Source organism: Bradyrhizobium sp. P3_C3, assembly GCF_056402655.1.
In genome coordinates this window covers 54687-108540 of record NZ_JBFUGY010000017.1, presented here as the reverse complement: position 1 = coordinate 108540, position 53854 = coordinate 54687, and the positions used below count along the sequence as shown (strand labels likewise).

The window sequence follows — 53854 nt, the reverse complement described above, 5'->3', positions numbered from 1 at the left end:
ATCATGGCGAACATGCTCATCGCCGGCGGGAACGAGCGCCGCTGCGGCACGGTGGCTTCGCCGATGACGCGGGCCGCCGAGGTGTTCAGGGTCTCCTGCTCCTCGGTCTCGCGCGAGCGCTTGAGGAAGGACTGATAGACGTCGCGGCTGGCGTCCGCCTCGCGTTCGAGCTCGCGCAGGCGCACGGCGGCCTGGCTGAGCTGGACGCTCTGCCGCTTCTGCGCTTCCAGCGCCCGGTTGAGCGATGCTTCAAAGTCGCGGGCGCGCGTCAGATCGTTCTTGGCGGACTGCGCAAAGCGATCGATCTCTTCGTTGATGGTGCGCTTGAGATCCTCGACCTGCTTCTCGGTCTGGCGCAGCGCCGGATGCCGCGGGCCGAGCTCGCCGGCCTGCTCCGCATATTTCTTGCGGGCGTCGGCATATTGCGCGCGCAGGTTCGCGATGGTCGGCGATTGCAGCGCTTCCGAATTCGCGCCGGCATCGGCAGCGGTGCGCCGGCTCGCCTCGATCTGGTCGAGCCGCGCCTGTGCGTCCATCGTCGCCGCGCGGGCCGCGGAAAGCCGCTGGTTGCTGGCGGAGAGCTGCTGGTCGCTGATCAGCGCGTCCTGGGTGCCGACGAAATTGTTCTGGGCCTTGTAGGTGGCGAGCGCGGTCTCGGCGCTGCGCAGCCGCTCGCGCAGCTCCTTGAGGCGGCCGGAGAGATCGTTGGTGGCGCGTCGCGCGGCCGAGGCCTGCGAGTTGCGGGATTCAGCGAGGTAGGCATTTGTCAGCGTGTTGGCGAGCATCGCCGCCTTCGCCGGATCGGTCGACCAGACCTCGATGTCGACGATGAAGCTCTTCTCGGTCTTGCGGACCGTGATGTGCCTGTTCAGCGCGTCGAGCGCCGCGAGCTGCACTTCCTTCGTCTCCGCGGCGGAGGGCGCGCGGGGCTGAAGGCCGATCAGGCCGAGCAGCGACGACATCAGGCTCCTGGCGTCACCGCCGCCGCCGAATTCGGGATCCTTGTCCAGATTGGCTTGCTGGATTACCTGGAGCAGCACGCTGTTCGAGGTAATCAGGCGCGCCTGGCTCTCCACCACCATGGCCATGCCGGAGACGTCCTGGGCACGCGGCGTGAGCTCGCGATCGACGAGCTGAAGCTCGCGCGGGTCGACATAGAGCTGGGCGGTGGCGGTGTAGCGGGGCGTCACGCTCTTGCCCGCGGTGACGGCAAGCGTCGCGCCGAGGAGCGCGGCTGCGGCAATCGCGATCTTCCGCCGCCAGAGCAGATTGACGAGCTCCAGCACGTTGAAACCGGTCTGAGGCCTCTGCTGCGGGGCCTCCGGTCCGGCCCGATCTATCGGCTGGTTGTAGTCAAGCATAGTCCCCAGCTTTCATTCCAACGACCGCGGGCTGAGGGGTTACTCTTCGCTTTACGCCACGCACCCGGGATATAGGTGCCCAATCAACGCAACAGGGAAAATTAACCATACTCATTGAGGGACTATTCACCGAAATGGCAAACAAAGCGTTTAAGCGCGTGCCACTCTTCGACGCGTCGCGATGACGCTGAGGTCCCAAAGGGATTAACGGTTCGTTACCGCGCGCAGCGAGGCCGCAAGGCTTCGCTCGTCCTGCGATGGACCGCGCGCGTGTCATGATTGTCAGCGCTTCCGCAGGATGACGTGGTAATCACCGCGGCGAACGTCGATCCCGCCCGGCAGCACGGCGTTCATCACGGCGGCGGCGGCATCGACCAGAGCGGCGAACAGCGGCTTCCGCCGGCGCATCTCGGGATAGCGCGGACTCTCGACCTCGCGGCGGTAGATCATCTCGAGGCCGTTGGCCGCGGCGAATGCTTCGAGCCGCGGCAGCGTCACCAGCGGATGGAAGAAGGTCGGGAACGGCGGCTCGCCGGGCAGGCCGGCATCCTTGATACCGCGGATATTCCGGTAGAACCAGACGTGAAACCAGTGCGGCGAGTATTTGGTGACGACGCCCGACAGCGAGCGCGGATTGGGTGCACCGATCAGGATCATTCCACCGGGCTTGAGCGCGTCGCGGAAATTCAGGAGCGCGGCATCGACATGGGGCAGATGCTCGATCACGTTGTAGCAGATCACCAGATCGAAGGTTTCGCGTCCAAAGCTGTAAGTCTGCACGTCGCCGAGGATCGCCTCGTCCGCGTAAGTGTTGTTGCGGACCTGGTCCTCGTCGATGTCGACGACGGTGACCTTGCTGCGGTTGAGCAGCTCCGGTGGCAGAACACTGCACGAGCCGCCGCCGGCTTCGTAGGTGGCGAGCTGGCCCTGCGGCAGCTCGCGGCGGAGCACGTCGTGGACGGCGAGCAGGCTGTCGCGGGCTTCGCCGGGGACCAGATCGTGCAGCGCCTGGGTGCGTGCCGTGGCCGTTGGGATTTGGATCGCCGTGGCTGTCGCGAAATCGATCGAGGCTGGCTTGTTCATTTTTTCTGACCGCGCTTGTTCGACTCAAATTTACAGGAAAAATCTCGCATGCCCGAAGAGCAAATCCGGTGCCGCGCCGCTTCACCGGTCGCGGTGCTTACGGCCGGGTTAATGCGGGCAGGCGTTAACTACTGCATTGTCCATGTTGGGCTGTTGTCCGCGTGATGGACTGCGAATTGCACTATCACATATGCAGGGATTTGCAGGAGAAACGCGCAAAAGCAGTTAAGCGTATGGAGGGCGGGAGATCGGCGGCGTTGCGCCGTCGCGAGCCTCGGGCCCGCCGTTCATTTTGGGGCTGATATGTCCCGCGGCGATGTGCCGTCGCAGGACAGCGCCGATTACTGCGCGATTGACGCAGGGCTTTTTCAATACATATCGGACATTTAGGATGCCATGACGCTGATCCCGACAGACCTTTCCGCCAGCCGGATCTTGGATGCCGTTCGCGATCCCAACCGGGAGATCGCGGCGAGCTCCCGCGTCATCGACCTGTCGGTCGGCATCGTCGTCTGCATTCCCTGCTTCCGCCGCCCGCACCATCTGCGGCTGACGCTGGATTCGCTCGCGAGCCAGCGCACTCCGCGCTCCTTCGCGGTGGTCATGGTCGAGAACGACGCGGCGGGGCGCGAAAGCGCGCCGGTTGCCGCGGAGTATCTGGCCGACGGCCGGCTCCAGGGCGTTTGCCTGGTCGAGAAGCGGCAGGGCAATTGCCAGGCGATCAACGCCGCCTTCGAGACGGCCCAGGCACTGTTTCCCGCCGCGACCCGCTTCCTGATGATCGACGACGACGAGATCGCTTCGCCCGACTGGCTCGAGCTGATGGTTCGCACCGCGGAGGCGACCGGCGCCGACGTGGTCGGCGGGCCGGTGCTGCCGGTCTTCGACGACGACAGCAAGCCCTGGCTGGCACGTCATCCCGCCTTCCGCCCCGCCTATGATTACAGCGGCGCGGTGCCGCTGATCTATGGCTGTGGCAACTGCCTGATCACGCGCGCGGCGTTCGAGCGGTTCGATCGTCCCGCCTTCGACCTGCGCTTCAATTTCCTCGGCGGCGGCGATTGCGATTTCTTCGTGCGGTGCCGCGATGCCGGCATGATCTTCCACTGGACGGCAGAGGCGGTCATCACCGAGACCGTGCCGCAAAGCCGCACCAGCCTCGGCTGGATCGCCAAGCGCGGCCTGCGTATTGGCGCCATCAATTATCGCGTGCAGTACAAGGCCGCACAAAGCGCGCCCGCGCGGTCGCGAGTGTTCGCGCAGATGCTCGGACGGCTGCCGCTGTCGCTGGTGCGTTCCGCTCGTCTGCTCGCGACATCGAAGGCCGTCGTCGCCATGCATCCGGCGCTGGTCGCGCTCGGCTCCATGCTCGCGGCGTTCGGCTTCGCACCGAAGCCCTATGAAGCCTCGAAAATCGTGTCGTGACGCGGGTTAGATGCCCAAACGGGCGAGGGCGACCCTGACCGCGGCGCGGGGCAGCGATTTGAGCGAGCGCCGGCCGACCATCCCGAGATAAGCCAAGGCGTCGCGATATCTGCCGAAGCGGACCGCCTGCATCGCCGAATAGGTGACGAGATGGACCTCGGCGGCCTGGCGCAGCCCGGCCGCCGTACCCTCGGGCAGTCTTGCCAGGATCAGCCCATCGTCGAACACCCGCGCGATCGCAGGGAAGAAGTCCTTCGGCGTCCGCACGGCCGCATTCATGGTGTTGGCGGTGTGCAGGCGATAGTCGAGCAGGAGCTTTGGTGCGAACTCGAACTCGCCGATAGCGGCGAGGCGGCACCAGCAATGCCAGTCCTCGCAATATCTGAGGGACGTGTCGAAGCCGCCGATGGCGCGGAAGGCCTCCGCACGTGCGAGCGCGATGCCGCCATTGACGATGAAATTGCCGGCCGCGAGCCGCGCCAGCACGTCGCCGGACGGCTTGCGGCGTCCCTTCAGCAGGCCCCGGCGGCCGATCTGCCGTCCCTCGCTGTCGATCGTGTTGTAGTCGCCGTAGACGAGAACCGCGCGCGGAGCATTGCGGGCTGCCGCCAGCAGCGCCGCGACCGCACCGGGGCGCAGGCGGTCGTCGGCATCGAGGAAGAGCAGCCATTCGCCGCTCGCATATCGTGCTCCGAGATTGCGCGCGGCGGATACGCCGGCGGAGTCGTTGGTCATCAGGCGCAACCGCGGGTCACGAATGGCGCGGACGATGGCCGTGGTGGTGTCGCTCGAGCCGTCATCGACGACGATCACTTCGGTGATCTCGCCTTGCGCCAGCGCGCTGGCGAGGGTTTCGCCGATATAGGCCGCAACGTTCTTGGCGGGAATGACGACGGACACCGATGTGGTTGAGCCGGCCGGCAGCGGGAGACGCGGCGCCGGAACGACGCGCGAGGTAGCCGGCAAATCGAGAACATCTTCGGCGGTGATCAGGGCCACGGCTCGCCTTTAAGGGTCTGTTAACCAGGGCGCATCTGCCGACTGGCATTGCGATCAATCGCGACATTGGCCCGCCGCGAATGATACTCGCATTACGGCCAAATCGTTGCCGCGAAGGCCTGCGTGTTTCTGGTTTCGTAGATTAGCGTTAAGCCGCGGGCATTAAGCCTGTCGCAGATTTGGAAGAGTGCGACAGCCGGTCCCATGCGAGAATGCCGACCTGTTTGCCGCGGATGGATCTAGTGCCCGCAAAGACGTTCGAACACGACCCCGATGCCATCGTCCTCAACCTCTTCTACGAGGACAAGGACGATCGCTGGTTTCCCGGCGACCGGCATCTGCGGCGCATGGCGCGTCGGATGCTGCTCGGCGAGCCGCGCATGAGCGGGCAGCTTCGCGTGTTCCTCAATCTCTGCGCAGGGCTCGACCGGCTCGGCATCCGCTACCGCGTCAACGACTACGGCTACATCGCGCAGCATCCGGACGAACTCGCCTGCATCATCGGCCGCACCTTCCTGCTCGACAAGTTCGCGTGGAAGAATCCGATCCTGCTCGGCGTCGCCGCCCATAATCATCCGCTGGACGATCCTGATCTGTTCAAGCGGCTGCCGGTGAAGAAGGTCGTGGTGCCCGGCCCTTGGTACGTCGACATGTACCGGCCGTACTGGCCCGACACGGAGGCCTGGCCGATCGGAATCGACACGGATCTCTGGGCGCCGTCGGCGCCGACGCAAAAGACCGTCGACGTCCTGATCTACGACAAGGTCCATTGGGACCGCGAGCGCTATGCGCCGGAACTGATCGAGCCGGTCCGCGCCCGCCTCCTCAGGGAGGGCCGCTCGTTCACGGAATTGCGCTACGGCAGCTACAAGGAAGAAGACTATCAGGCCGCGCTGGCGCGCTCGCGCGCGATGATCTTTCTGTGCCAGAACGAGAGCCAGGGCATCGCCTATCAGCAGGCTCTGTCCTGCGGCGTGCCGGTGTTCGCCTGGGACCCTGGCGGCCCGTGGCGGGACCCGGATTATTATCCGCACCGCGTCCAGTTCGCACCGGTGTCGTCGGTGCCGTATTGGGACGACCGCTGCGGCGCCAGGTTCATCGACATCGCGGGGTTCGAGGCGGGCTGGGACAGTTTCTGGGCCGGCTGCACCGCTGATGCGTTCGATCCGCGCGGCTTCGTGCTCGACAATCTCACGCTGGAGCAGCGGGCGCTGCAATACTACGAGATCGCGCGGAGCATCGTGCGGCCGCAGGCGGCAACGCAGGCCTCGGGCCTATTGGTTGACGGATGCTTAACAAGGATGGGCTAGACCCAAAGCTTCCCCGGCTTCACCACCTGCCTTGAGCCATGGATCGAAGCATGGATCGCAGCGCCGCTGACATGACCGACGTGGAGACCCGAACGCTGGGCCGCGTCCTGCACGATGGGCTCGCGGGGCTGAATGCCGCGCAGGCGGCGCGCTGCCTCGTTGCGGTTGCGGCGCTGCTGCTGGTGCTGATCACGCTCGATCCGTTTCCTGACCTTCGCAACGAGGATGTGACCACGGTCGTCGGCGGGCGCATGGCGCTCACCTATATCTCCTGGGGTCTGCTGGCTGCGGTCGCGATGCTGTTCGGCGCCGCCACCGGTGCGCCTGCGCTGAAGAGCCTGGTGACGCCGCTGCATCTTTGCCTCGTCGGCTGGCTGTTGATCAACATCGTCTTCTCCGAGAGTCGCGGCGTCTCGATCCAGCGCTTCGTGCTGGCGGTCAGCGTGACGTCGCTCGCCGTGCTGTTGCCATTGCTGCCGCCGACACAGCGGACTTTCAACCTGTGCCTTGGCGGCGCCGCGCTCGTGCTGCTGGTGCTGTGCTATCTCGGCGTCTTCCTCGCGCCGCAATATTCGATGCACACCGCGCTCGATCTCACCGAGCCGCAGCTTGCCGGCGACTGGCGCGGCAGCTTCGGCCACAAGAACATCGCTTCGCCGGTGATGACCATCCTGGTCTATGTCGGTATTTATCTCTGCGGCGTCGGCTCGTTCGTGATGGGTCCCGCGATCGCCGCGCTGGCCGGCATCTTCCTGATCTTCACCGGCGGCAAGACGTCGACGGTGCTGTGCCTTGCGATCTACGCGCTCGCCTCGCTGGTCTATGTCACGCCAGGCCTGTGGCTGAAGCGGGTCATCTGCTTCGTGCCGCTGATCGTGATGAACCTGCTGACGGTCGGTAGCGTCTTGAGCCCGGCGCTCGGGGCGCTGACGCGGCTGCTTCCCCTCGATCCCACCTTCACCGGCCGTTCCGCCATCTGGGAATTCGCGCTCGCGGCCGTCGCCGAGAAGCCGATCATCGGTCACGGCTATGCGGCGTTCTGGGACGACGTGACCGCGCGGCAGACCGCTCAGGGGTCCGAATGGGCGACGTCCGCGGCGCACAGCCACAACAGCTATCTCGACCTCGCGGTCACCATCGGCTTGCCGGGGCTGGTGCTGGTGATTCTCGTCTTCGTGCTCGCACCGCTCGGCAATTTCCAGTCGGCCCAGGCTCACAACCGTAGCCGCGCGCTGGCAAAACTGTTCCTTACCGTATGGCTGTTTGGCCTGTATTACGGGGCCACCGAGACGTTCCTGCTCGAACGGCAGAATCCGATCTGGTTCATGTTCGCGCTCGCAGTGGCTGGCCTGCATTTCCTCGCCAGGTTCCAATGCGTCGAACAGACGGAACCGGAGCGTTGACAGCTTGTCGCAGCCGGAGCGATAGTGATGTTGGCTTAACGATAAGCCGTTACGTCACTTGTGGTCTGCGACAAACATAATCTATCTGGAAACATTCAGTAATCGCATGCCCCGCGGATGACGTTTCTCAGCGTCGAGCAACCAGATGGTCTTGTGTCCAGCACGTCGGGAATCGCTGTCGATTTCGTGCGTGACTGGCGGCAGGCCGCATCGCGCCTGAGCGCGGGGCATCGCACCGCATTCCAGCACGGTTACTGGCTCGGCGCATGGTACGAGGCGTTTCACGACTTTGCACCGCTGATCGCATTGATCTCCGATGCCGCGACCGGCAAGGACATCGCGGTGGTGCCGATGATCAGCCATATCAGGCGCGGCATCCGCATCGTCGAATTCGCTGACCTCGGCGTCTCGGACAACAACGCGCCGATCCTGGCGCTCGATGCGGCGTTGGACGCTGCGGCGACGGATGCGATCGGCAAGGCGCTGGTCGACGCGGTGCGCACCTTGCCCGACCGCTTCGATCTGCTGCGGCTGAAGAAGATGCCGGCCCATGTCGGTGGCAAGCCGAACCCGCTGGTGTCGCTCGGACCGATCGGATCCTGCTCGCTCAACGGCAATCTCGTGCTGACGGGCGACGACTATGAAGCCTACCGGGCCTCGATCAAGCGCATGCAGATGCCGCGCTGCTGGCGGGTCTTCAGCCGTCATGCCGGCGCGCGGTTCGAGATCGCCGCGGATGTCGCGCACGCGCGCGAGCTGTTGGACGTGATGGATGTCCAGCAGCAGGCCCGCATGCGAAAGCTCGGCTCGCGCTTCGTCCTCAACGACGACGCTCATGCCCGATTCTATCGCGAGGTCGCCCGCCAGGGTATCGCGGAAGGCTATGCCGTCATCTCGGCGTTGGTCTGCGACGAGGCCGTCGTCGCCACCACGTTCGGCGTCAGGTTTGGTGCGAGCTATTTCCTTCTGCGCATCAGCCACGCCGGCGATTCATGGTCGAACTGCTCGCCGGGGCTGCTCGTCACCGAGCGTACCATGGCGGCGCTGCATGCAGAGGGCGTGCGCCGTTTCGATCTCAGCATCGGCAACCAGGACTACAAGCGCCGCTTCGGCGCCGCGAAGGTCGCATTGACCGATGTCAGCATCGCACTGTCCTGGCGCGGCGCTCCCTATGCATGGCGCGACCATGCCGCGCAGAACCTGCGTCGCTATCCCAGGCTCGCCGCCTTCGCCAGCCGGGCGATACGCAAGATGCGGTGACGGAGGCCGTCCGTACCCGCGTCATCTCGAAAGGCCGGCACTGAAGGCGTCCAGCAGCGCGCGACCCTGCGGCCAGTCGCCGAGCCCGCTCGACGCATTGACGTGGCCAAGGGCGCCCAGCACGATCAGACCGGACATCCAGGCACGCGCCCGCTGCTGCGTCTTATCGAGCCTGCCAAAGGGATCGTCGGTGCTGGCGATGATGAGCGAGGGGAAGCGCAGCGTACGGTCCGGCGCCGGCTTGAACGCGGCCGCCTCCGCGGGAAAATTGGCGCCATCGGGATCGGGCACCGCGACCAGAAAAGCACCCGCGATCGTGGATGGGAAGCGCGTGGCCCAGTGCGCCACCAGCAGGCAAGCGAGGCTGTGTGCGACCAGCACCGGCGGCTTCGCGCAGCGCCCGACCGCCTGCTCCAGGGATTGCTCCCAATCGGCGAGCTCCGGCCGGTCCCAGCTCGCCGGCTGAAACCGCGTGAAACGTGTATCGTTGCGCTCCCAGAGTGTCTGCCAATGAGTTTCTGCGGAGCCGCCGAGGCCGGGCAAGGTGATGATGTCGTGCATGATCGTCCCGTGATATCTGAGATGCACGTACAGTGTGGCCGGTCTTGGTGCTGCGTCACATGGCAAGTCATCGGTGAAAGAGATCATCTGCCGATGATCTCAAGGTGGAATGGAGAATTGTCTTGGATCGCTTCGGAAGCATTGACACCAAGGATCTGAAGATCCTGGAGGCATTGCAGGCCAATGCGCGCGTGCCGCTGTCCGAGCTCGGCCGTTCCGTCGGGCTGTCTCAGCCGGCCATCTCCGAGCGCGTGAAGCGGCTCGAGGAAGCCGGGATTATCGAAGGCTACGGCGCCCGCATCAATCCGCGCGCGCTAGGGCTCGGCCTGATGGCGCTGGTCCGCCTGCGCACCTCGCATGAGCACATCAAGACCTGCCTCAAACGGTTCAGCGAGATTCCGCACATCGTCGAAGTCCATCGCGTGACCGGCGATGATTGCTTCGTGCTCAAGGTGCTGGTTCCGGCGCCGGAAGATCTGGAGACGATCGTGGATCGTATCGCCGGCTTCGGCGCTGTGACGACCTCGCTCGTGCTGCGGAGCGAGCCGGCGCGACCGATCGGTAAAGACCTCATCAGGAAGAAGACCGAACGCGGTTGAGGCGTGGCCCGCGCGATCGACACGTCACCGGGCTGTCACAAAGCCTTCGATTGCGCCGAGCTTCGATGAACGCGCGCGTTGTGCTATCGTCGTCTCCGCTTTCCGGAGGCGACATGGAAGATCGTTCGGCAAAATATCGCGCATTCTATGCGCAGTTGATCTGCGCCGCAGCCAAGACGACGGATCCCCGTATCGAGCAGGCCTTTCGCACGGTCAGGCGCGAACCCTTCGCCGGACCCGGACCATGGTCGATCTCCGTCGGTGGCCATCCCTATGTCGTGACGCCCGACGATGATCCTGCCTTCCTCTATCAGAACACGCTTCTGGCGCTGGATCCGGCGCGCGGCCTCAATATCGGGATGCCCGGCGCGCACACCTTTTGGCTCAGCGGCTGTGGCGTGCGGGAAGGCGAGACGGTGATCCAGATCGGCGCCGGCAGCGGCTACTACACCGCCATTCTCGCCGAGCTCACGGGACCTTCGGGCCGTGTCCATGCCTATGAGATCGACGAACGCCTGGCGGCACTCGCGCGCGAAAATCTGAAACACATCCGGCATGTCCAGCTGGAAGATCGCTCGGGCATCGCGTCCGATTTACCGGGCGCGGATGTGATCTATGTCTGTGCGGGCGCGGCGCAGCCGGCCACGCAATGGCTCGATGCGCTGCGGCCCGGCGGCCGGCTGGTGTTTCCGCTGGCGCCGGAGGGCATGCTCGGTGGCATGTTGATGATCACGCGCCCGGACGAGGGCGCGGTCTGGCCGGCGAAATTCCTGAGTCGAGCCCAGTTCATCGGCTGCGCGGGACTGCAGGACGCGGATGCCGGCCGGCGATTGGCCGAGGCGTTCGCGAAAGGATGGGAGAGCGTACAGTCGCTGCGCAGAGGCGGCGCTCCGGACGAGACGTGCTGGTTTGCCGGTGAGGGCTGGTGGCTTTCGACGGCTGCAGCACCCGTTCCGACGGATTCAATCAAGCCCCACGCCGACCTCACGCAGGCGTGACGGATCGCTCACGCCTTACGATTTGGCGCACCCGGCGCAATGCAGCCGGCCGCGCGAGGCGCGGAACAGGCTGCGGCAATACCAGCGCCGCGCCAGTGCTTGCGCAGGCCTGCGGATCATCTGCGCGATCAACAAGAGTTCGAAAGCCATTCGTATCGCTTTGGTCAAATATCCCGACCAAGTAGATGGGGCGGCGCTCCCGAATGAGAACGCCGCCCCCGTCGCATCAGCCATGCAGTCGTTCGTACGTAAAGCCTAACTGCGCTCAGCCATGAAGTTCAGCCATGAAGTTTCCTGGCGGTCTCCGCGATCTGGCGGCCCTGGTAGCGTGCGCCGGCGAGCTCGTTGGCGCTGGGCTGGCGGCTGCCGTCGCCGCCGGTGATCGTGGTGGCGCCGTAGGGGGCGCCGCCGGTGACCTCGTCGAGCTTCATCTGGCCGGCAAAGCCATAGTTCAGACCGACCACGACCATGCCGAAATGCAGCAAATTGGTGATGATCGAGAACAGCGTCGTCTCCTGGCCGCCATGCTGGGTCGCGCTCGCGGTGAAGGCGCCGCCGACCTTGCCATGCAGAGCGCCCTTGGCCCAGAGTCCACCGGCCTGGTCCAAAAAGTTCGCCATCTGCGAGGCCATGCGGCCGAAACGGGTGCCGGTGCCGACGATGATTGCGTCGTAATTGACGAGGTCCTCAATCTTGGCGACGGGTGCTGCCTGATCGACCTTGTAATAGGACGCCTTGGCGACTTCGGCCGGCACCAGCTCGGGCACGCGCTTGATGTCGACGGTGGCGCCGGCCTCGCGCGCGCCTTCGGCAACAGCGTTGGCCATCGCTTCGATGTGGCCATAGGCGGAATAATAGAGGACGAGAACTTTGGTCATGGTGGTCTCCGTTGGGATCGATGTTGACTGTTTGTGGGGGACGTCATGCCCGGGCAGAAGCGCGAAGCGCGTCTTCGCGCTAGATGTCCCGGGCATCCACGTTCTTGTGCGCCCATGGTGGGGCGTGGATGGCCGGGACATAGGCGAGCGGAAACGACGCCGTCCTTCGGACGGCTATGCCCGGCCATGACGAAGCGCGTTGTTAAGCCGCGTCGACGAGCACGAGCTCGGAGTCTTCGAGCGCCGTGATCTTCAGCCTGTCCTCGTCGCGGATCGCGGCGCCGTCGCGGGCGTTGACGCGCACGCCGTTGATTTCGACCGCGCCTGCCGCCGGCACGAGATAAAGGTGGCGCGACTTCTGAGCTGAATACTCCGCCGTTTCGCCGGCCTTCAGTGTGGTCGCCAGCACCCGCGCATCGGCGCGGATCGGCAAGGCGTCCTTGTCGTTCTCGTCGCCGCTGGCGATGGTGACGAGCTTGCCGGTGCGGTCCGCCTTCGGAAACGGCTTCGAGCCCCGGGTCGGCTGGCCGCCACGCGCGGTCGGTTCGATCCAGATCTGGAAGATCCGGGTCTTGGTCGGCTCCAGATTGTATTCGGAGTGGCGAACACCGTTGCCGGCGCTCATCACCTGCACGTCGCCCGCTTCGGTGCGGCCCTCGTTGCCGAGGCTGTCCTGATGGGTGATCGCGCCCTCGCGCACATAGGTGATGATTTCCATGTTGGCGTGAGGATGGGCGGGAAAGCCGGTGTTCGGCGCGATCTCGTCGTCGTTCCACACCCGCAAGGCGCCGTGACCCATGTTGTTTGGATCGTAGTGACTCGCGAAGGAGAAATGGTGCTTGGCCTTGAGCCAGCCGTGATCGGCGCCGCCGAGCTTTGCGAACGGTCTGAGTTCGATCATCTGCGTAATTCCTTTGTGTGATCCTTTGGGTTGAACGGGTGGCGCCTGGATCAGGCGCCGAACCCGCCGTCGACGTTGAGCACCGTGCCGGTGACGAAGGATGCTTCCGGGCTTGCGAGGAACACGACGCCGGCGGCGACTTCCTCGGGGCGGCCGAAGCGCTGCAGCGCGTGCTGCTTGCGCTGCGTCTCGGCGAACTCGCCGCCGTCCTTCGGGTTCATGTCGGTGTCGATCGAGCCGGGCTGCACCACGTTCACGGTGATGCCGCGCGGGCCGAGGTCGCGTGCCGCGCCCTTGGTGTAGCCGACGACGGCCGCCTTGGTGGCAACGTAGTCGGCAAGCCCCGGGAACGAGGCGCGGTCGGCGAGCATGGAGCCGACGGTGACGATGCGGCCGCCTTCGCCCATCAATTGCGAGGCAGCGCGGATCGCCGCGATCACGCCGTGTACGTTGATGGAATCCTGCCGCTCGAGCGCGGCCGTGTCAGCCTTCGCATCGTCGATCGCGCCGCCCGAGGCAACGCCGGCATTGTTGACGAGGATGTCGAGATGGCCGAATTCCTTCGCGACGTCGTTGACGAGCTGCGTCACGTCCTTGGCCGAGGCCTGATCGGCCTTGAATGCGCGGGCCTTGACGCCGCGGGCCTTGAGCTCGGTGACGACCGCTTCGGCCTTTTCGGGCGAGGCGACATAGCTGATGGCGACATCCGCACCTTCATCGGCGAGAGCGCGGGCCGATGCCGCGCCGATGCCGCGCGAGCCGCCGGTGACGAGGGCAACCTTACCTGAGAGCTTCTTGGTCATTGGATTTCTCCATTTCCTGAATGTCTGATGACCCTTGGATAAGCCTCCGCCTGTGGTATAGAAATAGAAACTGTTGAAACGCATTGTTTCCCAGAATACCCCAATTGGACCGACGCACATGGCAAAACTCCCCGATTTCGAGGCGCTCGCGATTTTCGCAAAAGTCGTGGAATTACGGTCGTTTGCAGGGGCCGCGAGCGAGCTCGCGATGTCCAAGGCAACGGTGTCCAAGGCGGTCACGCGGCTGGAGGAACGACTCGGCGCCCGGCTGTTCAACCGCACCTCGCGGCGGCTGGCGCTGACCGATGCCGGGCACAAGCTCGCCGAACGCGCCACGCGCCTGCTCGTCGACGGCGAGGCGGCCGAGAACGAGGCGCTGGCGCAATCGGTGGCGCCGCGCGGCCTGGTCCGGCTCGCCGTGCCCATGACGTTCGGGATCAAGGCGGTGGCGCCGCTGCTGCCGGAGTTCTTCGAAACCTATCCGGAGGTCTCGGTCGATCTGCATCTGAGCGATGCGACGATCGATCTGATCGGCGAGGGTTTTGACATGGCGGTGCGGATCGCGCGTCTGCCGGACTCTTCGCTGATCGCACGGCGGCTCTTCACCATGCCGCGCTTCACGGTGGCCGCGCCGTCCTACCTCAAGAAACATGGCCGGCCGACGCATCCGATGCATCTCGCCGAACACAAATGCTTCAGCTACGCCTATCTCTCCACGCCCAATGTCTGGAACTACACCAATTCGGCAGGCGAGCAGGCCAGCGTCCGTCCGGGCGGACAGCTTCGCGTCAACAACGGTGAAGCGGTGATGCCGGCCCTGATCGCCGGCCTCGGCATCGCCGAGCTGCCCGAGTTCATCGTCGGCGAGGCGATTTCGTCCGGCGAGGTCGAGGTGATCCTGAAAGACTGGAAGCAGGCTGAAGGCGCCGTGCATCTGGTGACCCCACCCGGCGGCCCGCGCCCCGCACGCGTCGAGGCGCTCGGCGATTTTCTCGCGGCGAAGCTGCCGGGCACCTGCAAGCGGCGGCCGAAGAAAGGTGTCAACAAAGCGGGGTAGATCCCTTGGTGGGCACGGCGCGTTGCGCCTTTGCCCACCCTACGTGATCTCGCTAGTCTATCCTGCAAACGGCTATCGTAGGGTGGGCAAAGCGAAGCGTGCTCACGCCTTTGCCTGATGGGATCGCAGATGTCTCGATATCGGCGCGCACAGGGCAGCACATTCTTCTTTACGGTCGTGCTCGCCGATCGTTCAAGCACTCTGCTCGTGGGTCATGTTGATCGCCCGAGGCGAATTTACCAGACTGACCAGCAGTGCCGTCCGTTCGAGACGGTCGCAATCTGTATCCTGCCCGACCATCTCCATGCCATTTGGTCGCTTCCAGACCGCGACGTCGATTTTTCGTCGCGGTGGAATCTGATCAAGGGCGGCTTCTCGCGAGGGTTAGAACCGCAAGAGCGCTCCGCGAGTAAGCTGCTCAAGCGCGAGAAGGGCATTTGGCAGCGCCGCTACTGGGAGCACGCGATTCGAGACGACGTGGACTTGGAGCGCCACGTCGATTACATCCACTTCAATCCAGTGAAGCATGGCCTCGTCACGCGTGCGCGCGATTGGTCCCTCTGCAGCTTCCATCGCTACGTCGACCAAGGCACTCTCCCCGTGGATTGGGGACGGGATATGCGGCATATCGCGGGGCAGTTCGGAGAATGATGGTGGGCACGGCGCGCGAAGAGCGCGCCTTTGCCCACCCTACGAGATCTCGCTCGTCGATCCTCCGCACAACTATCGTAGGGTGGGCAAAGCGAAGCGTGCCCACCATTTCAGATTACGACTTCCGATCACGACACCTTCACGCCGTCGATCGCGACAATGCGCAAGGCTGGCTTCAGCGTCCCTTCCAGCTGCGTCTTCAATTCGTGCACGCGTGGGTCGGTCGAGCGTGCCGCGCAGGCGGCGTATTGATGGACCGATTGCGCCAGGGCACGCCGCGCTTCCGGCGTTCGCGTCAATTCGGGCTTCGAAAGCCGTATGACGATCGCTGCGAGATTCACCAGCATCTCGTCCAGGGCGACGTCGATGGTCGCAAGATTCCGCATCACTCACTCCCTCAAGAGGGCAACAGCGGGTTCACGGATGCGTTCCTGACAGGGCCGGACATGGTCAATGCTTCGTTAATGCCTTGTTCTTGCCGCGTGGCACGCTAGGCTGGCGAAACAAAAGAAAATCGGGGGCGAGGGGACTATGATGGATCGACGCGATCTCTTGCGCGCCGCTGCGGCATTGCCGTTGTTGCGGGCTGCTTTACCTGACAAGGCCTTCGCGCAAGCCTATCCGGTGCGCAACATCACCATGATCGTGCCGTTTCCGGCCGGCGGCCAGGCCGATCTCGCGGCGCGCCCCGTCGCGATGGCGCTGGAGCGGATCCTCGGCAAGCCCGTCATCGTCGACAACCGCGCCGGTGGGGGCGGCGGATCGGTCGGCAATGCCGCGGCGGCGCGTGCAGAGCCCGACGGCTACACGCTGCTGATGACGCTGTCCTCGCTCGCGGTGCTCCCCGAGGCCGACCGTCTGTTCGACCGACCCGTCGCCTACGAGGTCTCGCAGTTCATGCCGATCGCGCGCGTCCTCGCCGATCCCACGCTGCTCGCGGTGCCGGCCTCGTCGCCGTGGAAGACGGCGCAGGATTTTGTCGAGGATGCGAAGAAGCGCCCGGGCCAGATCACCTACGGTTCGTCCGGTCCTTACGGGACGCTGCATGTCGCGATGGAGATGTTCGCGAGCAGCGCCGGCATCAAATTGCTGCACGTGCCGTTCCGCGGCGCGGGCCCGGCGCTGACCGCGCTGCTCAGCGGCACCGTGCAGGCGATAGCAGCCGCGCCCGGCACGCTGAAGCCGCAGGTCGACGACGGCAAGCTGCGCGTGCTCGGCACTTGCGGCGCACAGCGCATCTCGAGCTTCCCCGACGTTCCGACCTTCCAGGAGCTCGGCTACAAGGACGTCGAGATGTACATCTGGGCCGGGCTCTTTGCACAGAGTGCGCTTCCTGCGCCGGTCGCGAGCCGCCTGCGCGAAGCGATGGCGCAGGTGATGACGAGCCCGGATGTGCTCAGGAGCTTCGAGGCCTCGGGCAGTCTGGCCGCCTATCAGGACGCGCCGGCATTCTCGCAATTCGTGGCGACGGACAGCGCACGGCTGATCACGGCGGTGAAGAGGATCGGCCGGGTGGAATAGGTTCCCGTCGCACTTTCACATTTTTTTGTTGGTTCAGAACCTGACCGCGTCTCATTGATTGAAGACAAATCAAGGAAAGCGAGAAGGATCGGGACATGCGAACAGAGCGAATTGCGCTGGGTCTGGCGCTTGCAGTCAGCGGCATCGTCGCGCAGGGCGCGGCATCAGCCCAGGACTATCGCGGCACAATGGAACAGCAGATGGCGTGCACGCCGGATGTCTGGCGCCTGTGCAGCGACCAGATTCCGGATACGAACCGCATTGTGGCCTGCCTGCAGCAGAACACGCCGCAGCTTTCGAGCGCGTGCCGGGCGGTGTTCCAGTCGAACAACCAGGCCCAGCCGCAGCAGCCGGTCCCGCGCGGCCGGTCTGTGCCGCCGCCGCGCTACAACAATGCGCCGCCGCCTGTCGCCGCGCCACCACGTCCCTATGATGATGACAACGACTAGCGCATGATCCGGAAAAGTGTGATGCGATTTTCCGAAGAGGTCATGCTCAAGTCATAACCTGAAGCGACCGTCTCACTCCCGACTCGCTTGGCGCTCCCGCTTGCTGTTCGGCTCGGGTCGCTGCCGGAGGGCTGTCCGCAAGAGGGCACCGAAGAGCAATGCTGCGACTGGCCAATGGAACCAGATCTTGTGCATGCCGGTGAAAACGTTGATCAGAATCAGAAAGCCCGAAACCGTGAGGGCCACTGCAACCGGGCGGGGCAGCTTCGCCAGCCAATCCGCGACGAAGCCCATCCAGGTGGATGGCTCGTGCCTGCTGTCAATCCATCGCGCGCCAGTTTCCGAATCTGCAACTGCCCGCCCCTGGGGAGGGAGGCTTTCGTCAACCGGGAAGCTCCGTCGCCCAGCGCTTTGGCCGCTCATGGCCACGCGATAGCTGGTCATGGGAGCAACGTTCTTCATTGGTCGCTGGCCGAGACAGTCGAAGCCAACGGACAATTTGTTGTGCACCTGATCGTAGACGGAGCTTGAGATCACGACGCCGCCGGGTTCGGCGAGCTCTTGCAGCCGTGACGCGATATTGACCCCGTCGCCATAGATGTCGGACCCGTCCACCATCACGTCGCCGAGGTTGATGCCGATGCGAAACCGCATCGGGTTCGCGTGAGGTGGGTCCGAATCCTGGTTGGAAATTTCCTGCTGAATTTCGACCGCGCATTGCACGGCCTCGACGACGCTGGCGAACTCGGCGATCACAGCATCGCCCCAGGTATTCACGATCCGGCCGTCATGACGCTCCACCAGTCCCGCAAAGGCAGTGCGGTAGCGGCGCAGCGTCTCCAACGTTCCGGTCTCGTCTGCTTCCATGAGGCGAGAATAGCCCTGCACGTCAGCGCACAGGACGGTGGTCAATCGTCGTTTCACCTTGTCGTCGGCCATGGTCCGTATGCTAGCCTTCCTGACCGGCAATTGCATCAGGCATCGCATCTGGCGCCATCGCGGTTCAACGACCGGTCGTCCAGTCCCGAAACCGTCATAACCGTGCAACGAATGCGGTCAGCCAGGTGCCAAAGCCGACCTGAGGCCGCCCTCCGCGCCACGATTCATGCGTACAAGCCAGAGCCGCCTTAAGGCCTGTGCTCGCAGACGTCGACCCATTCGGCCGCGGTGAGCTCCGCCATCCGCTCGGGCGTGATGCGCACGGCGCTGTGGGTCGAGCCTGCGGCGGGTACCACCACGTCGAACGCCTTCAGCGACACATCGCAATAGATCGGCAACGGCGACTTCAGTCCGAACGGGCAGACGCCGCCGACCTCGTGGCCGGTGATCTCGGCGACCTCTTCCAGCCCCAGCATCTTCGGCTTGCCGCCGAACGCAGCCTTGACCTTCTTGTTGTCCATGCGCGAGGTGCCGGCGGCGACGATCAGGATCACGCGTTCCCCGATGCGCAACGACAGGGTCTTGGCGATCCGGCCGGGCTCGACGCCATAGGCTTCGGCGGCCAGCGGCACCGTGGCCGAGCTGATCGGGGATTCGATGACGGAGATGTCGGGGGCTTTCTCGGCGAAGAAGGCGCGAACGGATTGAAGGCTCATTCCAAACAGCTCATTCCAAACTCATGGGCGGGCGGCGATGCTTAAGCGATCGTTGGCAGTTCCGAGAGCGCGCGGACACGATGATCCGGCGCGAACCCAAGCTCGTCCATCTGGGTCCGGATCGCCTTGTACATCGTCAGCGGTGCCACGAGTTCGTTCTCGACGCAAGCCAGCGCCATCGCCTCGGGCGTCACACGTTCGATCCAGGCCACGTTCAGCCCGAACGACTTCGCGCCCGCGACGTCCCAGGGGTTGGACGAGACGAACAGAACCTCATCCGGCCTGGTGCCGAACACCTCGCCGATCAGCGTGTAGGCCTCTGGAGACGGCTTGAAGACCTTCTTCGCATCCACGCTGATGGTGGCATCGAGCAGACGGTCGAGCCCGGAATTGCGCACGAGCGCATTCAGCATGTCCGGACTGCCATTCGAGAGGATGGCGAGCTTTCGCGGCTTCAGCGCGGCAAGCGCGGCGGCTGCATCGGGGTAGAGATCGAGATCCAGGTATTTCTCGATCACCCGCTCGAACGCTTCGCCTTCGTAGGCGAGCCCGAGCAGGCGCAGCGTATAGGCGAGCGAGTCGCGCGTGACGGTCGCAAAATCCTGGTAGCGCCGCATCAGCGAGCGCAACCAGGTGTATTCGAGCTGCTTGATCCGCCAGACCTGGGTGATGATCTCGCCATAGCCCGGAAACGCATCCTCGGTGATCTCTGCGACCGACTGGATGTCGTACAGCGTTCCGTAAGCGTCGAAGACGACGGCCTTGATGCTCATGGCTCGCTCCTTTGGGACTTTGCGGTGGCGCACGGACAATACCGAAACGGCCCGGTACTCGACAAGGTCGGAACCTTCTTCAAACAATCGTCACCCCGTCGACCTCGCGCAGCAGATTGACACTGCCGCCGGCAGGCGTTTAATTCAGGGTACGGGGATTTGCGATCTCCCCGCGAGGCGACATGCCCAAGTATCGCGTCCTGGTCACCAAGGACGCCGCATGTCTTCTTTCATCTCGATCTCATCAGAGAAATTGTCCCGTCAATTGGTGCCGCCAGCGCGCCGACCCTCGTCGATGTCCGTATCGACAAGGGCCGCGCGGTCTATTTGCGCACTCGACAAGACGGCGAGCACCAAGAGCTAGCGAGCACACGGGGCGAGTCGGGGACGACGATGACGTGGAGGACTCCATGACGACGAATACCGACCGCCGAGACTTCATCAGGGGCGTGGGGGCCGCCGCGGCATCGACCGCAATACTCGCGGGGACGCAAGCCCTTGCGCAAGCCAATCAGCCAACAGGAGCCAGGCCAATGACGTACCAGCCCAAGCCGATGCCGTTCGATCCGAAATCCATTGCCGGCATCTCGGAGAAGGTGCTCGTCAGCCACTACGAGAACAACTATGTCGGTGCCGTAAAGCGACTCAACGCAATCGGAACGCAACTCGCCGAGCTCGACTTCGCGAAAGCTCCGAACTTCGTCATCAACGGCCTGAAGCGCGAGGAACTCGTCGCGTCAAACTCGATGATCCTCCACGAAATCTATTTCGACGGGCTCGGCGGTGCCGGCAAGCCGAGCACACCACTTGCCGACGCGATCGCGCGCGATTTCGGCAGCACGGAGCGGTGGCGCGCGGAGTTCTCCGCCATGGGCAAGGCCGAAGGCGGCGGCTCCGGCTGGGTGATTCTTTCTTACTCGCCGCGCGACAAGCGGCTGGTCAATCAGTGGGCCGCCGACCACACGACGACGCTGGCCGGCGGACGCCCAGTACTGGTGCTCGACATGTATGAGCACGCCTATCACATGGATTATGGCGCCGCGGCCGCGAAATATGTCGACATCTATATGGAAGCGATCAAATGGGACAACGCTGCAACACTGTACGATCAATACAGGCGGGAAGCTTAGAGCCGTGCAAAAAACGAGCGTAGCGCTCTTGGGGGCGGCGTTGTTCCTATTGTTGGTGGAAGGAAACGCGATGGCAGAAACTGTAAATTTTGACAACGCAGCAACCGGCGCAGCGCCCGAAGGCTGGACTCTGACGATGACGGGTCGTGGCCAGCCCAAATGGACGGTCGAGGTGGAGTCTACGGCGCCAAGCAAGCCGAACGTCCTGAAACAATCCGGTCAGGCGACGTTTCCAGTGGCGCTCAGGAGCGGCACCAGCATCCTAGACGGGTTCGTCGAGGTCAAGTTCAAGGCGATCGCAGGCTCCGAGGATCGTGCGGCCGGTATTGTCTGGCGCGCAAAGGATGCCGACAATTACTATGTCGTGCGGGCCAACGCGCTTGAAGACAATGTTGTGCTCTACAAGACGATCAAGGGTGTTCGCAGCGCGCTCGATATTGTCGGCCGGAAGGGCGGCTATGGCGTCAAGGTATCGGTGCCGTCAGGTCAATGGCATTCCCTACGTTGCGAATTCGCGGGAAAGCTATTCAAGGTGACGTATGACGGCAAGCCGATGTTCGAGGTCGAGGACGAATCGATCAGGGACGCCGGCATGATCGGCTTGTGGACCAAGGCCGACAGTGTCACCGTATTCGACGACCTGACATACGGTGCGCTGAACTAGGTTAACATCGGCGTCGACCCGCTCACGTCGGAGAAACCATGCTCGCTCGAACCCTGCTTGCGGCCACCGTCCTGTTGATGCTCGCGCACCCGGCAATGGCGCAGGAGCCGCTCGCGACCTACAAATCCCTGAGTCCCGAGCTGGCGCTTGATCTGGCCCGGGCATCGCTTGGTGACTGCCGATCACGCGGGTATCAGGTCGCCGTCGCGGTCGTCGATCGCTTCGGGGGGACACAGGTGATCCTTCGTGACAGGTTCGCAGGTGCTCACACCGTTTCAACGGCCTCGGGCAAGGCGTGGACCGCAGCAACATTCCGTACCAGCACCACCGAACTGAATGCCGTCAGCCAACCTGGCATGATGCAGGCCGGTATCCGCAATCTCCCCGGCACGGTCATTATAGGTGGCGGATTGATTGTCGAAGCGGGCGGTTCGCTGGTCGGAGCCGTCGGTGTGTCTGGGGCGCCCGGCGGTGATGCTGACGAAGCCTGCGCCAGGGCCGGAATCGACGCTATACGCGACAAGCTGGAGTTTTAGGGCCGCCTTGCCCGCCTCAGCGAGGCCTTGAGCGCCTGAGCGTGAGGGCTTCGGCAACCGGTCGAAGCCCTCAATGCGCCGTGGCGATGAGTACGCGGCTAGATCCCCAGCAGCCTGCGCGCGTTGGCCTTCAGCACCTTCGGCCGGATCTCGTCGCGGATCTCGATCTTGGCGAAGTCCGACAGCCAGCGGTCCGGCGTGATCACCGGCCAGTCCGAGCCGAACAGCATCTTGTCCTGAAGGATCGAGTTGATATAGCGCACCAGGATCGGCGGGAAATACTTTGGCGACCAGCCCGAGAGGTCAATGTAGACGTTCGGCTTGTGAGTCGCGACCGACAGCGCTTCCTCCTGCCAGGGGAAGGAGGGGTGGGCGAGGATGATCTTGAGGTCGGGGAAGTCAGCCGCGACGTCGTCCATGTACATCGGGTTGGAATATTTCAGCCGCATGCCCATCCCGCCGGGCATGCCCGAGCCGACACCGGTCTGGCCGGTGTGGAACAGCGCGATCGCGCCGCCATTGTTGATCTCTTCGTAGAGCGGATAGGCCATGCGGTCGTTGGCGTAAAAGCCCTGCATGGTCGGATGGAATTTGAAGCCGCGGACGCCGTATTCCTCGATCAGCTTGCGCGCCTCGCGCACGCCGAGCTTGCCCTTGTGCGGGTCGATCGAGACGAAGGGGATGAGGACGTCGAGATGGTCGGAGGCGATCTCCAGCATCTCCTCATTTTTGTAGCGGCGGAAGCCGGTCTCGCGCTCGGCATCGACCGGAAAGATCACCGCGGCGATATTCTTGGAGCGGTAGTAGGCCGCGGTCTCCGGCACGGTCGGCGGATGCTTGTGCGGCGACTTGAAATAGTCCGCCATCTGCGCCTGGAAATCGTCATAGCCGTCGTCGGGATGGGTGCCGCAGGGCTCCTCGGCGTGGGTGTGGATGTCGATGGCGACGACATCGTCGATGTTGGGCAGCTTCAGCTTCGGCATTGGTTTCCTCCCGACGGGTTGACGAATTGATTATATGATATAACGAATTTGGCAAGGCACGTCGTCGAAGCGAAGCCCCATGTCGACAAATGCGTAGATCGGGCCGATCCGGCCGTTTCTACTTGCTTTCTACTTTGCATGGGGTTGTTTTCCAGAATTTGCTGGTCCGGAACCGGGCAGTTAACATTGACATCCGGTCCTCCCATGCCTTAAGAACCGCCCCGTCCCGGGCGGTCGGTCCGCCAGCGGGAAAGATCTCATTTTGCCACATTCGCGCGTGCCGAAACGGTAGTGCCGAACACGGCCTTTCGAACGTTCAGGATTCTGCCATGAAGGTCCGTAACTCGTTGAAGTCGCTGCGCGGTCGCCATCGCGCCAACCGCCTGGTCCGCCGCAAGGGCCGGGTCTACGTGATCAACAAGGTGCAGCGCCGCTTCAAGGCTCGCCAGGGCTGATATTGCCCTCGCGGTCGCCTCACGCGCGCCCCGCAAGACCACGGCTCACACGACTTTGACGCCGCCTTTGCTTTGCAAGGGCGGCTTTGCGCGTTTAGACTTTGCGCATGGCAGTGAGATTCCTGGCAGTGAGCTTCCCTTTCGCGCGCACCCTGTGTCTGGCCCTTGTGCTGGGCGCCACTGGCCTTACGCCAGCCCTGGCGCAGAAAGAGCTGCCTGCCCCTCCCGGCAAGGAACAGAAGAAGCTGCCGGAGGCGCCGGCCAAGCTGCCCAAGGTCGACCGCAGCAAGAATCTCGATTTCCTGTTCGGCGCGCTGAAGGCCGCGCCCGACGAGGCCAGCGCCAAGCATGTTGAGGCGCGGATCTGGGCGATCTGGATCCAGACCCCGAGCGACACCGCATCGCTGCTGATGGCGCGGGCCAAGACTGCGGTCGACGCGCAGAAGATCGACATCGCGATCAAGCTGCTGGATTCGGTCATCAAGCTCAGGCCCGACTACATCGAGGCCTGGAACCGGCGCGCCACGCTCTACTACATGCAGAATGACTACGGCCGCTCGCTTGCCGACATCCGCGAGGTGCTGATCCGGGAGCCTCGCCATTTCGGCGCGCTCGCAGGCCTCGGCATGATCATGCAGGAGGTCGGTGACGAGAAACGTGCGCTCGAGGCCTACCGCAAGGCGCTGGCCGTCAATCCGCACCTCGAGAAGATCCCCGAGCAGGTCAAGGCGCTGACCGAGAAGGTCGAAGGCCGCGACATCTAGCGGACAAGTTGATCATTTCCCGAGTGATTGCGGCGTGCGCGGATTAACCACGATCACACGTGCGGCGTTCTCAGGGGTATTGTTGAAGCGCGCGCAGGCCTACCTGCATGGCAGGAGCACGGCCATGAAGCGTTTGATCTTTGCAGGTGTATTGCTGCTCGCGTCGGGCTCGATGAGCCTCGCCGACGGCTTGTTCTGGGTGGTCGGCAATCGCGCCACCGGCAAATGCAACATCGTAACCAGCAATCCCGTGATCATCGGCGACATCTGGTTCGGCGACGGTCCCTACACGTCCAGGGCCGATGCCAAGCTTGCCCGTTCGACGATCCGCGCCTGCCCTGCGGTCACACCCGACGAGGAAAAGGACGAGGACGGAACGAACTAGCCTGCACTTAGTGCAGGACGCTACCGGCGCGCTCGACAAGGCCGTGATCGGCGGCCGCGGCGTAAGCCTTTGCAAGCTCCGTCTCGAGATGCTCGTTGATCAGAAGCAGTGCCCGCACTGCACCGCGCAGGTCACCGTTGCAGCTCGCCACGATCTCGTCGATCGCAGTGTCTTTGGATCTGAAGCTCATCGACATTCTCCGGTTCAAATCAGGACAAATCCTGCCGGCCTTTCCCGCATCCCCTTGGAGTTTGCGAGGAGGATCGGCGCCCACCCGCGCCTAGATGGCGGAACCGACCGTGGCGATTATATGGAAGCCGCGATGACGACTGCATGAAGCTGGTCCGAGGCTTGCGCGCTGCGGGGAATGCCATTGATTTGGCTGCCTTTTTTCATACTCGAATTATGCACATATCCACAGCCCCGGCTTTTCAAGTGGAGCGCCGGGTTCCACGGAGCGAAACTGCCGCCCGCTAGTCTCGTAACTGCCAGGTGCCCTGGATCGTCCGGATTCTCTCCATGATCGTGATGTCAGTCGTGACCGCGCTGGTGCTGCTGGCGCTGGCCACGCAGGCCGGCGTCCTCGCCGTGCAACGCGCCTTTCCGCCTCAGGGCCGGATGGTCGAGGTCGACGGCGCTGTGCTTCATGTCGTCGATATCGGTCCGCGCGGTTCAGGCATGCCGATCGTGATGCTGCATGGCGCGAGCTCCAATCTCGAAGCGATGCGGCGTCCGCTCGGCGACCTCCTGGCCAAAGACCATCGCGTCATTTTGATCGACCGTCCCGGTCACGGCTGGAGCCCGCGGATGCGGCGGCGGGATTCGACGCCGCAGATCCAGGCCCGGATGATTGACGAGGCGCTTCGTAAGCTCGGGATCGATCGCGCGGTCTTCGTCGTGCATTCCTGGAGCGGTGCGCTCGGCGCGCGGATCGCGCTCGATCATCCCGGCCGTGTCGCCGGCCTCGTCATGCTGGCGCCGGTGACCCACCCCTGGCGCGGCGGCGTCGGCCGCTACAACGAGATCGTCGCAACGCCGGTGATCGGCCCGCTGCTCGCCTACACCATCACGCTGCCGATGGGGTATTTCGTTGCCGAGGCCGGCGCGCGCAGCGTCTTCCTGCCGCAAATCATGCCGGACGGCTTCGTGCAGGACTCCGCGACGCCGCTATTGCTGCGCCCGCGCGAGTTTATCGCCAATGCCTACGACCTGGTGACGCTGAAGGAAGCGGTGACGGCGCAGGCTGCGCGTTATGGCGAGATCAAGGCACCGGTCACGATCATCGCTGGCGAGCCCGACAAGACGGTGAAGACCGCCATCCACGCGCGTCCCTTCGCCGCGATGGTGCCGGGTGCCAAGCTGATCGTGCTGCCCGATCTCGGCCACATGGTGCAGAACGCTGTGCCGGATCTGGTGAAGACGGAGATCGAGACGATGATCGGGAAAATCGCCCCGGCGCAGGCGGCCGCCGATTAAAGCGTTTTAGAGCGAAGTGGATACCGGTTCGCGTGAAGAAAACGCGTCAAAACAAGAAGCCCGAGATTCGGTTCTGACTCAATCAGAACCGAAGCTCGGGCGGCCGCCGTTGACGCGCTTACTGCTTGATTTTCCCGTCCTTGTCGAACTGCGCGACGAAGGCCCAGAGATTGTTGATCTCGTTCTCGTTCTTGATGCCCGCGAACGCCATCTTGGTGCCGGGGATCTTGGCCTTGGGGTCCTTGATGTATTCCTTGAACGTGGCTTCATCCCAGGTGATGCCGGAATTCTTGTTCGCATCCGAATAATTGTAGTCCGGCGCGGTGCCTGACTTGCGGCCGTTGAGGCCGTTGAGCTCGGGGCCGACCTTGTTCTTGGCGCCTTCGCCGATGGCGTGGCAGGCCAGGCATTTGTTGAACGACGATTTGCCGGCCGCAACATCCTGCGCCATCGCGGCGGGTGCGGTGGCAGTCACGGTGAGGATCATCAGTGCGCCAAAAGTCAGTTTTGTCATCGGGTGCTCTTCGTCTCTTCCCTGGTGGGTCTAGGCTGGTCGGTCTTGCCTGGTCGGCAAACGACGGACCCGCCGGTTTTGGCAGGCCCGCCCGGCTTGGACAAGCCGCGAAACCATGACAGGTTTCATGCTGCCCTACTTGTCCCAGAGCGAACTCGCTGAAGATGGCCGCTCCGACTTTCGGATGGCCTACCCAAACAGGCGCGGACGTGGTTGATTTGCCGCGACAATTTGATCGTGGGCTACGAGTCGGAAGGATATGTTATGGCCATCATGATGCCCGCGAGCGACCAGACCGTGCTGGCGCGCCGCGCTGAGATCGTGGCTGCATTGCGCGCAATCGTGCCCGGCGAGGGCGTGATCGACAGCGCCTCCGAGATGCGGGCCTACGAATCCGACGGGCTGACGGCCTATCGGCAACCGCCGATGGTCGTGGTGCTGCCCGACACCACCGAGCAGGTCTCGCTCGTCCTGAAATATTGTGCCGGGCAGGGGATCAAGGTGGTTCCGCGCGGCTCCGGCACTTCGCTGTCCGGGGGCGCGCTGCCGCTGGAAGATGGCGTGCTGCTCGGCCTCGGCAAGTTCAAGCGGATCCGCGAGATCGATTTCGACAACCGCGTCGTCGTCACCGAGCCCGGCGTCACCAATCTCGCCATCAGCCAGGCGGTCGCGCATGCCGGCTTCTACTACGCCCCCGATCCGTCCTCGCAGATCGCATGCTCGATCGGCGGCAATGTCGCGGAGAATTCCGGCGGCGTGCACTGCCTGAAATACGGCATGACCACCAACAACGTGCTCGGTTGCGAGATTGTCCTGATGAGCGGCGAGATCCTGCGCATCGGCGGCAAGTCGGCGGAGAATTCGGGCTACGACCTGATGGGCGTCATCACCGGCTCGGAAGGGCTGCTCGGGGTCATCACCGAAATCACGGTGCGCATCCTGCAAAAGCCGGAGACGGCGCGGGCGCTGATGGTCGGCTTCGCGCAGGTCGAGGCGGCCGGCGAATGCGTGGCGCGCATCATCGGCGCCGGCATCATTCCCGGCGGCATGGAGATGATGGACAAGCCGGCGATCCACGCCGCCGAGGCCTTCGTTCATGCCGGCTATCCGCTCGATGTCGAAGCGCTGCTCATCATCGAGCTCGACGGTCCCAAGATCGAGGTCGACGAGCTGATCACGCGCGTCGAGACCATTGCGAATGCCTGCGGCTCGACCACCTGCCAGATCTCGACCTCGGAAGCCGAGCGCAATTTGTTCTGGGCCGGCCGCAAAGCCGCGTTTCCGGCCGTTGGCCGCATCTCGCCCGATTATCTCTGCATGGACGGCACGATTCCCCGCGGCGCGCTGCCGAAGGCGCTGGCGCGCATCCGCGAGCTGTCGGAAAAATACCAGCTCGGCTGCGCCAACGTGTTCCACGCCGGCGACGGCAATCTGCATCCGCTGATCCTCTACGATGCCAACAAGCCCGGCGAGATCGAGCGCGCCGAAGCCTTCGGCGCCGACATCCTGCGCGCCTGCGTCGAGTTCGGCGGCGTGCTCACCGGCGAGCACGGCGTCGGCATCGAGAAGCGCGACCTGATGCCGGAGATGTTCACCGAGATCGACCTCAACCAGCAGCAGCGCCTGAAATGCGCTTTTGACGCGCAGGGCCTGCTCAATCCCGGAAAGGTGTTTCCGACCCTGCATCGCTGCGCCGAGCTCGGCCGCATGCATGTGCATGCCGGCAAGGTGGCATTCCCGGACATTCCGCGGTTCTGACGGTCGGATACCCGGCATGGCGGCGACATGGCGGACGTTCGGATCAGTGTGACGAAAGAAGCGCCGGGCAGGCCGCTGGCGAAGTCGCGCCTGCTGTTCATCGACAACATCCGCTGGTCGATGATCATTCTCGTGCTGAGCATGCACGCAGCCGACACCTACAGTCCGTTCGGCAATTGGTACTATGTCGACCGGCGGGAGACCGGCTTCGGCACGGCCCTCTTCTTCGGCATCTATCAGAGCTTCCTCCAGGCCTTCTTCATGGCCGCGCTATTCTTCATCGCCGGCTATTTCGCCGTCGGCGCCTTCGATCGGAAAGGACTTTCGAAATTTGCGCGTGATCGGCTGATCAGGCTCGGCTTGCCGACTTTGCTCTACATGTTGGTGATCGGCCCGCTGACGCAGTATTTTCTGTCATGGACTTGGGGCAAGGGCGGTTTCGGCCATCAATGGCTGACCCATCTGATGGACGGCGAATGGCTTTCCGAGACGGGACCGATGTGGTTTTGCGCGGTGCTGCTGCTGGTCTCGCTCCTCTATGGCCTGATCCGCCAGACTGGATGGCGGGAGCCCAAGGTTGCGCTGTGCGGCACGGGGATTGTTCTGTTCGTTGCGGCCATGGCGGCACTCACCTTCGCCGTTCGCATTGCCATCCACGCCGATACCTCCGTGCTCAACGTTCACCCCGGCGATCTCCCGCAATACGCTCTCATGTTCGCAGCCGGCGCCGTCGGCTATCGCGGCAATTGGATGCTTGGGCTTGCCGCGCGCTCCTGTATCCGCTGGGGACTGCTCGCGCTGTCGCTCTCTGTGCCGCTGTTTGCAGCGCTCGTGCTGTTCGGGGGAGGCCTGCAGGGTGACACCGCGCTCTATGCAGGCGGCTTCAACTTCGTCAGTGCCGGGAAGTGCCTGTGGGAGGCGCTGGTCTGCGTCGGCATGGGTCTCTTGATGCTGGCCGTCTACCGCCGCTATTTCGACGCGCAAGGGCCGGTCGCCAGATGGCTCTCGGACAACGCCTTCGGCGTCTACCTGATCCATCCGCCGATCCTGGTCGGCTTTGCCCTGCTTCTGCACGCACTGCCGCTCTTCGCACTCACGAAGGCGCTCCTGCTGACCATGTTGGCCGCGATCGGCAGCTTGGCCGTCTCGGCCCTGATCCTGCGCAGATCGCCGCTGCGCGCGATCATATAGTCGTATGCCGCGGTCCGGATCGAACCGCGGCGTACGAGCTGGTGCTTACATGAGTGCGTATTGAGCCCGTTCCCGCTTCGCCAGCAGCGGCAGGGCTTCGCCGGCGATCCAGGTCTTGAAATGTGCGCTCTCCTGATGCGCCTTGAAAGCCGCCTCGTCGCGGAACAGCTCGTAGAACAGGAACTGGGCCGGATTGTCCTTGGCGCGCGAGATCAGGAACAGCTTGACGCCGTCCTCGCGCTGCGCCTCCGGCAGGAAGCGGTCGAGGATCGCGGCGACCTTGTCGGCCTCGCCGGGCTTGGTCTCCCATTGCGCGACGACGAGCAGGCCGCCGCCGTCGACGGCGTCGCTGAGGGATTTCTGCGTGGCATAGTGGTTCATGGTCCTTGCTCCTTGCTGCTGGGCTTGAGATGACGCCGCCGCCCATGGCGAGAGATAGATCGCCAGGACGGCTCCGAAGGCCCGGATCACCGACCTGCGGCTGAACGCTTCGTGGACGCGCGGCACCAGCCGCTGATGTGTCGATCGCATGCTTGTCTCCATCGGTTGGCCTCGATCGCGATCGGCGCAAGCTTGTAGCGAGGGGCTGCCGGCTTTGGTTCGCCGCTGATCGAAGTGTCGATGTCGTGAACGCTTCGATCATGATCGAAGCGTTGTGGTCGCCCGTGCGGGATCCCCGACTGCACCGGCGCTGATCGCCGGCGTCACGCCGCATTTGATTTTGGCGGCGAATTTCGCTACCGCCTTTTCCCGTGGATACGCTCAGGGTCAGAGACGCCAAAGACGTCGAAGAGGTGGTGCGCGCGGCGATTGCCAACGAGCAGCCGCTCGAGATCATCGGTCATGGCAGCAAGCGCAGCATTGGCCACACGATGGCGACCAACGCCGTGCTCGACCTCTCCGCGCTGAATGCCGTCACCTCCTACGAACCCAACGAGCTGATCGTCACGCTCCAGGCCGGCGCGCCGCTGGCCGACGTGCTGTCGCTGATCGATGCCAAGAACCAGCAATTCGCCTTCGAGCCGATGAATACGGCGCCGCTGCTCGGCACGCCCGCGTTGGGTACCATCGGCGGCATGATCGCGGCCGGTCTCGCCGGTCCGCGGCGGATCAAGGCGGGCGGGGCGCGCGATCACCTGCTCGGGGCGCACGCCGTCTCCGGTTTCGGCGACAGCTTCAAGACCGGCGGCAAGGTGGTGAAGAACGTCACCGGCTACGACCTCTGCAAGCTGCTGGCGGGGTCCTGGGGCACGCTGTCGGTGATGACCGAGGTGACGCTCAAGGTGATGCCGAAGCCCGAAGCGGAGCGGACGCTGCTGCTGCGCGGGCTCGACGATGCCGTCGCCAACAAGGCGATGACCGCGGCGCTCGGCTCGCCCTTCGACGTCTCCGCCGCCGCGCATCTGCCGAAATCGGCCTTCCGGGCGAAGACCGACGGGCTGGGCGACATCGCCAGCCAGGGCGAAGCGCTGACCGTGCTGCGGCTCGAGGGCATCACGGCGTCCGCCGCGCACCGCGCCGGCTCGCTGCGCGAATTGCTGGCGCCGTTCGGAACCGCGACGCTGGTCGAGGATGCGGCGTCTGCCGCATTGTGGGCCACGATCCGCGACGTCCTGCCGTTCGCGGCCGGCGGTGCAGTTGGGGCCTGGCCGGTGTGGCGGATCGTCTGTCCGCCGGCTTCCGGCGCGGCGCTCGGGACCCAGCTGGCGCGCGAGACCGGCGGCGACATCATCTACGATTGGGGCGGCGGCCTGATCTGGGCCGCACTGCCGCCTAAGGCCGATGCGCATGCCCCGGCCGTGCGCCAGCGCGCCGATGCGGTCGGCGGGCACGCCACGCTGATCCGGGCGGCCGAGGAGGTCAGGCGCGGTGTCGACGTATTCCATCCGCAGGCGCCCGGCATTGCCGCGCTGAGCGATCGGGTCCGCGCCAGTTTCGATCCGAAAACCATTCTCAACCGGGGGCGGCTGACGCGGGGCGCTGCGGCATGAAGACCGAATTCTCACTGGCGCAGCTCGCCGACCCCGACATCGCGGAAGCCGACAAGATCCTGCGCGCCTGCGTCCATTGCGGCTTCTGCACTGCAACCTGCCCGACCTATGTACTGCTAGGCGACGAGCTCGATAGCCCGCGCGGCCGCATCTACCTGATCAAGGAGATGCTGGAGAAGGACCAGGCCCCGACGGCCGAGGTGGTCAAGCATATCGACCGCTGCCTGTCGTGTCTGTCCTGCATGACGACCTGCCCCTCAGGGGTGAACTACATGCACCTCGTCGACCAGGCCCGGGTCCGGATCGAACAGCGCTACCAGCGGCCGCTGACCGAGCGGCTGTTGCGCCAGGTGCTGGCCTTTGTCCTGCCGAATCCGCAGCTCTTCCGCACCAGCATGTGGCTGGCGCGGCTCGCCCGTCCGCTTGCCGTATTCCTGCCGACGCCGCGGCCGTCGGCGACGCCCGGCCTGATCCAGCGCCTCAAGGCGATGCTGGCGCTGGCGCCGAACCGTCTGCCGTCGCCGGGCCCGCTCCCCGGCAGCGTGTTCGCGGCACTCGGCAAGAAGCGCGGCCGGGTCGCGCTGCTGCAAGGCTGTGCCCAGCAGGTGCTGGCGCCGCGCATCAACCAGGCCGCCATCAGCCTCCTCACCCGCCACGGCATCGAGGTTGTCCTGGTCCGGGACGAGCAGTGCTGCGGCGCGCTGACCCATCATCTGGGCAACGACCAGGATGCGTTGGCGCGGGCCCGCGCCAACGTCGCGGTGTGGCGAAAGGAAGCGGTCGGCGAGGGGCTCGACGCCATCCTGGTGACGGCCTCCGGCTGCGGCACGGTGATCAAGGACTACGGCTATCTCCTGCGCGAGGACACGGCGTTCGCCGCCGATGCAGCGCAGGTGTCCGCGCTCGCCAAGGACATCACCGAATTCGTTGCCGGCCTCGAGCTCGCGACCACTACGCGACAGGACAACATCGTCGTCGCCTATCACTCCGCGTGTTCGTTGCAGCACGGGCAGAAAATCACGGGCCTTCCGAAAGAATTGCTTTCCAAGAATGGATTCGTGGTGAAAGATGTGCCGGAGAGCCATTTGTGTTGCGGCTCGGCGGGGACCTACAACATTCTCCAGCCCGAGCTTGCGGGCCGGTTGCGCGACCGCAAGGTCGCCAACATCGCAAGCGTCAAGCCGGACATGATTGCCGCGGGCAATATCGGCTGCATGGTGCAGATTGCCAGTGGCACGTCAGTTCCGGTCGTACACACGATTGAGCTTCTCGATTGGGCTACGGGCGGGTCGCGGCCGGCATTGAATGCCTCGAGCTAGCCTTCGTCCGGAGGTGACGGCTGAAGACGCCCGATCGACCATTGTTCGGCGGCAACAGGAGGACCACGATGGCGAAAGCGAAGAAGAAAAAAAGCAAGAAGGCCAAAAAGGCCAAGAAGGCTGTAGCGGCGAAGAAGACCGCGAAGAGGGCAGCCAAGAAGTCCGCGAAAAAGTCTGCCAAGAAGTCTGCGAAGAAATCTGCCAGGAAGGCCGCCCCGAAGAAGGCCGCCAAGAAGGCTGCGAAGAAGTCGGCCAAGAAGGCTGCCAAGCCGGCTGCACCGAAGAAGGCCGCAAAGAAAGCGGCACCGAAGAAGGCGAAGGCAGCTCCTGCGCCGAAGCCCTCAGCGCCGGTGGCGGCTCCGGCTCCGGAGCCCGCCGCCGAGACAAGCTGGGCGATGCCTTCGTCTTCTGCGGAGCCGACGCCGGCCGAGGAGCAAGGTTAGGCCCCGAGGTAGGGTCCAAGGGGAGGCCCAAAGTCAGGTCCAAGGTGAGGGCTAAGGCTGGGTCCATCCCGACGACAACGACCGACAACAGGAAGGCCGCGGCGGTGATGCTGCGGCCTTTTTGCATCGGCACAATGGTCTCGGCGGTTGTCGTTTCTCGCGTCAGTCCGATTCGTGGCACAGGCACCACTGCACCGGCGGCTCCCGTATTAATCCGGGCGGCTCTGTGCACTTTGGAATGAAAATAATGTGATCGAGAAGCAACACAGGCGGACAACCTTCTGTAGAATCGTCAGAACGCCTAAAAAGTCGGCAGATGCTCGTGATTTTTGCTTCACGGTTCGCATCCTCCCATCCAGATTGTCGCGGTAACGAAATTTTGCAGACACGTCGTACGCCCGGGGGGCTTCCGGGAAACCGACTGGGTAGAACTGGTGATGGGGATCGAAATGAAAAAAGTGGCTTTGTTGGCAACGGCGCTGGCAATGGTGACGGGTTCGGCTTTCGCGGCAGACATGCCGGTCAAGGCTCTGAAGGCCCCGCCGCCGCCCGCCTTTGACCCCTGGGATGTCGCCTTCGGCGCCGGCATCATGAGCGATTACATCTTCCGCGGCGTCACTCAGTCGAACCACAATCCGTCGGTCGCGGCCTATTTCGAGCCGCGCTACAACGTCAACAAGGACCTCCAGCTCTACGTCGGTGCGTCCGCGGAGAGCATCTCGTTCCCGAACCGCGCCGCGGCTGAAGTCGACATCTACGGCGGTATCCGCCCGACCTTCGGCATGTTCGCCTTCGACTTCGGTATCTGGGGCTACCTCTATCCGGGCGGAAGCTGCTTCGGTTCGCAGGGCACCCTCGCCCAGGGCAATTGCGGCACCGGCCTCGACAATTCGCAGGGCGCGATCGGCCTTCCGATCAACGGCAACTTCGCCAAGAAGGACGCAAGCTTCTACGAAGTCTATGCCAAGCTGAATCTCAACATCAACGACCAGTGGGTCGTTGGTTTCAACGAGTACTATTCGCCGAACTTCCTGAACCTCGGTGCCTGGGGCAACTACGCCTCGATCACCGCCAAGTGGACCGCGCCGAGCACCACGTTCGGTGCCAGCGGCGTTGGCATGTATGTGTCGGGTGAATTCGGCCGTCAGTGGCTCGGCACGTCCGACATCTTCTACGGCATCGCCGGCGACCCGCTGTATTCCAACGGCATCAAGGAGCCGAGCTACAACACCTGGAACGTCGGCGTCGGCTTCACCTACAAGGTGTTCACGCTCGATCTGCGCTACTACGACACCGACCTCTCGAAGGGTAACTGCAACGCCTTCACCAGCGACTTCTCGGCCACCAACTCCAGCCCCGGTTTCGTGACGCCCATCAATGGCGGCGCGAACGCGGCCACGGCGTTCGGCTCCAACTGGTGCAGCGCGGCCGGCGTCGCCAAGCTCTCGGTCGACCTGACGGCGATGACCAACCTGAAGTAAGTTTCTTCCCTAGACGACCTAACGAGGGCGGCAGAGCAATCTGCCGCCCTTTTGCTTTGGGCGTAGGGTCGTCTGTGAGAGCGCTCGGCCTGCATTGGTTCGAGACGCGCCGTAAGGGCGGCGCTCCCCACCATGAGGGTCTAGGATCTTGCCGCGAGACAGGCCTCATCCTGAGGAGCCCGCCGGAGGCGGGCGTCTCGTAAGGATGGCTGCAACGAAGGTCCTGTCGAGGCTAGCCTCAGGCTTGGTTGTGCCGCCTCAGCTCGCCGCGGTCGGCTCCGCCTGGGCCGGCTCGCCGTCCTTGCCGAGGACGTGGATCTCGCCGTCCTTCACCAACGCCACCTTGCGGGTGTGGAAGGCGTCGAGCGTCGAGCGGTGGCCGATCGAGACGATGGTGGCCTGCGGCAGCTTCTCCGCCAGCAGCCGGTACAGCCGGGCTTCCGATGGTTCGTCCAGCGACGCCGTGGCCTCGTCGAGGAACAGATAATCCGGCACGTGCAGCAGGGCGCGCGCGAGCCCCAGGCGCTGCTGCTCGCCGAGCGAGAGCGTCCTGTTCCAATGACCGTCCTCGTCGAGTCGCTCGGCCAGCTTCGGCATGCCGACCGCAATGAGTGCGTCCCGGATTTTCTCCGGTGCGACGGCGCTATGTTCTGCCGGGTAGATGACCGCGTCGCCTAGCGGGCCGATCGGGAAGTAGGGGCGCTGCGGTAGCATCATCAGCTTCGATTTCCCGGGTATGGCGATGGTGCCGGTGCCGAACGGCCAGACGCCGGCGATGGCCCGGAAAAGCGTCGACTTGCCGGAGCCCGACGGCCCGGTCACCAAGACCCGCTCCGCCGGTTGGATCGTGAAGGCATCGGCTGCGACCAGAGGCGCACCGTTCGGTAGCTTCACGAGCAGCTGCTTGAGCGCAATCGCCGTCGTGATGCCGGATGGTGCAAGGCCGATGGTCGGCTCATGCGTCGGCGGGTGTGCGGCCGAGGCCACCGACATCTCGAAGCCGTCGAGACGGGCGACGATCGCGCGCCATTCCGCCAGCGCCCGGTAGGCCACCACGAAGAACGACAGCGCACCCTGGACGCTCGAGAAGGCCGATGCCGTCTGCATCATGTCGCCGAGCTGGATCTTCTTGGCGAAGAAGGCTGGCGCCACCAGCACGTAGGGAAAGATCACGGCAGCCTGCTGATAGCTCGCCGTGAACGCGGTGAGGCGCTTGGTCCGGCTCATGATGGCGTACCAGTTGCCGATCACGAAGCCAAAGCGACGGAAGAGACCGCCGCGTTCGGCACCCTCGCCCTTGAGCAGCGCGATCTGCTCGGAATTCTCGCGGACGCGGACGAGGTTGAAGCGGAAGTCGGCCTCATAGCGCTGTTGCTCGAAATTGAGATTGACCAGCGGGGCGCCGATCCAGTGCGTCAACGCGGTGCCGAAGATCGCGTAGATCAGCGCGCCCCAGCACAGGTAGCCGGGGATCATGAGATCGGTGCCGAACAGGTGCAGCGGCGCGGCGTTGGACAGGCCCCAGAGGATGATCACGAAGGAGAACAGCGTCACGATCGACGAGAGCAGGCCCAGTCCGATCGTCAGGGTCTGCTCGACGAAGTTCTTGACGTCGTCGGTGATGCGCTGGTCCGGGTTGTCGGCCGCATCGCCCTTGAGCTGCATGCGGTAATGCGTCGAGCCGTCGAGCCATTCGCGGAGATAGTGTTGGGTGAGCCACTGCCGCCAGCGGATCTGGAGCCACTGGTTCAGGTACAGCTTGTAGACCGCCAGCGCGATCGCCGTGAAGGCGAGGCCGATGAAGATCCAGATCTGCGTGACGAAGGCGTCCCAGTCGCTGTTCTGGAGCGCGCTGTAGAACCGGTTCTGCCACTGGTTCACCAGCACGTCGATCGCGACCAGCGCCAGCTCGATCGCGATCACGGCGGCGAGCAGGCCGCGGCCGACCCACTTGTCCTCCGATCGGAAATAGGGGGCGGCGATTCGCCAGACGATCGCGAGCGTGGCGCTGATGTTCTTCACAGAGCTCTGTCTCCTGAGGGGATGTGCACAACGCCCATAGGCCAAATGGCTGTGGCAACGGCAGAAAGCGCTTAGACTAAAGTCGCAAGTTCAGCAATTTGCGTTGGCTTGTCGCAGCTTGCAACCCTAGCATGGGTACAACGGCGCGGGGCGGGGGCCTCCGGGACTTCGCGGGCTTGTGAGCGGACGGGAACCGCCGCACCCGCGAGGAATTCGCGTCCAGCTCGGGGGTTATCGCTTCCAGCGTCAAGCAGGTTCGGCTGTCCACGCGGGCCGCCTGCCGCAACAGGCGTGGGGGAGGAAGACCATGTGGAATCAAGTCTATGACCCGCTGCACAGCCCGGTGCTGTCGACGATCGCGGCGGCAATACCCGTCGTCACGCTGCTGATCCTGATCGCGAGCGGTCGCGTCCAGGCCCATATTGCTGCAATCATCGCCGTGATCGTGGCCAACCTGATCACGATCTTCGTGTTCACCATGCCGGCGAACATGTCGATCCGCGCCTCGATCCTCGGCATCGTGACCGGCTTCTTCCCGATCGGCTGGATCGTTCTCAACGTCATCTTCCTCTACCAGGTGACGGTCACCACCGGGCGCTTCGAGCTGCTCAAGCGCGCGGTCGGCGGCGTCACCGAGGACCGGCGGCTGCAATTGCTGCTGATCGCGTTCTCCTTCGGCGCGTTCTTCGAGGGAGCCTCGGGCTTCGGCACGCCGGTCGCCATCACGGGCGCCGTGCTGATCGGGCTCGGCTTCTCGCCGCTCGCGGCCTCCGGCCTGTCGCTGATCGCCAATACCGCGCCGGTCGCTTTTGGCGCGCTGGGCACGCCGATCCAGGGTCTTGCCTCGGTCACCGGGCTTGATCCCTACATCCTCGGCGCGATGGTCGGACGGCAGTTGCCGATCTTCTCTCTGATCGTGCCGTTCTGGGTGGTGTGGGCGTTTGCGGGTTGGAAGGGCATGAAGGACGTCTGGCCGGCGATCCTCGTCACCGGCGTGTCGTTCGCGGTCCCGCAATTCGTGATCTCGAACTTCATCAATCCCTGGATCGTCGACATCGGGGCGTCGCTGATCTCGATGGGCGCGCTGATCCTGTTCCTGAAGGTCTGGCAACCCAGGCAGCTCTGGTTGTCGCCGGCGCTGCGCGGGAACGATGAATCGGCCTCCACCATGGCCGCGGCCAAGCCGCTCGACAAGACGCCGCTGACGCAGAGCGAGCTGTTCAGCGCGCTGCTGCCGTGGATCATCGTCTGCATCGTGATGCTGGTCTGGGGCAATGGCGGCTTCAAGACCTGGGCGAACTCGATCTTCACCTGGAACTATCCCGTTCCCGAGCTGCATCAGATGATCAACAAGATGCCGCCGGTCGCGCCAGGGCCGACCAAAGAGAGCGCGGTGTTCGGCTTCACCTACCTGTCCTTCACCGGCACGGGCATGCTGATCGCGGCGATTATCTCAGGCTTCCTGATGGGTGTCGGTCCCGGCAGGCTGCTGATCCAATACGGCCGCACCATACGGCTCTGCGCGATCTCGCTGATCACGATCTCGGCGATGCTCGCAATCGGCACGCTGACGCGGCTCTCCGGCGTCGACGCAACGCTCGGCCTCGCCTTTGCCGCAACCGGCGTGCTCTATCCCTTCTTCGGCACGCTGCTCGGCTGGCTCGGCGTGGCGCTGACGGGGTCGGACACTGCCTCCAACGTGCTGTTCGGAAACCTCCAGAAGATCACGTCCGAGCAGCTCGGCCTGTCGCCGATCCTGATGGCCGCGGCCAACTCGTCCGGCGGCGTGATGGGCAAGATGATCGACGCGCAATCGATCGTGGTCGCCTCCACTGCCACCAACTGGTACGGCCATGAAGGCACGATCCTGCGCTTCGTGTTCTGGCACTCGATCGTGCTGGCCTCTCTGGTCGGCCTGTTCGTGACGTTGCAGGCCTATGTCTGGCCGTTCACGGCGATGGTGCTGAAGTAGCAGGCCACGCCTCGCTTCAACGCAAATCCCCGCAGGGCTTCGCCGCCTTGCGGGGATTTTTGCATCTAAAGCACTATCCGGAAAAGTGCGAAGCGGTCTTCCGAAAAGATCATGCTCAAACAACAACCTGAAGCGCGATGACGATTCGTCCCAATCTCATCGCGCTTTAGCGTCCGCGAACCTTCTCAACGGCGCCGCCGTCTTATAGAAGGTGCCGCAAATCAGGTCGGTCGAGAGGTCTCATGGTTTCGCTCAAGCAGATGGCGTGTTTGGCGGTTGCAATGCTCGCGATGTCCACGCTCGCGCGTGCCGAGGACGGTTTTCCGTTCGGTACCGAGATGACGCTGGAGGCCCTGCCGCAGCCGGGCTCGAAGCGGATTCCGAACATCGAGATCGGCGACAATGGCGAAGTCGTGCTGGAGCTCTGGTGCAAGGGTGGCAAGGGCCAGTTCTCGGTCGCCGGCAACACGGTGATCTTCGTCCCCGGCCAGATCCAGGATCGTTCCTGTCCGCCGGCCAGGGCGCAGGCCGACGACGAACTCGTCGCAGCGCTGGGCAGCGTCGAGACCTGGAAGCGTCAGGGCGACGTACTGACGCTGATCGGCCCCAAGCCGCTGCGCTTCAGAACGACGGGGAATTAGCTCTCGTGTCCCGGACGCGCTGCAGCGTGCAACGCTGCTGCGCAGAGCCGGGACCCAGACTCGATCGGCGACGTCGCTTGCGGCCTCTGGGCTCTGGCTCAGCAGCGCATCACTGACGTGCTGCGCTGCGTCCGGGGCACGAGAGCCTACTTCCACACCGACTTGTCGGCGTCCCAGCGCTGGCCCTTCAGCTCTTTCACGAGCGCTTCGACCGAGCCGTTATCGTCGGGCTGATCGCCTTCCTCGTCGGCCGAAGCGTCATCCGAGAGATTGAGCTTGGCGCCGCTGCTCTCATCGGCGGTCGTGGTCGAGGGGCTGCCGATCCAGAGCATCAGTTTGTCGGTCGTGCCGGGCTTGTCGGGCGAGATCAGGCCTGCAACCTCGATCGTGTCGGTGAGCTCGAGTGCCGGAAAATCCTGGTTCGGCCGCTTGAAGACGAGCTTGAGCTTGCCGGTGGCCGGGTTGAAGCTGTGCGAGACCTGCTTTGCCGCAAGCGTCCGGCTCATCACGCCGGCGACGGCTGAGGCGAGCTTGTCCCGGCTGATCTTGTCGCCGTCGCGCCAGTCGGCCGCGGGAAAGCGGATGGTGCGATCCATCTCGGTCATGCCCGCGGTCCAGCCCGCCGCGGTGACGCCGGGCATCGCCTTGAACTTCGCCAGCAGCGCGCCGGCGCGTTCCGGATCGACCGACATGTTGATGGTCTGCTCGCCGGCGCGCAGCGCGTCGCAGCCGACGGTCAGGCTCGCCAGTGTCACCTCGACGTCCTGGCCCTTCAGGCTCTTCAGGAACTCGGTCGCCGCATCCAGCTTGACCTTGACCGCGATCGCTTCCGGCGAGACGTCGGTGAAATCCTTCGGCTGCGGCGTGATGCCGTCGTCGGAGGTCTGGTTGTCCTGAAATTCCTTCTCGCTGAGATCGGAATTGTCGGGCGAGGTGACCTCGGTCACGGTCTGGCCGATCGCGATCTGGCCGCGGAACTCGAACGTGTCGCCGGACTGTTTGCGCAGCAGCTTGACGGTGACGGGCGCCTTCTCGCCGAGGCTCTGCGTCGTGCCCGTCAGGTTCTGGCCCGCGACCTGGAGATTGACGACGAAGCGGTCCTTGCGGTCGGAATTTTTTGCGACGGGATAGCAGACGTCGAGCACGGCCGCCGTCACGGTCTTGCCCTGCCGCGTCTCCTTCAGGATCACGTCGGCATTGCCGTCCATCAGGCCGTCGATCGAGGTGAAATAGCGTGTCTCGGTTCCGCCCGGCGCCGTGGCCTTCGGCGACAGCTTCATCTGGGCCGATGCGACATCGGGCGAGACGGCAAGCAGGGCCGCCAAAAGGGCTGTCGAACAAACCAGAAGCGCACGCATCGATGAATCCTCGCGCAATCGAATCGGCGCGCCACCGTAGTGGGTTTTGGCCGCCGGTTGAATTGGAAAGCAGAAGGGGCAGGGTCGGCAAAAAAGAAGGCCGCCCGGAGGCGGCCTTCGCAACATTGTAACGGAACGGAGGCTTAGAAGCCGCCCATGCCGCCGCCGCCCGGCATGGCGGGCGGAGCTTCCTTCTTCGGCGTTTCGGCGACCATGGCCTCGGTGGTCACCAGCAGGCCGGCCACGGACGAGGCGTCCTGCAGCGCGGTGCGGACCACCTTGGCGGGATCGATGATGCCCTTCTCGACCATGTCGACATAGTCCTCGTTCTGGGCGTCGAAGCCGAAGGTCTCGGACTTGTTCTCCAGGATCTTGCCGACGACGATCGAGCCTTCCACGCCCGCGTTCTCGGAGATCTGGCGGATCGGGGCTTCCAGCGCCTTCAGCACGATGTTGATACCGGCCTGGACGTCGGCATTGGCGTTGGTGAGACGGCCCACCGCCTTCTTGGCGCGCAGCAACGCGACGCCGCCGCCGGGGACGATGCCTTCCTGCACCGCGGCGCGGGTGGCGTTGAGCGCGTCCTCGACGCGGTCCTTCTTCTCCTTGACCTCGATCTCGGTCGCGCCGCCGACGCGGATCACCGCGACGCCGCCGGCGAGCTTGGCGAGGCGCTCCTGGAGCTTCTCACGGTCGTAGTCTGAGGTGGTCTCCTCGATCTGGGCCTTGATCTGGCCGACGCGGGCCTCGATCTCCGGCTTCTTGCCGGCGCCCTTGACGATCGTGGTGTTCTCCTTGTCGATCACGACCTTGCCGGCACGACCGAGCATCTTCACCGTGACGTTCTCGAGCTTCATGCCGAGGTCCTCGGAGATGAGCTGGYCGCCGGTGAGGATCGCGAGGTCCTCGAGCATGGCCTTGCGGCGGTCGCCGAAGCCCGGCGCCTTGACGGCGGCGACCTTCAGGCCGCCACGGAGGCGGTTGACGACCAGGGTGGCCAGCGCCTCGCCCTCGACGTCCTCGGCGATGATGACGAGCGGCTTGCCCGACTGCACCACGGCTTCCAGCACCGGCAGCATGGCCTGAAGGCCGGACAGCTTCTTCTCGTGCAGGAGGATGTAGGCGTCCTCGAGCTCGGCGGTCATCTTCTCGGCGTTGGTGACGAAGTAGGGCGACAGATAGCCGCGGTCGAACTTCATGCCCTCGACGATATCGACCTCGGTGTCGAGCGACTTGTTCTCCTCGACGGTGATGACGCCCTCGTTGCCGACCTTCTGCATCGCCTGGGCGATCATCTTGCCGATGGCGGCATCGCCGTTGGCCGAGATGGTGCCGACCTGGGCGACCTCGGAGGAGGCGGCGACCGGCTTGGCGCGCTTTTCAATGTCCTTGATCACCGCTGCAACCGCGATGTCGATGCCGCGCTTGAGGTCCATCGGGTTCATGCCGGCGGCAACCGCCTTGGCGCCTTCGCGCACGATGGCCTGGGCCAGCACGGTCGCGGTGGTGGTGCCGTCGCCGGCGAGGTCGTTGGTCTTGGAGGCGACCTCACGCAGCATCTGGGCGCCCATGTTCTCGAACTTGTCCTCGAGCTCGATCTCCTTGGCGACGGTGACGCCGTCCTTGGTGATGCGGGGCGCGCCGAAGCTCTTCTCGATGACGACGTTGCGGCCCTTCGGACCGAGCGTCACCTTGACGGCGTTGGCGAGAATGTCGACGCCGCGCAGCATGCGTTCGCGCGCGTCTCCGGAAAACTTGACGTCTTTGGCAGCCATTTCTTCAATCCCTCGTGTTTCGTGATGTGTTTGCCGCTTGCGGAATGACCGAATGCCCGGATCGCGCGATCCGGGCATGACATTCAGCGGCTGTTCAGGCTGACGGCCTTAGGCCATGACGCCCATGATGTCCGACTCCTTCATGATCAGGAGCTCTTCGTTGTCGATCTTGACCTCGGTGCCCGACCACTTGCCGAACAGCACGCGGTCGCCGACCTTGAGGTCGATCGGGATCAGCTTGCCGGCCTCGTCGCGGCCGCCGGGGCCGACGGCGACGACCTCGCCCTGGGACGGCTTTTCCTTGGCGGTGTCCGGAATGATGATGCCGCCCTTGGTCTTTTCCTCGGCGTCGATACGTTTGACCACGACACGGTCATGCAGCGGACGAAATTTGGATTTAGCCATGACGTTTCCCTTTGGAGGCTCGCTTCGGAAGGAATGGAAGTGGGTAGGGGCGGCGTCCGTCCACCCTCTTGCCGAGGATCGAACGGCGCGCTTAGCAATCGGGCTTTCCGAGTGCTAATAGTGCGCCCGGAAATATGGCTTGGCCGCGATCCTGTCAAGCAAGGGTGGTTAAGCGATTGGTGAGGCGGATATAGGATCGTGTCTAGAGAAACTTATTGGTCGCGCTGGCGTATAAAGGACGTCATTGCTCCGACAGCGGTTTTGCGCTTGGCTGCAGGAGGGATGYGGTCGGGGTCTCATTTGGGGGACGGTTTGCTCGGGGGAATGTCATGATCAGGTCAGCTCACGCACGCACGGTTGCCAATCTGGCGGCCGCCTCTTGCCTGGCGCTGCTGCTTGGCGCCTGCGGCGGCGGTATGAGCCTGCCGTCGTTCTCGTCGTCTTCGCCGCCGCCCGAGGCCGAGCCCGGCACCGGCCCGGAAATGCCGGCGAGCATCCGCGCCGACGAGATCGTCGGCCGCTGGGGTCTCGCCTCGTTCCAGAACCCGGCCGACCGCGCCCGCACCGAGGCCGCGGCCCGGGCGCAGTGCAAGAATCCCTACGTGATCACCGCCGGTTCCTCCGGCGGCGTGATCATGCATCTCGCCGACCAGGCGACGCCGCAGGAGCTGCGGCTGAAGGGCTCGCCCAGCGGCAAGAACTACATCGGCCCGGCGGGTCCCACCCCCGGCGAGCAGGACCGCGAGATCGTCTCCTTCGACGGCCGCGTCCTGATCACCCGCTTCATCGACAAGGACGCCGCCACCCGTTACGGCAACATGGTCTACGTCCGCTGCGCGCCAAGGGCGTAGTCTCTCCTTCGTCATGCCCCGGCTTGCCGCCTTCGCTGAAGCTTCGGCGAGCCGAGCGCTCGTCTGGGCCTCGGCGTAGCCTTGGCGGAGCCGGGACCGGGGCATCCAGTACGCCGCGGCCTCTCGGCTCAATCACCGCCGCCTCTGGAATAATGGATCGCCCGGTCAAGGCCGGGCGATGACAGTGGAGGGGATGGCCCCACAAACAAAAACGCCGGCTCTCGCCGGCGTTTTGTTTTTCCGTAATGCCGCGCCCGATCAGTCGAACAGCGCGTCGATGTCGTCCTGCGAGGCGTGGCCGACGTCGCCGGCGAGCTTGGGGCCGTTGAGGAGCTTTTCGTCGTCGCTGCGGGTGTCGGCCGGCGCGGGCACATGAGCCTTGATCGCGTCGACGCCGCCCCAGATCTCCATCATCGCATTGATATGCTGCTCGATGAACTTCATCGTGGTCATGACCTTGCTGATGCGCTGGCCGGTCAGGTCCTGGAAGTTGCAGGCTTCGAAGATCGAGATGACGCGTTCCTGGATGTCGTCGGCGAGCCGCTTCTGCTGGTCGGCCGATTGCACCTTGGACATCGCGCTAGCCGCCTGGTCGATCGATTCGGCGGCTTCGAGGATCTGCTGGGTCGCCTGCTCGGTGCCGCCGACGACCGCGCCGAGCTCGCCATTGACCTTGGCCATCTCGCCGCCGTCGAAGCTCTTGCCGTGCAGCGTCGCGATCTCGCGCTTGGTGCGGTCGATGGCGTCGTGGATGAGGTCGAGCTCGACCTTCAGCTTCTCGCACTGCTCGATCTGCGCCCGGTAAGTATCGAGCATGGTACGAGCTTCAGAGAGCTCGTGGGCGGTGGAAGCGTCGATCGCCGCCATGGCCGCGCTGCCGGACAAGGGCACGGTGCCCTTCGCCATCTGTGCGCGGATCGCACGCAGCTCCGCCATGATCTCGCTATGCATCGGCGCAGCCTCCTCAATCATTTCGGGGCTGGGCATCTCGCCGACAATAGCCTCCTCGACACGAAAACGTTTGCGGTGAATAGCCATCAGGAACTCCCCCCACCTCACTCACGCGTCTTTGTAGACAGAAGCAATTTAACACGAGGTTCACAGCGGGAACTGTTGCGCGGCCACACGCGACGGCGCGAAAAGAAGCGATTAACCATGGGCCTGCGGCGTTCATGGAAAATAAACGCTGATCGCCAAATTGCACCCTCGCTCGCGACGTGGTGAATCGAAACGGCTGATACGTTTACCAAACAAAACGGCTTTTGCTCTTTATTGACCACGTCGCGGTCGCCGGTCAGCCATCGGCTCTGCACGACGCATGGGATCTAGACGAAACAGTACAGAGTACGTCGATGTTCAAGAAAATGTCTGTCGCGCTGCTCGGCAGCGCTTGCACCTTCATTGCCGGCGCGAACAGCGCCAGCGCCTTCGACAATAGTGTGCCGAACGATCCGCCCGCGGTGCTCTACCAGCCGCAGGTGCAGCCGGCGCCGGTGCGTGTCGCCTCCAATGCGAATATGGGCGGCGGCTTCATCGAGTTCCTGTTCGGTGAAGGTCCCGGCCGCGGCCCGGCCTACGCGCCGCAGCAGCCGGTTTATCAGCAGCAGCCCGGCTATTACGACCAGCGCCGCCTGCCACCGATGGGCGAGCCGCAGATGCAGGGTGGATATCAGCAAGGCGCAGGTCTCCAGCAGGAGGCGGTCGATCCGCGCCAGCGTCCGTTCGATCCGAGATTCGAGAAGCAATCCGTCGACTATAGCGGCAAGGAAACTGCCGGCACCATCGTGGTCGATACGCCGAACAAGTTCCTCTATCTCGTCGAGGGCAACGGCCGGGCGATGCGCTACGGCATCGGCGTCGGCCGTCCCGGCTTCACTTGGTCCGGTGTGAAGTCGATCACGGCCAAGCGCGAATGGCCGGACTGGACGCCGCCGGCGGAAATGATCGCGCGCCGGCCCGACCTGCCGCGGCACATGGAAGGCGGCCCGGAAAATCCGCTCGGCGCGCGGGCGATGTATCTGGGCTCGACGCTCTATCGTATCCACGGCTCCAACGAGCCCTGGACCATCGGCACCAACGTCTCCTCAGGCTGCATCCGCATGCGCAACGAGGACGTCATCGACCTCTATGGCCGCGTCAATGTCGGCACCAAGGTCGTGGTGATGTGATCGCCTGACGCTCGACATGAAAACGGCCGCCTTCCGGGCGGCCGTTTTTGTTTGTCGCGCTGATCGGGCAGCCTCACGCGTAATCGCTGCCGCCATCGTCTCCGCCGCCGAAATCGCTGTCGTCGTCGGCTACGTCCATATTGCCGTTGTCGTGGTCGTTGTCGTCGTAGTTCTGATCGTTGTTGTTGTTGTCCCGGTCGTTCGACGCCTGGTCGGTGAAGCCCTGGCGGGAACCGTCGTCGCGGTCGCGGTTGGAGCCGATGTCGTTGAGACCGGCATCGCGCGAGAGCGAGCCTCCGGACTGGTCGCTACCGCCCCAGGGGCTTCCACCGGCGCTGCGGTCACCGCTCAAGGCGTTGGTGTCGCCGAAGGCCTGCTGGTGCGATCCGCCCATCATGCCGCGGATGCTGGAGAGCAGCAGCGAGCCGCCGACGACGCCGGCGGCGGCTGCCGCCGCGGTGCCGAGGAACGAGCCGCCGCCACCGCCCATCGGCGGTGCGCCATAACCCTGACCCGGAGCTTGGCCTGGAGCTTGACCTGGGCCTTGGCCGTAGGCCTGTCCATAAGGAGGCGGCGCGCCGTAACCGGGCTGTGCCTGCGGCATCGCCTGACCGGTGTTCCAGACCGGCCGCGCGTCACGCGGCGGCACGTTCGGAACCGAGCCGCGCGAGGGGCCTCCGCCGAACAGCGAGTCGCGCATGGTATCGAGGAAGCCGCCGGACTGCGCCTGCTCGGGCGCATGGGCCGCTTCCAGCTCCTGGATGCGGTTATGGGCGCGCTTCAGCGCTTCGTCCTGCAACAGCGTGGTCTGCACCAGCGCGTAGACCGCGCCGGGCGCCTTGCGCAGCCCGTCGGAGATCGCGGTGATCGCGTCGGGATCGCGCGGTGCGTTTTCCAGTTTCGAAAGCCGGTCGAAAAGCTCGTCGACGAGCTGGCGTTCCTGAGGCGTCATGATCAGTCTCCCTCGCTCAAACCAAGCGCGAGGCAGATGTAGGGTTCCATTGTGGCCCCAACAGTGCCCGCCGGATTAAATTTCGGTATGCGACAAGCTGCCCGGCGGCTTGCTTTCCGCCGGTTTCACCCCAGCGTGACGCCGCTGTCGGCCAGCAGGCGCGCAAACCCATCGCCCGAGAGATAAGCATGCTCGCGTTCGCGGACGTCGGTCATCGGATCGAGGCCGGTGAGGACATCGTCGACGAAGCCGGGGTGGCACATCACAAGGCCGCCATCGGGGAGGCCTTCCAGAAACTGCCGCATCAACGCGCCGAAATCGGCCTCGCGCGTAAAATCATAGGCGCCGGCGAAGCCGGGATTGAAGCCGAGGCCGGCGCTGGCGGCGCGGCGGCGGAATTGTGCGCTCAGGATATCGAGCACCATGGCTTTTGGTGAGGCCAGCCGCTGCACAAGCGGCAGGTCGCGCCCGCCCTGGCGGACCCAGGCCTTCGGTGCGGCTTCGCTGACCGCATCGACAAAGCCGTCGCGCACCTGCGGATAGAGCTGCACATGCTGATGGCCGTCGACGAAGTCAGGCGCGCGCCCGAACGCTTCCGCGAACGCCGCCAGCTGCGCCCTGACCTCATTGCGAAAGAATTCGCGGTCGAGCCGGCGTGCAAGGCCGGCGCGCAGCAGTTTCGGGAACGGCATGAACATGTCGCCGTCCAGCGGTCGGAAATGCATGGTGAGCGGCCGGAACGGCGCCGACAAGGTCACGTGCAGGCCGATCGCGCAGCGCGGGCTCGCTTTCGCGGCCGTCTGGAGCGCCTCGATCTCGCCGCGCTCGATCGCCGGTCCCACCATCATCACCGAGGTGGCATTGAGACGGCCGCGTTCGATCAGGTCGCGGATGGCGCGATTGACGCCCGGGCTGATGCCGTAATCGTCGGCGCAGAGCCAGATCCGCCGCAGGCCCGCGGCCGCGCTCATTCGGCGGCCGTCCTCTTCGAGGCGTCGTCGGCCTTCCCGGTCTCGAAATGCTTTTCGCTGTGCTCGGCGACGAAGTAGATCGGGCGCGCCTTCAGCTCGGACAGGATCTTGCCGATATATTCGCCGACGATGCCGATCATGATGAGCTGCACGCCGCCGATGGTCATCAGGCCGATCACGAGCGAGGGATAGCCGGGCACCTGCTTGCCCGTGGTCCAGACCTCCCAGAGGATCGAGAGGCCGAACAGGAAGGCGCCGCCGGCGAGGATCACGCCGAGCAGGCTGGCGAAACGCAGCGGTGCCACCGAGAACGAGGTCACCCCTTCGATCGAAAGACCGAGCAGGCGCGCGGCGCTGAAGGTCGTCACGCCATGGGTGCGCGGCGCGGGCTCGTAATCGACGCGGATCTGGCGGAAGCCGATCCAGCTCGCGAGGCCCTTGAAGAAGCGGTTGCGCTCCGGCAGCTGCCTGAGCGCTGCGACCGCGCGCGGCGACAGCAGGCGGAAGTCGCCGGCGTCTTCAGGGATCTTCTGGCGCGCGCCCCAATTGATCAGCGAATAGAACCCGCGCACGGCGACGCGGCGCAGGAAGGGCTCGTTGTCGCGATGCGCCTTGGCGGTATAGACGACGTCATAGCCGTCCTCGATCCAGTGCCGCACCAGCTGCTCGACCAGGGCCGGCGGATGCTGACCGTCGCCGTCCATGAACATCACGGCGCCGAGCCGGGCATGGTCGAGGCCGGCCATCAGCGCGGCTTCCTTGCCGAAATTGCGCGACAGCGACACCACCTGGACGTCGACCGCGTCGGCCGGCAGCGACCGGGCGATCGAGAGCGTCGCGTCCGCGCTGCCGTCGTCGACATAGACGACTTCGCAACGCAAGCGATAGCGCTGCTGCAAGGTCTTGGCGAGATCGCAGATGCGTTGGTGCAGGGCGGCGAGGCCCGCCGCCTCGTTGTAGACGGGGACGACAATCGACAGCCCCTTCGCGGCGGCACTGGCCGCGGTGGTCGTCATGCCGGAAACGTCAGAGCCCAGCGTCATTGATCAAGGTTCCAGAGGCGTCCATGGTTCTCAACAGCATATGGTAGCTGCCGTTTGCTGTCGCTACGCTGAACGGACCTGAGGCTCACTGCCGCAGGAATGCCTCGAGCTTGGCGAACAGCGGGTTCTCCCGGTCGAACACATAGTCGAGCGAAACCACCGAGACGGTCTCGGCGCCATGCTCGCGCAGGAAGCTCGCCAGCGCATAGAGCTGACCCGGCGGACAGTGCAGCGTCAGCATGCCCGACGAGGTCGGCCCGCCGAACGGGGCTTCGACGCCGAAGCGCTCGTGGGCTTCGCCGAGCAAGGCGGCGTCGCATTGCTGGAAGCGGGTGCGGACCTCGCGGTATTTGTTGGCCCGCGCCCTTGCTGCGATGTGATCGAGGATGACGCGCGCGGTCTCCCGCGCCTGCGGCGACCAGTCGGCATCCCTAGAGGCGACCAGATTGGCCTGGCTGCGCAGGATCACGCCGTCGTCGAGCACCCGCAAGCCGTTGGCAGCGAGCGTCGCGCCGGTCGTGGTGATGTCGACGATCAGCTCGGCGCTGCCGGCCGCCGGCGCGCCTTCGGTCGCGCCCGCGCTTTCGACGATGCGGTAGTCGGTGATGCCGTGGCTCTGGAAGAAGGTGCGGGTGAGGTTGATGAACTTGGTCGCGACCCGCATCCGCATGTGATGCTGCTCGCGGAAGCCGGTGGTGACGTCGTCGAGGTCGGCCATGGTGCGGACGTCGATCCATGCCTGCGGCACCGCGACGACGACGTCGGCATAGCCGAAGCCGAGCCCGTCGATCAGGGAGACGCGCTTGTCGGCATCCGCGATGTTCTCGCGCACCAGGTCTTCGCCGGTGACGCCGAGATGCGCAAAGCCGCGCGACAATTGCGAAGCGATTTCGCTCGCCGAGAGATAGGCGACCTCGACATTGTCGAGGCCCGCGAGCGTGCCGCGATAGTCGCGCGCGCCGCCGGCCTTCGACAGCTTGAGCCCGGCGCGGGCGAAGAACGCCTCGGTGTTTTCCTGCAGGCGGCCCTTGGAGGGAACGGCCAGGACGAATGGCGCGCTCATGACTTAAGCTCCCACCTTGCGGCCGATCCGGGTCAGCGCGTCGACCCAGACCGAGAAGCCGACCGCGGGGATCGGCTCGGCCGATCCGAGCTGGGTCATCAGCCCGTCATAGCGGCCGCCGGCGACCAGCGGCTCGGCGCCGTTGCCCCTGTGATGCAGCTCGAATTCGAAGCCGGTGTAATAGTCGAGGCCACGTCCGAACGCGGTCGAAAAGCGCGTCTGCTTCACGTCGATGCCGCGCGCGGCCATGAAGCCGACCCGGCTTTCGAACTGGTCGACGGCAGCGCTGAGGTCGAGCTTGGCGTCCGTGGTGAGCGCGCGGAGCTCGGCGACGGCATCGTCGGGATTGCCTGCGATCGACAGGAAGCGCTTGAGCACGGCGATCGCCTCGCGCGGCAGCGCGCCGCCCTTCAGCGTCGACTGCTCGAGGAAACGGTCGGCGATCTCGGCCGTGGTGCGGCCCCCGACATTGGTGGTGCCGGCAATCGACATCAGATCGGTGACGAAGGCGAGCGCCGCCTTGCGGTCGGAGCCGGCGAGCGCGGCCAGCACACCCTCATATTCGCTGCGGGTCGCGGTGGTCGCGGCCGCCAGCTTCTCCAGATCTTTTTCCAGGCTGATCTTGCGGTTGAAATCTTTGACCAGGCGGCGGCGCCAGACCGGATAGAGGTCGAGCGCATCGAGCAAGGCGTTGAACAGCGCCACGTCGCCCGTCCGAATCTCGACATCGCGGACACCGAAGGCGGCGGTCGCTTCCAGCGCCAGCGCCAGCATCTCGGCGTCGGCCGCGGCGCGGTCCTGGCGGCCGAACGATTCGATGCCGGCCTGAAGAAACTCGCTGGCCTGCCCGCTGCGGTAGCGGAATACCGGGCCGAGATAGCTGAACCCGGCCGGCTGGCCGGCGCGGCTCGAGGTGAGGTAGTCGCGGGCGACGGGAATGGTCAGGTCCGGGCGCAGGCAGAGCTCCTCGCCGGACAGGTCCGTCGTCAGATACAGGCTCTTGCGGATGTCCTCGCCGGAGAGGTCCAGGAACGGCTCGGCCGGTTGCAGGATCGCGGGCTCGGACCTGACATAGCCGGCCTGCGCGAACGACAAGAGCAGCGTATCCGCCCAGGCGGCGGAGCCGGCAGCATTTGAGGTGGCAGTCGCGGTCATAACAGGGTCCATCGTCCCGGTGGAACCGGGCAGGGCGAGGGGGAGGCGAATTGGCGCAGGCCTTAGCATGGCGCGAAAGCGGTTTCGACCTCCAAAGGATCAATCGCTTAACGGCTTTGGAGGCGGGACGCAGCGATCTGCCAGAAGGTATTTGAGGTATTTTAATACCTAGAGCGGGAGGGGCCTGGTTTTCACTCAGTCTGGCCAGGGAGATCTCTGGGCGCATCGCCAAGCGATGCATCGGTCGAGGCGAAGGCAAGCCCTGCGGTTTCGGACGCGGCGTGATCTGCGAGCTCCTCGGCAAGCTCGAGAATTCTCTGCCTCCTGCTCGGGTCCCTTATGCCGAGAAATGCCTTGATGAGCCCGAGCTCCTCGCGTCGCCGCCTGTCCGATGCAACATCGTCGTCCATGGCCATGTCGTCCTGCGCGACAGCCTCATTGCCCGTCGCTGATTCCTGTCCGGGCATGCGACTCAATGCAGCAACCGCAAGCTCAACGTCACATTGAGAAATTGAGGAGGACAGGCAAGTCGTCGCATACTCATATTGGGTATGGCGGATGACCCGTTCGCTGCTGCCTTCGCTTACAATGTGAATGTTGGTTTCGATTCATGCGCAATGCATCAGATGCTATCCGGACGGTCTCGCGGCACACGCTGGCCTATATGTTGTTTTCGATCAGCGAGCTGTTCCGGCACTACGACGAATTCGATCCGCTGGACCTGCTGATCGTTCATGCGATTCTCAACGCGAACGTCATCAATGTGATGAACGATCCGTCGCTGGACGAGAGATTTTCCAGCATTCACGCGGTCGAGCCGGATGCGATCAAGCAAGGGGTGTCCCGCGCGGCGCTGTCTCGCTTCCTCAGCCTGCCGCTCGAGACGGTTCGCCGTCGCGTGACGGGACTTAAAAGACGAAAGATTCTCGCCGAAACCAAGGCCGGGCTCATCGTGACCGAGCAGAACGTATTCAGGTTTGGAAACAATCACGAACTGCAGAAGACTAATATGCTGCTGCTCACAAAACTGCTTCGCGATCTCAAGCGCGCCGGCATCAACGGGCCGGATGATCTGCGTGCCCCCAAGGGCGCTGCATCGACAAGGAAGGCGAAGTAAGCGGCAGGATATGGATCAAAGCCTTCTCGATACTGCTCGCGATGGAACGCAAAGAACAGCATTAGACGGCTTGCTGTCGTTCCAGGGTCTCAAGCCATCCGCGGCTCTCGAGCTCCGATCGTACGACATCGATCATTTCGGAGAGAGTGAGAGATATGTCGGCGCATCCAGCATGCCGCTGTCGGCGGGGGCGACTGCAATCAAGCGTGCCCAGCTCAGCCTGCCGGTCCTGACGCTATCTCTGGTGAAGACCTTCCCGCGGATCATCCGCGGTTATGATCTGGCGCACGCCATCGCGGTGGCGGTGCCGATGGACCATGTGACCTCCACCCGCATCAACGGGCAATCAATTGGCAGCTCCATACTCGTTCTCAAGGGGAGATCCGATTGCCTGGTCTATGAGCCGGCGGGGCGTTTGTGGGCTGTCGCCTATTTCAGCCCGCCCGAGCGCGAGCCCTGGTCTCAGCTGGATGACGGCTATCATTTGCTGAGTCCGGCATCGGAAGTACTTGCCTCCCTGCATGGCTCGATTTCCACGACGCTTGAAACCGCGGCACATGATCCAGACTTCCTGAACGAGCCGACGTCGCGAACGGCGGTCGAACAATCCCTGTTCGCCGCAATGGATGCTGCCATTCGGTCCAACGTGAAGCGCGGGCCCATGCACTCCACGACGGACAGCTATCAGCGGATCGTCGCAGAGATGGAACGATTGATCCGCCACGATCTCGCGATCTGGCACAAGACGACCGAACTGGCAGAGCGGGTGGGCGTGTCCGTTCGGACCCTCCAGAGTGCGACGCAGGCCATCTGCGGCATGAGCCCTCATCGCTACAGCCGGATCTTGCGCCTCTGGTCGGTACGAAAGCAGCTGCGCACCGGCCCGGCTCGTCGCAGTGTGAAGGCCTGCGCAATCGGCCATGGCTTCTGGCATCTGAGCGAGTTCGCAGCGAGCTACAGGGCGGCTTTCGGAGAGCTGCCGTCCGAGACCCTGCATCGGTCGAAGCGAGAGGTCATCTAAAGCGCGAACCTGTAGAGCCGCCGCGCGCGAATCGACCTTAGGTTCGCCTGGCTAGGTTAGGTGCCGCCCCAGTCGCCCAGCACCGCCTGCACCAGCGCCAGCGCCGCCACCGCGGCCGTGTCGGCCCGCATGATCCGGGGTCCCAGCGCCAGCCGCAGGATTTTCGGCTGCCGCAGCAGCAGGGCGCGCTCCTCCTCGGCAAAGCCGCCTTCGGGGCCGATCAGCACGTCGATGCCAACGCTGCCTTGGTCATGTCCGGCTTCGCGCGCGTCTTGCAGGCTCTGAATGGGGTTTTGGACCTCCGCCGCCTCGTCGCAGAAGATGAGCAGCCGGTCGGCAGGGCGCTGGCTGAGATACCGGTCCAGCGGCACTGGCTCGGCCACCGTGGCGATGCTGAGGATGCCGCATTGCTCGGCCGCCTCGACCACATTGGCCCGCATTCGCTCGGTGTTGACCCGGGAGGCCTGGGTGAAGCGGGTCAGGACCGGCTGAAGCGTGGCAGCGCCCATTTCGATGGCCTTCTGGACCATGTAGTCCAGCCGGGCATGCTTGAGCGGGGCAAAGACGTAGGTGAGGTCAGCGAGCCGGTCCTGGGGCCGGGCCTGCTGGAGGATGACGAGGCC

57 protein-coding genes (2 of these 57 only partly in view) are annotated in these 53854 nt (G+C 64.4%); 29 read left to right on the top strand and 28 right to left on the bottom strand.

Features of this window, described 5'->3' with window-relative positions; translation table 11 throughout:
* Both AC1DW2_RS20845 and AC1DW2_RS20840 read right to left on the bottom strand, forming a co-directional pair.
* On the bottom strand, positions 1–1361 hold the 5' portion of the coding sequence (locus AC1DW2_RS20845) for an exopolysaccharide transport family protein (protein WP_477007085.1). It extends 1018 nt beyond the left edge of the window; only the first 1361 of its 2379 coding nucleotides appear in the window; it begins with the start codon at positions 1359–1361; the stop codon falls past the left edge of the window.
* Between the two features lie 282 nt (positions 1362–1643).
* Positions 1644–2444: a class I SAM-dependent methyltransferase gene (locus AC1DW2_RS20840; RefSeq protein ID WP_208084452.1), complete on the bottom strand. Its 801-nt coding sequence runs from the start codon at positions 2442–2444 to the stop codon at positions 1644–1646.
* Positions 2445–2840: 396 nt separating this feature from the next.
* On the opposite strand from AC1DW2_RS20840, the gene AC1DW2_RS20835 reads away from it, so the two are divergent.
* Positions 2841–3869, top strand: a complete 1029-nt coding sequence (locus AC1DW2_RS20835; RefSeq protein ID WP_477007084.1) for a glycosyltransferase family 2 protein — start codon at positions 2841–2843, stop codon at positions 3867–3869.
* Positions 3870–3875: 6 nt separating this feature from the next.
* Here the strand turns inward: AC1DW2_RS20835 and AC1DW2_RS20830 are convergent, their stop codons facing one another.
* The gene (locus AC1DW2_RS20830) at positions 3876–4862 is read right to left on the bottom strand and encodes a glycosyltransferase (protein WP_166105561.1); all 987 of its coding nucleotides are present in this window, start codon (positions 4860–4862) and stop codon (positions 3876–3878) included.
* Between the two features lie 248 nt (positions 4863–5110).
* Between AC1DW2_RS20830 and AC1DW2_RS20825 the strand changes: the two genes are divergently transcribed.
* The 3 genes from AC1DW2_RS20825 (at position 5111) to AC1DW2_RS20815 (ending at position 8841) form a co-directional block, all read left to right on the top strand.
* Positions 5111–6178, top strand: a complete 1068-nt coding sequence (locus AC1DW2_RS20825) for a glycosyltransferase (protein ID WP_477007083.1) — start codon at positions 5111–5113, stop codon at positions 6176–6178.
* Between the two features lie 50 nt (positions 6179–6228).
* A complete protein-coding gene (locus AC1DW2_RS20820) occupies positions 6229–7581 on the top strand; it encodes an O-antigen ligase family protein (protein ID WP_477007082.1) in 1353 nt (450 codons plus the stop codon).
* A 117-nt stretch (positions 7582–7698) separates the two neighbouring features.
* Positions 7699–8841: a GNAT family N-acetyltransferase gene (locus AC1DW2_RS20815; protein ID WP_477007081.1), complete on the top strand. Its 1143-nt coding sequence runs from the start codon at positions 7699–7701 to the stop codon at positions 8839–8841.
* 21 nt (positions 8842–8862) lie between these two features.
* On the opposite strand, the gene AC1DW2_RS20810 is transcribed toward AC1DW2_RS20815, so the two are convergent.
* A complete protein-coding gene (locus AC1DW2_RS20810; RefSeq protein WP_477007080.1) occupies positions 8863–9402 on the bottom strand; it encodes an RBBP9/YdeN family alpha/beta hydrolase in 540 nt (179 codons plus the stop codon).
* A gap of 122 nt (positions 9403–9524) precedes the next feature.
* On the opposite strand from AC1DW2_RS20810, the gene AC1DW2_RS20805 reads away from it, so the two are divergent.
* Positions 9525–10001, top strand: a complete 477-nt coding sequence (locus AC1DW2_RS20805; protein ID WP_014491880.1) for an Lrp/AsnC family transcriptional regulator — start codon at positions 9525–9527, stop codon at positions 9999–10001.
* A gap of 113 nt (positions 10002–10114) precedes the next feature.
* Positions 10115–10999 carry a protein-L-isoaspartate O-methyltransferase family protein gene (locus AC1DW2_RS20800; protein WP_477007079.1) on the top strand — a complete coding sequence of 295 codons (885 nt, stop codon included), beginning with the start codon at positions 10115–10117 and terminating at the stop codon, positions 10997–10999.
* A 15-nt stretch (positions 11000–11014) separates the two neighbouring features.
* On the opposite strand, the gene AC1DW2_RS20795 is transcribed toward AC1DW2_RS20800, so the two are convergent.
* The 4 genes from AC1DW2_RS20795 to AC1DW2_RS20780 form a co-directional block, all read right to left on the bottom strand.
* Positions 11015–11149, bottom strand: a complete 135-nt coding sequence (locus AC1DW2_RS20795; RefSeq protein ID WP_477007078.1) for a hypothetical protein — start codon at positions 11147–11149, stop codon at positions 11015–11017.
* A gap of 128 nt (positions 11150–11277) precedes the next feature.
* Positions 11278–11877, bottom strand: a complete 600-nt coding sequence (wrbA, locus tag AC1DW2_RS20790) for an NAD(P)H:quinone oxidoreductase (RefSeq protein WP_071909485.1) — start codon at positions 11875–11877, stop codon at positions 11278–11280.
* Between the two features lie 202 nt (positions 11878–12079).
* The gene (locus AC1DW2_RS20785; protein WP_477007077.1) at positions 12080–12778 is read right to left on the bottom strand and encodes a pirin family protein; all 699 of its coding nucleotides are present in this window, start codon (positions 12776–12778) and stop codon (positions 12080–12082) included.
* Positions 12779–12828: 50 nt separating this feature from the next.
* Positions 12829–13581, bottom strand: a complete 753-nt coding sequence (locus tag AC1DW2_RS20780) for an SDR family NAD(P)-dependent oxidoreductase (RefSeq protein WP_477007076.1) — start codon at positions 13579–13581, stop codon at positions 12829–12831.
* A 118-nt stretch (positions 13582–13699) separates the two neighbouring features.
* Between AC1DW2_RS20780 and AC1DW2_RS20775 the strand changes: the two genes are divergently transcribed.
* A complete protein-coding gene (locus AC1DW2_RS20775) occupies positions 13700–14638 on the top strand; it encodes a LysR family transcriptional regulator (RefSeq protein ID WP_028147962.1) in 939 nt (312 codons plus the stop codon).
* Between the two features lie 129 nt (positions 14639–14767).
* Positions 14768–15289, top strand: a complete 522-nt coding sequence (locus AC1DW2_RS20770; RefSeq protein ID WP_477007075.1) for an REP-associated tyrosine transposase — start codon at positions 14768–14770, stop codon at positions 15287–15289.
* 128 nt (positions 15290–15417) lie between these two features.
* On the opposite strand, the gene AC1DW2_RS20765 is transcribed toward AC1DW2_RS20770, so the two are convergent.
* Positions 15418–15675 carry a hypothetical protein gene (locus AC1DW2_RS20765; protein WP_441260912.1) on the bottom strand — a complete coding sequence of 86 codons (258 nt, stop codon included), beginning with the start codon at positions 15673–15675 and terminating at the stop codon, positions 15418–15420.
* A gap of 148 nt (positions 15676–15823) precedes the next feature.
* Here AC1DW2_RS20765 and AC1DW2_RS20760 point away from each other — a divergent pair, with 148 nt between their 5' ends.
* Positions 15824–16810: a tripartite tricarboxylate transporter substrate binding protein gene (locus AC1DW2_RS20760; RefSeq protein WP_477007115.1), complete on the top strand. Its 987-nt coding sequence runs from the start codon at positions 15824–15826 to the stop codon at positions 16808–16810.
* 95 nt (positions 16811–16905) lie between these two features.
* Positions 16906–17259, top strand: coding sequence for a cysteine rich repeat-containing protein (locus tag AC1DW2_RS20755; protein WP_063985643.1), 354 nt, complete (start codon positions 16906–16908; stop codon positions 17257–17259).
* 72 nt (positions 17260–17331) lie between these two features.
* Here AC1DW2_RS20755 and AC1DW2_RS20750 read toward each other — a convergent pair whose 3' ends face one another.
* From AC1DW2_RS20750 to AC1DW2_RS20740, 3 genes are all read right to left on the bottom strand, one after another.
* Positions 17332–18198, bottom strand: coding sequence for an adenylate/guanylate cyclase domain-containing protein (locus tag AC1DW2_RS20750; protein WP_477007074.1), 867 nt, complete (start codon positions 18196–18198; stop codon positions 17332–17334).
* Between the two features lie 188 nt (positions 18199–18386).
* Complete coding sequence (locus tag AC1DW2_RS20745; RefSeq protein ID WP_014491890.1) at positions 18387–18854, bottom strand: YbaK/EbsC family protein; 468 nt, start codon at positions 18852–18854, stop codon at positions 18387–18389.
* Between the two features lie 41 nt (positions 18855–18895).
* Entirely contained in the window at positions 18896–19627 is a 732-nt protein-coding gene (locus tag AC1DW2_RS20740) for a haloacid dehalogenase type II (protein WP_477007073.1), read from the bottom strand.
* A 533-nt stretch (positions 19628–20160) separates the two neighbouring features.
* On the opposite strand from AC1DW2_RS20740, the gene AC1DW2_RS20735 reads away from it, so the two are divergent.
* The 3 genes from AC1DW2_RS20735 to AC1DW2_RS20725 are packed head-to-tail and all read left to right on the top strand — an operon-like array spanning position 20161 to position 21957.
* Entirely contained in the window at positions 20161–20757 is a 597-nt protein-coding gene (locus AC1DW2_RS20735; RefSeq protein ID WP_166083605.1) for a superoxide dismutase, read from the top strand.
* A 4-nt stretch (positions 20758–20761) separates the two neighbouring features.
* The gene (locus tag AC1DW2_RS20730) at positions 20762–21421 is read left to right on the top strand and encodes a hypothetical protein (RefSeq protein ID WP_354113968.1); all 660 of its coding nucleotides are present in this window, start codon (positions 20762–20764) and stop codon (positions 21419–21421) included.
* A 38-nt stretch (positions 21422–21459) separates the two neighbouring features.
* Positions 21460–21957 (top strand): GlcG/HbpS family heme-binding protein, encoded by a 498-nt coding sequence (locus tag AC1DW2_RS20725; RefSeq protein ID WP_071909493.1) that lies wholly within the window; start codon positions 21460–21462, stop codon positions 21955–21957.
* A 98-nt stretch (positions 21958–22055) separates the two neighbouring features.
* On the opposite strand, the gene AC1DW2_RS20720 is transcribed toward AC1DW2_RS20725, so the two are convergent.
* Positions 22056–22940 (bottom strand): amidohydrolase family protein, encoded by an 885-nt coding sequence (locus tag AC1DW2_RS20720; protein ID WP_028147972.1) that lies wholly within the window; start codon positions 22938–22940, stop codon positions 22056–22058.
* Positions 22941–23269: 329 nt separating this feature from the next.
* Between AC1DW2_RS20720 and ykgO the strand changes: the two genes are divergently transcribed.
* The 3 genes from ykgO to AC1DW2_RS20705 all read left to right on the top strand — a co-directional run bounded on the left by ykgO (position 23270) and on the right by AC1DW2_RS20705 (position 24544).
* On the top strand, positions 23270–23395 hold the full coding sequence (gene ykgO, locus AC1DW2_RS20715; protein ID WP_006611362.1) for a type B 50S ribosomal protein L36: 126 nt from the start codon (positions 23270–23272) through the stop codon (positions 23393–23395).
* Between the two features lie 107 nt (positions 23396–23502).
* Positions 23503–24159 (top strand): tetratricopeptide repeat protein, encoded by a 657-nt coding sequence (locus AC1DW2_RS20710; RefSeq protein ID WP_094184308.1) that lies wholly within the window; start codon positions 23503–23505, stop codon positions 24157–24159.
* Positions 24160–24283: 124 nt separating this feature from the next.
* A complete protein-coding gene (locus AC1DW2_RS20705) occupies positions 24284–24544 on the top strand; it encodes a hypothetical protein (RefSeq protein ID WP_063986708.1) in 261 nt (86 codons plus the stop codon).
* Between the two features lie 7 nt (positions 24545–24551).
* On the opposite strand, the gene AC1DW2_RS20700 is transcribed toward AC1DW2_RS20705, so the two are convergent.
* Entirely contained in the window at positions 24552–24734 is a 183-nt protein-coding gene (locus AC1DW2_RS20700; RefSeq protein WP_063986707.1) for a hypothetical protein, read from the bottom strand.
* Positions 24735–25063: 329 nt separating this feature from the next.
* Here AC1DW2_RS20700 and AC1DW2_RS20695 point away from each other — a divergent pair, with 329 nt between their 5' ends.
* Positions 25064–26020: an alpha/beta fold hydrolase gene (locus tag AC1DW2_RS20695; protein ID WP_166083634.1), complete on the top strand. Its 957-nt coding sequence runs from the start codon at positions 25064–25066 to the stop codon at positions 26018–26020.
* A gap of 118 nt (positions 26021–26138) precedes the next feature.
* Here AC1DW2_RS20695 and cycA read toward each other — a convergent pair whose 3' ends face one another.
* The gene (gene cycA, locus AC1DW2_RS20690; RefSeq protein WP_014491900.1) at positions 26139–26534 is read right to left on the bottom strand and encodes a cytochrome c-550 CycA; all 396 of its coding nucleotides are present in this window, start codon (positions 26532–26534) and stop codon (positions 26139–26141) included.
* Positions 26535–26798: 264 nt separating this feature from the next.
* Here cycA and AC1DW2_RS20685 point away from each other — a divergent pair, with 264 nt between their 5' ends.
* Both AC1DW2_RS20685 and AC1DW2_RS20680 read left to right on the top strand, forming a co-directional pair.
* A complete protein-coding gene (locus AC1DW2_RS20685; RefSeq protein WP_166083642.1) occupies positions 26799–28292 on the top strand; it encodes an FAD-linked oxidase C-terminal domain-containing protein in 1494 nt (497 codons plus the stop codon).
* Positions 28293–28319: 27 nt separating this feature from the next.
* The gene (locus AC1DW2_RS20680) at positions 28320–29483 is read left to right on the top strand and encodes an acyltransferase family protein (RefSeq protein WP_166083651.1); all 1164 of its coding nucleotides are present in this window, start codon (positions 28320–28322) and stop codon (positions 29481–29483) included.
* A 45-nt stretch (positions 29484–29528) separates the two neighbouring features.
* Here AC1DW2_RS20680 and AC1DW2_RS20675 read toward each other — a convergent pair whose 3' ends face one another.
* A complete protein-coding gene (locus AC1DW2_RS20675; protein WP_225048617.1) occupies positions 29529–30014 on the bottom strand; it encodes a putative quinol monooxygenase in 486 nt (161 codons plus the stop codon).
* 221 nt (positions 30015–30235) lie between these two features.
* On the opposite strand from AC1DW2_RS20675, the gene AC1DW2_RS20670 reads away from it, so the two are divergent.
* The 4 genes from AC1DW2_RS20670 (at position 30236) to AC1DW2_RS20655 (ending at position 34717) form a co-directional block, all read left to right on the top strand.
* Positions 30236–31474 carry an FAD-binding protein gene (locus AC1DW2_RS20670; RefSeq protein ID WP_477007072.1) on the top strand — a complete coding sequence of 413 codons (1239 nt, stop codon included), beginning with the start codon at positions 30236–30238 and terminating at the stop codon, positions 31472–31474.
* Positions 31471–32793, top strand: a complete 1323-nt coding sequence (gene glcF, locus AC1DW2_RS20665; protein WP_166083672.1) for a glycolate oxidase subunit GlcF — start codon at positions 31471–31473, stop codon at positions 32791–32793. The genes AC1DW2_RS20670 and glcF overlap by 4 nt, the downstream gene beginning before the upstream one ends.
* Positions 32794–32861: 68 nt before the next feature.
* Positions 32862–33236 carry a histone gene (locus AC1DW2_RS20660; protein ID WP_208073607.1) on the top strand — a complete coding sequence of 125 codons (375 nt, stop codon included), beginning with the start codon at positions 32862–32864 and terminating at the stop codon, positions 33234–33236.
* Between the two features lie 449 nt (positions 33237–33685).
* The gene (locus AC1DW2_RS20655; protein ID WP_071909500.1) at positions 33686–34717 is read left to right on the top strand and encodes a TorF family putative porin; all 1032 of its coding nucleotides are present in this window, start codon (positions 33686–33688) and stop codon (positions 34715–34717) included.
* Between the two features lie 258 nt (positions 34718–34975).
* Here the strand turns inward: AC1DW2_RS20655 and AC1DW2_RS20650 are convergent, their stop codons facing one another.
* Complete coding sequence (locus AC1DW2_RS20650; RefSeq protein WP_477007071.1) at positions 34976–36739, bottom strand: ABC transporter ATP-binding protein/permease; 1764 nt, start codon at positions 36737–36739, stop codon at positions 34976–34978.
* 307 nt (positions 36740–37046) lie between these two features.
* Between AC1DW2_RS20650 and AC1DW2_RS20645 the strand changes: the two genes are divergently transcribed.
* Both AC1DW2_RS20645 and AC1DW2_RS20640 read left to right on the top strand, forming a co-directional pair.
* A complete protein-coding gene (locus AC1DW2_RS20645; RefSeq protein ID WP_135214805.1) occupies positions 37047–38711 on the top strand; it encodes an L-lactate permease in 1665 nt (554 codons plus the stop codon).
* A gap of 242 nt (positions 38712–38953) precedes the next feature.
* Positions 38954–39352 (top strand): META domain-containing protein, encoded by a 399-nt coding sequence (locus tag AC1DW2_RS20640; RefSeq protein WP_071909503.1) that lies wholly within the window; start codon positions 38954–38956, stop codon positions 39350–39352.
* 146 nt (positions 39353–39498) lie between these two features.
* Here the strand turns inward: AC1DW2_RS20640 and AC1DW2_RS20635 are convergent, their stop codons facing one another.
* The 3 genes from AC1DW2_RS20635 to AC1DW2_RS20625 form a co-directional block, all read right to left on the bottom strand.
* Positions 39499–40710: a hypothetical protein gene (locus tag AC1DW2_RS20635; RefSeq protein WP_477007070.1), complete on the bottom strand. Its 1212-nt coding sequence runs from the start codon at positions 40708–40710 to the stop codon at positions 39499–39501.
* A gap of 143 nt (positions 40711–40853) precedes the next feature.
* Positions 40854–42485, bottom strand: coding sequence for a chaperonin GroEL (gene groL, locus AC1DW2_RS20630; RefSeq protein ID WP_477007069.1), 1632 nt, complete (start codon positions 42483–42485; stop codon positions 40854–40856).
* Between the two features lie 108 nt (positions 42486–42593).
* Positions 42594–42890: a co-chaperone GroES gene (locus AC1DW2_RS20625; protein WP_014491914.1), complete on the bottom strand. Its 297-nt coding sequence runs from the start codon at positions 42888–42890 to the stop codon at positions 42594–42596.
* Positions 42891–43219: 329 nt separating this feature from the next.
* Here AC1DW2_RS20625 and AC1DW2_RS20620 point away from each other — a divergent pair, with 329 nt between their 5' ends.
* Complete coding sequence (locus AC1DW2_RS20620) at positions 43220–43741, top strand: hypothetical protein (RefSeq protein ID WP_063985626.1); 522 nt, start codon at positions 43220–43222, stop codon at positions 43739–43741.
* A gap of 258 nt (positions 43742–43999) precedes the next feature.
* On the opposite strand, the gene AC1DW2_RS20615 is transcribed toward AC1DW2_RS20620, so the two are convergent.
* Positions 44000–44779 carry a protein phosphatase CheZ gene (locus AC1DW2_RS20615; protein WP_354120843.1) on the bottom strand — a complete coding sequence of 260 codons (780 nt, stop codon included), beginning with the start codon at positions 44777–44779 and terminating at the stop codon, positions 44000–44002.
* A gap of 314 nt (positions 44780–45093) precedes the next feature.
* Here AC1DW2_RS20615 and AC1DW2_RS20610 point away from each other — a divergent pair, with 314 nt between their 5' ends.
* Entirely contained in the window at positions 45094–45909 is an 816-nt protein-coding gene (locus tag AC1DW2_RS20610) for a L,D-transpeptidase (protein WP_477007068.1), read from the top strand.
* Between the two features lie 73 nt (positions 45910–45982).
* Here the strand turns inward: AC1DW2_RS20610 and AC1DW2_RS20605 are convergent, their stop codons facing one another.
* The 6 genes from AC1DW2_RS20605 to AC1DW2_RS20580 form a co-directional block, all read right to left on the bottom strand.
* Positions 45983–46861, bottom strand: coding sequence for a DUF2076 domain-containing protein (locus AC1DW2_RS20605; protein WP_477007067.1), 879 nt, complete (start codon positions 46859–46861; stop codon positions 45983–45985).
* Between the two features lie 125 nt (positions 46862–46986).
* Positions 46987–47832, bottom strand: a complete 846-nt coding sequence (locus AC1DW2_RS20600) for a ChbG/HpnK family deacetylase (RefSeq protein WP_477007066.1) — start codon at positions 47830–47832, stop codon at positions 46987–46989.
* Positions 47829–48875, bottom strand: a complete 1047-nt coding sequence (locus AC1DW2_RS20595; protein WP_063985621.1) for a glycosyltransferase family 2 protein — start codon at positions 48873–48875, stop codon at positions 47829–47831. Before AC1DW2_RS20595 ends, AC1DW2_RS20600 begins: the two co-directional genes overlap by 4 nt.
* Before the next feature lie 85 nt (positions 48876–48960).
* Positions 48961–49938, bottom strand: coding sequence for an ATP phosphoribosyltransferase (hisG, locus tag AC1DW2_RS20590; RefSeq protein ID WP_028153072.1), 978 nt, complete (start codon positions 49936–49938; stop codon positions 48961–48963).
* Positions 49939–49941: 3 nt separating this feature from the next.
* Positions 49942–51093, bottom strand: coding sequence for an ATP phosphoribosyltransferase regulatory subunit (locus AC1DW2_RS20585; RefSeq protein WP_071909510.1), 1152 nt, complete (start codon positions 51091–51093; stop codon positions 49942–49944).
* A gap of 191 nt (positions 51094–51284) precedes the next feature.
* Positions 51285–51503: a hypothetical protein gene (locus tag AC1DW2_RS20580; protein ID WP_225048619.1), complete on the bottom strand. Its 219-nt coding sequence runs from the start codon at positions 51501–51503 to the stop codon at positions 51285–51287.
* 200 nt (positions 51504–51703) lie between these two features.
* Between AC1DW2_RS20580 and AC1DW2_RS20575 the strand changes: the two genes are divergently transcribed.
* Together AC1DW2_RS20575 and AC1DW2_RS20570 are read left to right on the top strand one after the other, a co-directional pair.
* Entirely contained in the window at positions 51704–52210 is a 507-nt protein-coding gene (locus tag AC1DW2_RS20575; protein ID WP_477007065.1) for a hypothetical protein, read from the top strand.
* Between the two features lie 10 nt (positions 52211–52220).
* A complete protein-coding gene (locus AC1DW2_RS20570) occupies positions 52221–53231 on the top strand; it encodes a helix-turn-helix domain-containing protein (protein ID WP_477007064.1) in 1011 nt (336 codons plus the stop codon).
* A 56-nt stretch (positions 53232–53287) separates the two neighbouring features.
* Here AC1DW2_RS20570 and AC1DW2_RS20565 read toward each other — a convergent pair whose 3' ends face one another.
* Positions 53288–53854, bottom strand: partial view of a 16S rRNA (uracil(1498)-N(3))-methyltransferase gene (locus AC1DW2_RS20565; protein WP_477007063.1) — the 3' portion only. Its footprint extends 198 nt past the window's final position; only the last 567 of its 765 coding nucleotides appear in the window; its start codon lies off the right edge, out of view; the stop codon is at positions 53288–53290.

What these genes read in the sequence shown, in the direction of transcription:
- AC1DW2_RS20840 (WP_208084452.1), bottom strand. Translation starts at nt 2,444, where the DNA reads ATGAACAAGCCAGCCTCGATCGATTTCGCGACAGCCACGGCGATCCAA.
- AC1DW2_RS20835 (WP_477007084.1), top strand. Translation starts at nt 2,841, where the DNA reads ATGACGCTGATCCCGACAGACCTTTCCGCCAGCCGGATCTTGGATGCC.
- AC1DW2_RS20820 (WP_477007082.1), top strand. Translation starts at nt 6,229, where the DNA reads ATGGATCGCAGCGCCGCTGACATGACCGACGTGGAGACCCGAACGCTG.
- AC1DW2_RS20815 (WP_477007081.1), top strand. Translation starts at nt 7,699, where the DNA reads ATGACGTTTCTCAGCGTCGAGCAACCAGATGGTCTTGTGTCCAGCACG.
- AC1DW2_RS20810 (WP_477007080.1), bottom strand. Translation starts at nt 9,402, where the DNA reads ATGCACGACATCATCACCTTGCCCGGCCTCGGCGGCTCCGCAGAAACT.
- AC1DW2_RS20800 (WP_477007079.1), top strand. Translation starts at nt 10,115, where the DNA reads ATGGAAGATCGTTCGGCAAAATATCGCGCATTCTATGCGCAGTTGATC.
- AC1DW2_RS20795 (WP_477007078.1), bottom strand. Translation starts at nt 11,149, where the DNA reads ATGGCTTTCGAACTCTTGTTGATCGCGCAGATGATCCGCAGGCCTGCG.
- wrbA (WP_071909485.1), bottom strand. Translation starts at nt 11,877, where the DNA reads ATGACCAAAGTTCTCGTCCTCTATTATTCCGCCTATGGCCACATCGAA.
- AC1DW2_RS20785 (WP_477007077.1), bottom strand. Translation starts at nt 12,778, where the DNA reads ATGATCGAACTCAGACCGTTCGCAAAGCTCGGCGGCGCCGATCACGGC.
- AC1DW2_RS20780 (WP_477007076.1), bottom strand. Translation starts at nt 13,581, where the DNA reads ATGACCAAGAAGCTCTCAGGTAAGGTTGCCCTCGTCACCGGCGGCTCG.
- AC1DW2_RS20775 (WP_028147962.1), top strand. Translation starts at nt 13,700, where the DNA reads ATGGCAAAACTCCCCGATTTCGAGGCGCTCGCGATTTTCGCAAAAGTC.
- AC1DW2_RS20770 (WP_477007075.1), top strand. Translation starts at nt 14,768, where the DNA reads ATGTCTCGATATCGGCGCGCACAGGGCAGCACATTCTTCTTTACGGTC.
- AC1DW2_RS20765 (WP_441260912.1), bottom strand. Translation starts at nt 15,675, where the DNA reads ATGCGGAATCTTGCGACCATCGACGTCGCCCTGGACGAGATGCTGGTG.
- AC1DW2_RS20760 (WP_477007115.1), top strand. Translation starts at nt 15,824, where the DNA reads ATGGATCGACGCGATCTCTTGCGCGCCGCTGCGGCATTGCCGTTGTTG.
- AC1DW2_RS20755 (WP_063985643.1), top strand. Translation starts at nt 16,906, where the DNA reads ATGCGAACAGAGCGAATTGCGCTGGGTCTGGCGCTTGCAGTCAGCGGC.
- AC1DW2_RS20750 (WP_477007074.1), bottom strand. Translation starts at nt 18,198, where the DNA reads ATGGCCGACGACAAGGTGAAACGACGATTGACCACCGTCCTGTGCGCT.
- AC1DW2_RS20745 (WP_014491890.1), bottom strand. Translation starts at nt 18,854, where the DNA reads ATGAGCCTTCAATCCGTTCGCGCCTTCTTCGCCGAGAAAGCCCCCGAC.
- AC1DW2_RS20740 (WP_477007073.1), bottom strand. Translation starts at nt 19,627, where the DNA reads ATGAGCATCAAGGCCGTCGTCTTCGACGCTTACGGAACGCTGTACGAC.
- AC1DW2_RS20735 (WP_166083605.1), top strand. Translation starts at nt 20,161, where the DNA reads ATGACGTACCAGCCCAAGCCGATGCCGTTCGATCCGAAATCCATTGCC.
- AC1DW2_RS20725 (WP_071909493.1), top strand. Translation starts at nt 21,460, where the DNA reads ATGCTCGCTCGAACCCTGCTTGCGGCCACCGTCCTGTTGATGCTCGCG.
- AC1DW2_RS20720 (WP_028147972.1), bottom strand. Translation starts at nt 22,940, where the DNA reads ATGCCGAAGCTGAAGCTGCCCAACATCGACGATGTCGTCGCCATCGAC.
- ykgO (WP_006611362.1), top strand. Translation starts at nt 23,270, where the DNA reads ATGAAGGTCCGTAACTCGTTGAAGTCGCTGCGCGGTCGCCATCGCGCC.
- AC1DW2_RS20710 (WP_094184308.1), top strand. Translation starts at nt 23,503, where the DNA reads ATGGCAGTGAGATTCCTGGCAGTGAGCTTCCCTTTCGCGCGCACCCTG.
- AC1DW2_RS20705 (WP_063986708.1), top strand. Translation starts at nt 24,284, where the DNA reads ATGAAGCGTTTGATCTTTGCAGGTGTATTGCTGCTCGCGTCGGGCTCG.
- AC1DW2_RS20700 (WP_063986707.1), bottom strand. Translation starts at nt 24,734, where the DNA reads ATGAGCTTCAGATCCAAAGACACTGCGATCGACGAGATCGTGGCGAGC.
- AC1DW2_RS20695 (WP_166083634.1), top strand. Translation starts at nt 25,064, where the DNA reads ATGATCGTGATGTCAGTCGTGACCGCGCTGGTGCTGCTGGCGCTGGCC.
- cycA (WP_014491900.1), bottom strand. Translation starts at nt 26,534, where the DNA reads ATGACAAAACTGACTTTTGGCGCACTGATGATCCTCACCGTGACTGCC.
- AC1DW2_RS20685 (WP_166083642.1), top strand. Translation starts at nt 26,799, where the DNA reads ATGGCCATCATGATGCCCGCGAGCGACCAGACCGTGCTGGCGCGCCGC.
- AC1DW2_RS20680 (WP_166083651.1), top strand. Translation starts at nt 28,320, where the DNA reads ATGGCGGACGTTCGGATCAGTGTGACGAAAGAAGCGCCGGGCAGGCCG.
- AC1DW2_RS20675 (WP_225048617.1), bottom strand. Translation starts at nt 30,014, where the DNA reads ATGCGATCGACACATCAGCGGCTGGTGCCGCGCGTCCACGAAGCGTTC.
- glcF (WP_166083672.1), top strand. Translation starts at nt 31,471, where the DNA reads ATGAAGACCGAATTCTCACTGGCGCAGCTCGCCGACCCCGACATCGCG.
- AC1DW2_RS20660 (WP_208073607.1), top strand. Translation starts at nt 32,862, where the DNA reads ATGGCGAAAGCGAAGAAGAAAAAAAGCAAGAAGGCCAAAAAGGCCAAG.
- AC1DW2_RS20655 (WP_071909500.1), top strand. Translation starts at nt 33,686, where the DNA reads ATGAAAAAAGTGGCTTTGTTGGCAACGGCGCTGGCAATGGTGACGGGT.
- AC1DW2_RS20645 (WP_135214805.1), top strand. Translation starts at nt 37,047, where the DNA reads ATGTGGAATCAAGTCTATGACCCGCTGCACAGCCCGGTGCTGTCGACG.
- AC1DW2_RS20640 (WP_071909503.1), top strand. Translation starts at nt 38,954, where the DNA reads ATGGTTTCGCTCAAGCAGATGGCGTGTTTGGCGGTTGCAATGCTCGCG.
- AC1DW2_RS20635 (WP_477007070.1), bottom strand. Translation starts at nt 40,710, where the DNA reads ATGCGTGCGCTTCTGGTTTGTTCGACAGCCCTTTTGGCGGCCCTGCTT.
- AC1DW2_RS20625 (WP_014491914.1), bottom strand. Translation starts at nt 42,890, where the DNA reads ATGGCTAAATCCAAATTTCGTCCGCTGCATGACCGTGTCGTGGTCAAA.
- AC1DW2_RS20620 (WP_063985626.1), top strand. Translation starts at nt 43,220, where the DNA reads ATGATCAGGTCAGCTCACGCACGCACGGTTGCCAATCTGGCGGCCGCC.
- AC1DW2_RS20615 (WP_354120843.1), bottom strand. Translation starts at nt 44,779, where the DNA reads ATGGCTATTCACCGCAAACGTTTTCGTGTCGAGGAGGCTATTGTCGGC.
- AC1DW2_RS20610 (WP_477007068.1), top strand. Translation starts at nt 45,094, where the DNA reads ATGTTCAAGAAAATGTCTGTCGCGCTGCTCGGCAGCGCTTGCACCTTC.
- AC1DW2_RS20605 (WP_477007067.1), bottom strand. Translation starts at nt 46,861, where the DNA reads ATGACGCCTCAGGAACGCCAGCTCGTCGACGAGCTTTTCGACCGGCTT.
- AC1DW2_RS20600 (WP_477007066.1), bottom strand. Translation starts at nt 47,832, where the DNA reads ATGAGCGCGGCCGCGGGCCTGCGGCGGATCTGGCTCTGCGCCGACGAT.
- AC1DW2_RS20595 (WP_063985621.1), bottom strand. Translation starts at nt 48,875, where the DNA reads ATGACGCTGGGCTCTGACGTTTCCGGCATGACGACCACCGCGGCCAGT.
- hisG (WP_028153072.1), bottom strand. Translation starts at nt 49,938, where the DNA reads ATGAGCGCGCCATTCGTCCTGGCCGTTCCCTCCAAGGGCCGCCTGCAG.
- AC1DW2_RS20585 (WP_071909510.1), bottom strand. Translation starts at nt 51,093, where the DNA reads ATGACCGCGACTGCCACCTCAAATGCTGCCGGCTCCGCCGCCTGGGCG.
- AC1DW2_RS20580 (WP_225048619.1), bottom strand. Translation starts at nt 51,503, where the DNA reads ATGGACGACGATGTTGCATCGGACAGGCGGCGACGCGAGGAGCTCGGG.
- AC1DW2_RS20575 (WP_477007065.1), top strand. Translation starts at nt 51,704, where the DNA reads ATGCGCAATGCATCAGATGCTATCCGGACGGTCTCGCGGCACACGCTG.
- AC1DW2_RS20570 (WP_477007064.1), top strand. Translation starts at nt 52,221, where the DNA reads ATGGATCAAAGCCTTCTCGATACTGCTCGCGATGGAACGCAAAGAACA.